Raw genomic sequence first — 56,928 nt, 5'->3', positions numbered from 1 at the left:
CGGCCTCGTCGCCCGTGAGGGCGACGCGCAGGCGGCCGACCGGGCCGGCCGTCAGCTCCTCGATGGAGCCGCCCAGGATGCTCAGGTCCACGTCGAACTTCCGCACGACCTCCGACACCACCGGCTGGCGCGGGTCGCCGGTGAAGGTGAGCGTGACCGACCCCGCGGGCGCGGGCTCGGGCAGCGGGAAGATCTCCCGGGTCAGCCGCGACCCGGGCGTCCTGATCAGGTCCGCGATGGCGCCGGACTCCTCGACCCGGCCTCCGGCCATGATGGCGGCCGAGTCGCAGACGCTCTTGATCACGTCCATCTCGTGAGTGATGAGCAGGATCGTCAGGCCGAGCTCGGTGTTGAGCCGCTTGAGCAGGGCCAGGATCGACTGCGTGGTGGCCGGGTCCAGCGCGGACGTGGCCTCGTCCGACAGCAGCACCGACGGATTGCCGGCCAGCGCGCGGGCGATGCCCACGCGCTGCTTCTGCCCGCCGGAGAGCTGGTTCGGCCGGTCGCCGCCACGCCCGCCGAGCCCGACCAGCTCCAGCAGCTCGCCGACGCGGCGGCGGCGCTCGGCCGCCGGGACGCCCATGACCTCCAGGGGGAAGGCCACGTTCCCCGCGACGGTGCGCGAGGACAGCAGCGCGAAATGCTGGTGGATCATGCCGATGCGGCGGCGGGCCAGGTTCAGCTCCTTGCCGCTCAGCGCGGTCAGCTCCTGCCCGTCGACCGTGACGGTGCCCGCGTCAGGGCGTTCGAGCAGGTTGACGCAGCGCAGCAGCGTGCTCTTGCCCGCGCCGCTCTGGCCCACCACGCCGTAGATCTCACCCTGGCGCACGTGCAGGTCGACGCCGTCCAGCGCGACGGTGCCGCCGTACGACTTGCGCAGGCCGGAAGCCTGAATCACAACAATTCCCCACAGATCTGGAACGAACAAACGTCGGTACGCGAAAGGTGGGGGCTACGCGGTGCCGGGGTGGTACGGCAGGTGGCTCAGCCTGCGCAGCACGAAGTGCGGAGTGATCATGGTGACCTTCGAGGAGACGGCGGATCGTCAGCGGGTGCGGGGGGTACGCATTCGCCCCGTACACATGCGACAACACCGGGGGCCCATGGCGCTCCGGCGGTCCGCGTATGCCTCGTTCACGCCGTGGTCAACGGCCTGCGTGCCGCCCGGTATTCCGGACTTGCCGGGTGATCTGCATCACTTACCGGTACGGGTCCCGCAACGGCCGCACCCGCCCCGCGAACTCCGCCCTGATCGCCAGCATCCGAGGGCCCGGCTCGTAGAAGCGCCCCTTCGTCTCCCCGTACGGCTGCAACCACTTGCGCGCGGCCAGATCCCGCAGATCCCGCGCCGCCTGCCCCTGACTCAGCCCCTCATCCGCCTGATAACGGCTGCGGCGGACCCTCCGGTTCACGAACACCTCGTAGAGGGCGGCCACGCAACGGACGTTGAGCCCTTCACGGTCCACCTCTTCCTCGAGGAGCATCCAGATCTCCCCCGCCTGCGCCAGCCGCTGCCCGACCCGCTGCGCCTGCATGTGATGAGCCCGCAGACAGAACCGCACCCAGGGCAGGGTGTCGCCGTGCGGGCCCCATCGGCGCCCACCGACCTCACCGAGAACGTCGTAGTCGTCCAGTGTGGCCCGGTGTTGCCCCAGCCATTCCTCGATTGACGAGAACTCCGGGGTGGTGATCCGGTCCCGTCCGAGGACGAGCGTCTGCAGCGCCCTCGACATCCGCCCGTTGCCGTCCCGCCACGGGTGGATCTTCACCAGATTGAGGTGCGCCATGGCTGCCCGGACATAGCTGGGAGCATCCAGATCGCCCTCATTGAGCCAATGGACCAGCTCACCCAGCAGGCCAGGCACCAATTCGGCGTCAGGCCCTTCGTAGACCACCTCACCCGTCTCCGAGTTGCGGATGTAGATGCCGCCGGGTCGCACCACCCCCGGCCCCTTGTCGCGGTGATGCCCGATCATCATGAAGTTGAGCGCGTTGAGCAAGCCCGCGTCGTAGCGGAACTTCGGGGCCCGTGACAGGTGCTGGATGTAGGTGAGCGCCTGCTGGTAGCCGGCGATCTCCCGGGTGACCGAGGCGGACGCCTCCAGCGGCTCCTCCCCCTCCATGATGGACTCGATGTCCTCCACGCTGGCCCGGTAGCCCTCGATGGAGTTGGACCCCTGAATGGCTCTGGCCTGGAGCTGGCGGCGGAGCTGGCCGTCCCAGCGGTGGGTCTCGGCGAGCCGGTACTTGAGATCCCGCCGCATCTCCTCGACCTCTTGGAGGACGGCCTTGTCCTCCGGCTCCAACGCGGGTGTGTCGTACAGCATGAGGTCAGGCAAGCATGCGCGAATCATTCAGTCAAACAGCGGGATGATTTATCCATCTATTCCCGACACCCCGCCGTACGAAATGCCGACGCCCCGCCGTGTCGGGACACGGCGGGGCGTCGGCGGACGGGCGTCAGGCCGCGACCGTGGTGGCGACCTGGGCCGGGGCGAGGGCGATGTCGAGAACCTCGCGCACGTCGCTCACCGCGTGGATGGTGAGCTCGTCGCGCACCTCCTGGGGCACGTCGTCCAGGTCCGGCTCGTTGCGGGCCGGGATCAGGACGGTCGTGATGCCCGCCCGGTGCGCCGCGAGCAGCTTCTGCTTGACGCCGCCGATCGGCAGGACCCGCCCGGTCAGCGAGATCTCACCGGTCATGGCCACGTCGCCGCGGACCAGGCGGCCCGACAGCAGCGAGGCCAGCGCGGTCGTCAGCGTCACGCCCGCGGAGGGGCCGTCCTTGGGCACGGCGCCCGCCGGGAAGTGGACGTGCACCGACCGGTCCTTCAGCGCGGTGACCGGCAGCTCCAGCTCCGCGCCGTGGGAGCGCAGGTAGGACATCGCGATGCGGGCCGACTCCTTCATCACGTCGCCGAGCTGGCCGGTCAGCGTGAGGCCGGTCTCGCCGGTCTCGGGGTCGGCCAGCGACGCCTCCACGTACAGGACGTCGCCGCCCGCGCCGGTGACGGCCAGGCCCGTGGCGACGCCGGGCACCGAGGTGCGCTGGGTGGCCTCCGGCAGCGACGACTCCGGCACGAACCGGGGCCGTCCCAGGTAGCCGACCAGGTCGTCGGCGCCGACCGTGACGGGCAGCTCGTCGTTGGCCGCGACCTTGCGCAGGATGCGGGCGACCGAGCGCTCCAGGGAGCGGACGCCGGCCTCGCGGGTGTACTCGGCGGCGAGCCTGCGCAGCGCGTCGTCCTGGACGGTGACCTCGTCGGCGGTCAGGCCGGCCAGGTCGAGCTGGCGGGGCAGCAGGTGGTCGCGGGCGATCGCGACCTTCTCGTCCTCGGTGTAGCCGTCGAGCGTGACGACCTCCATGCGGTCGAGCAGCGGCCCGGGGATCGCCTCCAGGACGTTGGCCGTGGCCAGGAACAGCACGTCGCTCAGGTCGAGCTCGACCTCCAGGTAGTGGTCGCGGAACGTGTGGTTCTGCGCCGGGTCGAGCACCTCCAGCAGCGCGGCCGTGGGGTCGCCCCGGTAGTCGGCGCCGACCTTGTCGATCTCGTCGAGCAGGACGACCGGGTTCATCGAGCCGGCCTCGCGGATCGCGCGGACGATGCGGCCGGGCAGCGCGCCGACGTAGGTGCGCCGGTGGCCGCGGATCTCCGCCTCGTCGCGGACGCCGCCGAGCGCCACGCGGACGAACTTGCGGCCCATCGCGCGGGCCACGGACTCGCCGAGCGAGGTCTTGCCGACCCCGGGCGGGCCCGACAGGGCGAGGACGGCGCCGCTGCGGCGGCCGCTCACGACGCCGAGCCCCTTGTCCTGACGGCGCTTGCGCACGGCCAGGTGCTCGATGATGCGATCCTTGACGTCGGCCAGGCCGGTGTGGTCGGCGTCCAGCACGGCGCGGGCGCCGGTGATGTCGTAGTTGTCCTCGGTGCGCTCGTTCCACGGGATGTCGAGGACGGTGTCGAGCCAGGTGCGGATCCAGCCGGTCTCCGGGGACTGCTCGGAGGTCCGCTCCAGCTTGTCGACCTCCTTGAGCGCGGCCTCGCGCACCTTCTGCGGCAGGTCGGCGGCCTCGACGCGGGCGCGGTAGTCCTCCTCCTCGGTCTCGGCCGAGTCGCCGTTGAGCTCCTTGAGCTCCTTGCGGACGGCGGCGAGCTGCTGGCGCAGCAGGAACTCGCGCTGCTGCTTCTCCATTCCCTCCTGGACGTCCTTGCGGATCGTCTCGGCCACGTCCAGCTCGGCGAGGTGCTCGCGGGACCACTCGACGAGCTTGGCCAGCCGGTCGGCGGGGTCGGCCGCCTCCAGCAGCTCGACCTTCTGGGCGGTGGTCAGCCAGGGCGTGTAGCCGGAGCTGTCGGCCAGCACCGACGGGTCGTCGATCTGGTTGACCTGGTCGACGACCTGCCAGGCGCCGCGCTTCTGCAGGATCGTGGTGGCCAGGGCCTTGTACTCCTTGGCCAGCTCCTGGGCGCGCTCGCCGGCGGCGACCGTGTCGATCGTGATGGCCTCGACCCACAGCGCAGCGCCGGGGCCGGTCGTGCCGGTGCCCACCCGCACCCGGTTGACACCGCGGACGACGGCGGCGGGCTCGCCGCCCGGCAGCCTCCCGACCTGCTCGACCACGGCCTGTACGCCCACGGCGCCGTAACGGCCGTCGATCCGGGGAACGAGCAGGACCCGTGGCTTGTTGCCACCGGATGCCTGTGCCGCGTCTATGGCGGAGCGCACCTCGGAGTCGGACAGGTCCAGCGGAACCACCATGCCCGGCAGGACGACCTCGTCGTCCAGCGGCAGGACCGGGAGGATCAAGCTCTCACTCATGCGAACTCCAAAGGGTTGAGTTACATCGACTCAATTCATTGGAGCCCATCGTTGTTCCCTTCTCTGCCGATGTTCGCTCACAGCGATCGTAATGTTGTAAGCCATACCTGAGGGTGAGGGCGGATCAACCCTTGGTCCGACGCGGCCAGGACCTCGCGGCTCGTAGGCTTCGGGGGTGTTCTCGGCAGTGCTGGAGCCGCTCAGGCTCGCGCTCTATCGGGGCGACGCCGACCCGCCGCCGCCCCGCCGCCTCACCGTGCGCGTGCCGCGCTGGCTCGGCCTGCTGCCGTTCCGCCGGATCGACCTCGTGCAGGCCGGCGATCTGGCGCTGGCCGCCCTCTTCTTCGTCACCACGGCCTCCGAGCGGGCGGGCCTGCGCGGGGGCGGCGCCCTGGGCCAGTTCCTGCCGTACGTGGCGGCCTTCGCCTTCTCCCTGCCCCTGGCGCTGCGCGGACGCCACCCGCTGGTCGCCTGGCGGATCGCCGCCGGGCTGATCCCCCTCACGATCTGGATGCGCGAGCGTCCCTCCGACGACACGCTGCCCTACACGGCGCCGGCGATCATCTGCTACCTGCTGGTGACCTACGCGGTGGCGGTGCGCTGCGACCGGCGGATCACGGTCGCGGTCTGGGCGCTGACCGCGCTGGCGACCTGGCTCTTCCATCCCGACTCGGTGGCCATCGCGCTCACCATGGTGACGATCGCCGTCCTGTTCGGCTACAACGTGCGGGTGCGACGCAACGCCACCGCCCGGCTGCTCGCCGAGGAGCGGCGCACCCAGGAGGCCGAGGGCGCCCAGGCCGTGCTGGAGGAGCGCGCCCGCATCGCCCGCGAGCTGCACGACGTCGTCGCGCACCACATGTCGGTGATCGCCATCCAGGCCGAGGCCGTGCCGCTGCGGGCGGCGGGCGATCCGGCCCAGCTGGAAGCCGGCCTGGCCGAGATCCGCGGCCTGTCCCTGGAGGCGATCGCCCAGCTGCGCCAGGTGCTCGGCGTGCTGCGCGACCAGGAGGGCCGCACCGACACCGCGCCCCAGCCCGGCCTCGACCGCATCGACGAGCTCGTCGCCAACGCCCGCGCCACCGGGCTGTCCGTGCTGGTCAAACGGCCCGAATCGGTCGACGGGCTGCCGCCGGCGGTGGGCCTGTCGGCCTACCGGATCATCCAGGAGTCGCTCAGCAACGCCATGCGCCACGCCCCCGGCGCCACCGTCATGCTCGACATCGGCCGCGACGACACCGGGCTGCGGCTGCACGTCACCAACGGGCCCGGCTCCTCCCCCGCCGGCGAGCCCGGCGCCGGGCAGGGCCTCGTCGGCATGCGCGAACGGGCCGCCCTGCTCGGCGGCACGCTCGACGCCGGCCCGGTGCCCGTGGGAGGTTTCCAGGTGACCGCGACACTGCCGATCGACGAACGGGGGGCCGGGTGATCCGGGTGCTGATCGCCGACGACCAGGGCATGGTGCGCACGGGGTTCACCGTGTTCCTGAGCGCGCAACCGGACATCCAGGTCGTGGGCGAGGCCGCCGACGGCCGCGAGGCGATCGAGCGCGCCGCCGAGCTGGCCCCCGACGTGGTGCTCATGGACGTGCGCATGCCCGTCATGGACGGCCTGGAGGCCACCCGCCGCCTGCTGGCCTCCGGCGCGCGGTCCAAGGTGCTCATCCTGACGACGTTCGACCTCGACGACTACGTCTACGAGGCCCTGCGGGCCGGGGCCAGCGGGTTCCTCCTCAAGGACGCCTCCGCCGCCCAGCTCGCCGAAGCCGTGCGCATCGTCGCCGCCGGCGACGCCCTCATCGCCCCGGCGATCACCCGGCGGCTCATCCACGAGTTCGCCAAACTGCCCCGCCCCCGCGCCTCCTCCCCCGCCGACAGCCGCCTCGGCGAGCTCACCGACCGCGAGACCGAGGTCCTCACGCTCATCGCCCAGGCGCTGTCCAACCAGGAGATCGCCGACAAGCTCGTGCTGGCGGAGCAGACGGTCAAGACCCACGTGGGGCGCGTCCTGATGAAACTCGGCCTCCGCGACCGCGCCCAGGCCATCGTCTACGCCTACGAAACCGGGCTCGTACGCCCAGGCGAGTAGCCGCGCACCGCACGACACCGACACACCTGGGGCGCCTGGCCCGCCGGAGGGCCGATGCACCGCGCAGCCTGCCCACCTTGCCGACACGCCCGGGTGCACTCTGCGGGCCGCCGAAACGCCGGGGCCCCTCCGGCCCGCCGACCCGCCGGCCGCCGATGCGCCGGCCCGCCGATGCACCCGTGCACCCGCGCCCACCCCGCCACCGTAGGGAGTGACGGGCGACCACACGAGCGCCCGGCCCCAGCACGGACGGCCCTGGCCAGGGCCGGGGCCCGGGGCCTGGGGGCCGGGGTCGCGAGCCAGGAGGCGGGGTCCGGGTGCCCGGGGGGTAGGAGCCAATGGGCCCAGGGTCCGGGGCCGGGTGCCAGGGGGCCGGGCACCTCGGGGTCCGGGGCGGCCGGGTCCAGAGGCCCGGAGGCCCGGAGGCCCGGAGGCCGGGGGCAGGGGGCCTCGGGGCGGCGCCAGGGGCCTGAGGGCTGGGGGCTGGGGGCTGGGGGCTGGGGCGGGTCGGAGCTCGAGGTCGGGGCTGGTGTAGGTGGGGGGCGGGGTGGTGGGGGTATTGGGTGGGGGTCGGGGGTGGTGACGGTGGGTACGTACGGTTGGTGACATGGTGTCGTCATCCACTTGACCGCCACACCCAAGGTTTGTGACACTGTGTCATGAAAGAGCCGTGCACATGTTGGGGTGAGCCGTGACCTCGTTCTCCGAGACCCTGAGAGCCGCCACCTGGGGCGACCACGAGTCGGCCGAGGGGGAGAGCTATCTCAAGGAGCTGATGGGCGGCCGCCTGAGCGAGCCCGAGTACGGCGAGATGGTCGCCCAGCACTACTTCGCCTACGTCGCCCTCGACTCGGTGTCGCGCGGGCTGAGCGGGCACCCGGTGGCGGGCCGGTTCGTCTTCCCGGAGCTCTACCGGGAGGCGGCGCTGGAGCGGGATCTGGCGACGGTGTACGGGCCGGGCTGGCGGGAGCGGATCGCGCCGTCGAAGGCGACGCGCACGCTGGTCGCGCGGATCGAGCAGGTGGCCGACTGGCCGGGCGGCTACATCGCCCACCACTACACCCGCTATCTCGGCGACCTGTCCGGCGGGCAGTTCATCCGGATGGAGCTGGAGAAGATCTACGGCTACCGCAGGGGCGGCGGGGGTGCCGACTTCTACGTGTTCGACGAGGTGGGCAGCCTGCCCCGGTTCAAGGACGAGTATCGGGCGCGGCTGGACGCGCTGGAGCTCGACGAGCGGGAGCGGCAGCGGATCATCCGCGAGGTGCGGCTGGCGTACCAGCTCAACACCGAGGTCCTGGCCGAACTCATGCACACGCTACGGGCCGCCGCCTGAGCGAAAGCCTACGATGGCCCTATGCCCCGCATCTCCGCCGCCACCATCGGCGAGCACCGTGCCCAGACGCGCGACCGGATCCTGCAGGCCGTCTCGCGCCTGTCGAGGGTGCAGGGCATCGACGCCATCTCGATGACGGACGTGGCGGGCGAGGCCGGCATCACCCGCACCGTGCTCTACAACTACTACCCGGACAAGGCGGCGCTGCTGCTGGCGTTCGCCGAGCGGGTGACGAGTTACTTCATCGACAGCTACGAGCGCGGCCTGCCGGAGGACGCCTCGCCGGCCGACCGGCTGCGGGCGTTCGTGCGGCTGCAGCTCGAGGGGCTGCTGGCGCACCCGCATCCGGGGGCGGCCGATCTGGGCGCGGCGCTGGGGCCGGACGCCTACCAGCGGCTGGCCGAGCACGTGGCGCCGATGCAGCGGGTGCTGCTGGACATCCTTGACGGCGGCGTCGCCTCGGGTGACTTCCAGGTGGCCGACCGGGCGGCGACGAGCCGCATGATCCTCGCGGTGGTCGGCGCCGAGCGGGTTCCGCTGATCAGCGGCGCGGTCACGGTGGACCAGGCGGCCGAGGTGGTCTCCGGGTTCGTGCTGCGCGCGCTCGCGGCCTCGCGATGAGCCATCTGGCGATCAGGTCGGCGCAGGGCCGCTGGGTGCTCGCCGCCACGGTGCTCGGCTCGGGCCTGGCGATGCTCGACAGCACGGTGGTCAACGTGGCGCTGCCGTATCTGGGCGCGGAGCTGCGCACGGGCATGGCGGGGCTGCAGTGGACGGTCAACGCCTACACGCTGACGCTGGCGGGGCTGATCCTGCTGGGCGGCTCGCTGGGCGACCGTTACGGCCGGCGGCGGGTGTTCCTCGTCGGCACGGTCTGGTTCGCGCTGGCGTCGGCGCTGTGCGGGCTGGCGCCGAACATCGAGTTCCTGGTGGCGGCCCGCGCGTTGCAGGGGGTGGGCGGGGCGCTGCTCACGCCGGGCTCGCTGGCGATCATCCAGGCGTCGTTCGACCGCGCCGACCGGCCGCGCGCGATCGGCGTCTGGTCGGGGCTCGGCGGGGTGGCGAGCGCGGTGGGGCCGCTGCTGGGCGGGCTGATGGTGCAGACCGTGGGCTGGCGGTGGGCGTTCCTGATCAATCTGCCGTTCGCGGCGCTGGTGGTGCTGGTGACGGCGCGGCACGTGCCCGAGAGCCGCGACGAGTCCGCCACGGGCCGTTTCGACGTGCTGGGGGCGGCGCTGGCCGCGCTCGCGCTGGCGGGGATCACGTACGGGCTGATCGAGCTGGGCGCGCCGGTGGTGCTGGGCGCGGGCGTGGCGCTGGGCGTGGCGTTCGTGTGGCTGGAGCGGCGCAGGTCGCCTGACGCGCTGGTGCCGGTGGGGCTGTTCCGCAGCCGGGTGTTCAGCGCGGTGAACGTCGTGACGCTGATCATGTACGGCGCGATGGGTGTGGTGTTCTTCCTGCTGGCGGTGCAGCTCATCGTGGTGTCGGGGTTCACTCCGGTGGCGGCGGCCTCGGCGCTGCTGCCGGTCACGGTGCTGATGCTGGTGCTGTCGCCGCGGGCGGGCGACCTGGCCAAGCGCGTCGGGCCGCGGCTGCCGATGACGTGCGGCATCGCGCTGGCGGGCGTGGGGTTCGTGTGGATGAGCACGATCGGCCCCGGGGCCTCGTACGTGCTTCAGGTGCTGCCGGCGGTCACCGTGTTCGGGCTCGGCCTGTCGGCGGCGGTGGCGCCGCTGACGGCGACCGTGCTGGCCACGGTCGACGACCGCTACGCGGGCACGGCGAGCGGGATCAACAACGCGGTGGCGCGCACCGGCGGGCTGCTCGCGGTGGCGGCGGTGCCGCCGCTGGTGGGCCTGGTCGGCGACGCGTTCCAGAACGCGCCGGTGTTCGACGCCGGGTTCCGGCAGGCGATGCTGATCAGCGCGGGGATGATGGCGGTGGCCGCGCTGATCACCGCGGTCTCGATCCGGGAGAACGTGCTCAGAACGTGAACGCCTGCCTGCGGACGCTGTTGTCGAAGTTGGACACCAGCAGCTCGGGCTCGCCGACGGAGCGGATCTCCGGCAGCCGGGTCAGCAGCTCGCGGAACATCGTGCGCATCTCCTGGCGGGCCAGGTTGGCGCCGAGGCAGAAGTGCGGGCCGGGGCCGCCGAAGCCGACGTGCGGCTTGGTGTCGCGGGTGATGTCGAACCGGTCGGCATCCGGGAAGACCGACTCGTCCCGGTTGGCGGAGCCGTAGAAGAGCACGACCTTGTCGCCCTTCTTCAGCTCCAGGTCGCGCAGCGCGCAGTCCTCGGTGACGGTGCGGCGGAACTGCATGATCGGTGAGACGTAGCGGACCATCTCCTCGACGGCGCCGGCGATGTGCGCGTCGAAGTCGCTCATCAGCAGTTCGCGCTGGGCCGGGTTGTCGGTGAGGAGCTTGATGCCGTGGGCCATGGTGTTGCGTGCGGTCTCGTTGCCGGCCACGAGCAGGAGCGCGAAGAACGAGCCGAGCTCGCGGTCGGTGAGCTTCTCGCCGTCGGGGTTGGCGGTGACGAGCAGGGAGATCAGGTCGCCCTTGGGGTCGGCGGCGCGCTCGTGCCCGAGCTTGATCACCATGCGCTGGAGGGCGAGCAGGGCCAGCATGTTCTGCCCGGCGAGCTGGACGCTGCGGGCCAGGCTGGGCCGGACGCCGGTGTAGGCGGTGGACACGTCGACGTGCTGGTGGACCTTGGCCCGCAGCTCGGCGGGGATGTCGAGCATGTCGCAGATGACGTGGATGGGGAGCCGGGCTGCGATCTGGGAGACGAAGTCGCGCGGCCCCTCCTTGACGGCGTCGTCGACGATGCGGGCGCACGCGGCCTCGATGCCGGACTGCAGCCCGGCGAGCATGCGCGGGCTGAACGACCGGGTGACGATGCGGCGCAGCCGGGCGTGCCGGGGGTCGTCCATGTTGACCATGGACTCGCCGAACACCTGCTTGACCCAGCCGGGCGGCTCGGGGTTGGTCACGGCCGGCTCGCTGGAGAACAGCTTGGCGTTGCGGCTGGCCTCGACCACGTCGGCGTGGCGCACCAGGGCGTAGAAGCCCTTGCCGGACCGCAGGAACGGCACCTTCTTCTCCGGGAAGAACACCGGCCGGTCCAGATCGCGGAGCCGGGCGAACGCCTCGTGTCGTTCTTTGAGTGGCTTGCGCCAGAAGTCGAGATCGGCGAGGTCGATGTCCACATGCCTATCCTGGCACGTTCCCGTGGAGTTAAGACCGGGTTCGGCTGGTGCGGACATTCCTAGAGGTATGAACGCTCTGCTGGCCGCCTGCCTGCTCCTCCCCCTCGCCGCCGGTACGGCCCCCGCCCAGGTGGCGCGGTGTTCCGGGACGCCGTCGGACTTCGACGCCGACGGCCGCCCGGACGTGGCGGTGGCGGCCCCGTACGACGACCGCAGGGCCGGTTCCGTGACGATCCTGTACGGGTCGGGCGAGCGGGTGAAGCTCGTCCAGGACGGCGCGGAGCCGGGTGACGCGTTCGGGTCGGCGCTGGCGACGGGCGACTTCGACGGCGACGGGTGCGCGGACCTGGCGGTGGGGGTGTCGGAGGAGTTCGCGGGCGAGCGGGTGCCCGGCGCCGACGGCAACGGCGTCGTGCAGCTCTATCACGGCTCCCCCGGCGGGCTGCGGCCCGGCGAGGAGCTGGCCCCGGCCCGGCCGTCGAGCGACCGGTTCGGGGCGTCGCTGGCCGCCGGGGACCTGGACGGGGACGGGCGCGACGAGCTGGCGGTGGGCGCTCCGGGCCTGCGTGGCGGGGGCGGCGTCACCGTGTACTGGATGAAGGGCCGCAAGCCGTACCTGATCAGTCAGCGGACGGGGTGGGTGCGGCAGGCGGCGCGCGCGACCGACCAGTGGGGCGAGTCGCTGGCGACGGGCGACTTCGACGGCGACGGCCGCGACGAGCTGGTGGCCGGCGCGCCGTCCGACAGCGTGACCCGGGACGGGCAGGGGTCGGTGACGGTGCTGGACGTGCGGCGGCAGCGGGCGCTGCGGATCACGCAGAGCTCGCCGGGGATCAAGGGGGGCGCGGAGAAGTGGGACGGGTTCGGGGCGGCGCTGGCGACGGGCGACTTCGACGCCGACGGCCGCGCCGACCTGGCGGTGGGCGTGCCGGGCGAGGGGCTGACGGCGAACCAGCGGGCGATGGACTACGGCGACGGCGCGCTGCACGTGCTGTACGGGACGCGCGCCGGGCTGCGGGGCGCCAGGTCGGAGATGTGGACGCAGACGCTGCTCAAGGGCACGCCGCGCTACTTCGACCGGTTCGGCGCGTCGCTGGCTGCCGGGGACTTCGACGGTGATGGGGACGACGAGCTGGCCGTCGGCGTGCCGGGCGAGAACGCGGTGCAGGTGCTGGCCGGGGGGCCACGCGGGGGCCTCGCCCGGCACGGCGACGTGCTGATCAAGGGGAAGGGCTGGTCGGTGTCGGCGCTGCCGGCCACCGGCGGGCTGCGCGCCCTGTCCGATCGCCCGCCGCTGGACGGGCTGGTGGTGGCCGCGCCCGACCGGGGCGTGGTGACGTACGTGCCGGGCGCGCGCGAGCGCGGCCTGCGCCCGGGCCGGGCGCGCGAGCTGGGCTCCGGCGAGGGACTGTACGGTTACGCGATCGGCTGAGGCCCGGGCTGCCGGTCCGGCCGGTGGGGCAGCGTGACCGTGAAGACGGCGCCCTTGCCCGGCTCCCCCGCCGCCGTGATCGTGCCGCCGTGCGCCTCCACCAGCGTGGCCGCGATCGCCAGCCCCAGCCCGGAGCCGCCGCTGCTGCGCGCCGGGTCGGCGCGGTAGAAGCGCTCGAACACCTCGGCGGCGGCCTCGCGCTCGCGGGCGGCGCGCTCGATCTGGCCGAGCATGCCGTTGAGCGCCCGGCCGAGCTTGCCGACCTCGGTGGTGCCGGCCCACTGCGGCACCCGGCGCGACAGGTCGCCGCCCGCGATGTCGCCGGCCGTACGCTCGATCTCGCCGAGCGGGCGCAGGCTGCGGCGCACCAGCCAGTGGCAGGCGAACCCGAGCACCAGCAGCGTCCCGCCGCCGCCCGCCGCGACGATGACGCCGAGCTGCGAGACGGTGGCGTCCACGTCGCCCAGGCTGATCGCGATCGCCCGGCCGCCGCCGTCGCGCCGGGGCACGGCCACCACCCGCCAGTCGGGGCCGTCCGCGCCGCGCGACCGGACGGTGAACGGGCGGCCCGCCCGGCGGGCGACCTCGGCCGTGGTGAGCGGCGGCAGGTCGGGCAGGTGGCTCTCGGTCGACTCGGCGAGCGTGCGCGTGACCGTGCCGCCGGGGTCGACGAGCACCTGGTGGAACAGTCCGTAGAAGCGCTGCGGCCGTACCTGCGGCTGCGGGTCGGGCGCGGGCGGCATCGCCCGCCACGCGCCTCCGGCCGCGCGCAGCTGGTGGTCCACCCGCTCGACCAGGTAGCCGCGCAGCAGCCGGACCGCGAACAGTCCCGTCGCCGTGACGGCCACCGTGACCAGGAGCAGCGTGACGGAGACGAGCCGCAGCCACAGCGGGGCGCGGGCCAGGTGCCGCCTCATCCCCGCGGCGGGCGCGCGACGCCGGCCCTGGGGGTGGGGGTGACCGTGGCTGGGGGACCGTCCATGTCACCCAGGTATACCGTCCCTTTCTCCCGTTTTCCCACGGTTCGGGGCGTTGACAGCGGACGTTCAGGCGCCGGGGTCCGCCGGGATCGTGACCTGATGAGAGGTACGGGCGCGGGCCCCCCGGCGCGAGACCCGGTCGAGCGTGCGGAAGTCGGCGTCGAGGCCGTCGCGGGTGAGGCGGGCCATGATGTAGCCGCGCCGCTGGTCGATGTAGGCGATGTGCGGGTTCTCGGCCAGCGACTCGGCGATCCACGCGGAGTCGCGGTAGCCGTCTCCGTCGCTGGCGATCGAGGTCGTGACGAGCTCGCGGGCGACGACGGGCGAGTCGGGGTCGTCGAAGTCGGTCTTGAGGTCGGCCAGATGGTGCATGTGGGCGTCACCGGTCAGGACGACCGGGTTGGACGTGCGGGCGAGCGAGGTCAGCAGGCGGGTGCGCTCGGGGGCGTAGCCGTCCCAGGAGTCCAGGTTCACCTCACGGCCGGGGCCCGTCCGGTAGTCGCGGTGGGTCATGAGGATCTGCTGGCCGAGCAGGTTCCAGCGGGCGGGCGAGCCGCGCAGGCCCTCCTCCAGCCAGCGCCACTGGCCGTCGCCGAGCAGGGTGCGCTCCGGCGACAGCCGCTCGTCGCAGCCGGCCCGTACGCCGTCCTGGCACGCCTGGTCGTCGCGGAACTGCCGGGTGTCGAGCAGGTGGAAGCGGGCCAGGCGGCCCCAGGAGACGCGGCGGTTGACGCGCAGGCGGGCGCCGTCGAGGCTGGCGCGGCGCAGCGGCATGTTCTCGTAGTAGGCGCGGAAGGCGTCGGCGCGGCGGCGGGCGAAGGCCGGGGCGCCGGTGCTGGAGACCGGCCCTGCCCAGTTGTTCTCCACCTCGTGGTCGTCGAAGGCCACCAGCCACGGCGCGGCCGCGTGGGCGGCCTGCAGGTCGCGGTCGCTCTTGTACTGGGCGTGCCGCAGCCGGTAGTCGGCGAGCGTGGCGCACTTGCCCGGCGTGTGCGAGCGGACCCGCCCGGCCGGCGCCGTGTAGCCGCTGGGACCGTACTCGTACAGGTAGTCGCCGAGGAACAGCACCAGGTCGGGCTCCTGCTCGGCCAGGCGGCGGTAGGCGGTGTAGTAGCCGTGCTCGTAGTGGGCGCACGCCGCCACCGCGAACGCGAGCGGCGTCTCCGCGCCCTCGGCGGGCGTGGTCCTGGTGCGGCCCTCGGGCGACAGCCTGCCCTCGCTGCGGAACCGGTAGAAGTACTCGCGCCCCGGTTCCAGGCCGGTCAGCTCGACGTGCACGCTGTGGGCGGCCGACCGGCGGGCCGTGGCGGTGCCGGAGCGGACGATCCGGGTGAACCGCTCGTCGGCGGCCACCTGCCAGTCGACGTCCACGTCCCGCGCGGGCATGCCGCCCAGCCCGGCGCCGCCGAGCGGGTCGAGAGCCAGGCGGGTCCACAGCACGAACCCGTCCGCGCCCGGGTCACCGGACGCGACGCCGAGCGTGAACGGGTCGGCTTTGAGAGTTCTGGAGGGAGATGCGAGGAAGGTCGCGGGCACCGCCGCGAGGAAGGATCTGCGGTCCACGATCCAGGTATGTCCGGCAACGCTGACCCCGCCGTGACAGCGGCGTCACGGGCAGGTGAACAGCGCCGGTCAGTCGGACAGCGATTCGAGCAGGTCGCGGGCCCGCTCCACGCCGTCCTCGTCCTCCAGCTCGGCGAAACGCCGGGCGGCCTCCTCGCACAGCTCCGCGGCGCGGGCCGCGTCCTCGTACCAGTCCAGGACCGTCGCCTCGTCGTACGCCAGCTCGGCCAGGTCGCGGGCGGCCTCCGCCGGATCGGCGGCCGACAGCGCCTCCCGGGCCTCGGCGTACGCGCGCAGCGAGGTGGCGAGGTCGCTGGTCGAGTAGTAGACGCACTTCGCGGCCCTCGCCAGCGACCGGCCCGCCTCCAGCGAATCGCCCGCCGCCCGGTGCAGCGCCGCCGCCTCGGCGTAGGCGCGGGCCGCCTCCCGGTCGTCGTCCCGCTCGGCCAGGCGGTCGGCCAGCTCCGTCAGCGACGCCGGGTCGCGCAGCAGCTTCAGCGTCTCCAGCTCCCGCTCGGCCTCCCCCAGCTCGCGCAGCGCCGCGGCCAGCGTCCTGCGGGCCGCGTCCCGCTGCTCGCCGTCCGGGAGCGCCGCCACGGCCTCCTCGGCCGTCTCCGCCGCGTCCAGCACCCGGCCCGTGAGCAGGTACGCCCGCGCCAGGTCCACCCTGGCCAGCGCCGCCCGCCCCCGGTCCCCCAGCCCCGCGAACCCCGCGACCGCCTCCGCCAGCTCCCCCACGGCCGCCTCCAACCCCGGAGCCGAGCCACCCACCGCACGGACGGCGCCCTCCGGGGACGGTGCCGCTTCGCTCACGGACGCGCCGCTCTCCGGGGACGGCTCACCCTCCGGGGCGGGTGCTTCCTCCGAGGGGGCGGTTTCCGTGGGTGGGGTGGAGGTGGAGAAGGCGGTGGGGGTGGGGAGGAGGGCGGCGCCCCGGCGCCAGTGGGTGTGCGGGGAGCCGGTGGTGACGGGGCGGTGGTGGGCGACGAGGGGGAGGTGGCCGACCAGCGGGGTGGCGGCGAGCAGGGCCTCCAGGCGCCGGGTGGAGGTGTCGTTGCCGTTGCGGGCGTCGAAGCGGGCGGCGATCTCGCGGGCTCCGGCCTCCATCGTGGCGCGCAGTTCGGGGACGGGGACGTCGCGGCCGGCGCGGTGGACGGTGAGGTGGCCGTGGCCGGTCTCCTCCAGACGGCGCAGCAGCAGCGCGGCGCAGCCCATGAAGCGCCGCGCGTCGGAGGGGGACGGCGGCCGCTCCAGCAGCGGGAGTTCGCGTTGCAGGATCTCCAGCCCGCGCGCCTCGTTGCCGGTGAGCGCGCAGAACTCCATGTGGTCGCCGAAGTCGTCCAGGTAGGCGATGTTGCCCTGGACGAGCCGGTAGGCGCGCCGGTGCGCCTGGACGGCCTCGCGGTGGCGGCCGGTGCGCACGTAGGGCAGCATCAGCGTGGTGAGGATGCCCTGGGGCTGCACCTCGCAAGTGGTCTCGCCCTGAAGGATGGGCTGGGCGGCGGCGATGGCGTCCTCGTCACGGCCGAGGTGGACGAGGGCGGCGGCGGTGGAGTCGGTGTCGCACGCCTCGCAGTCGGACAGGCTGTCGCGGGGCGTGGTGCGCCAGCGGTGGAACCATTCGCGGGTGGCCTCGTCGTCGCCGAGGTGCAGGGCGATGAAGCAGCGCTTGGCGTGCACGGCGTGCAGCAGGTCGCCGGCCTGGCGGTAGCGGCGTTCCATGTCGTCGATGGCGTCGAGGGCGCGGCGCAGCGGGATCTCGGGGAAGCGCCGCATGTCGGCGATGATCCACTTGAAGTGCCAGAGCAGTTCGCGGGTCTCCCAGTGGCCCCAGCGGCCGGGTTCGGCGTCGTGGTCGGCGAGGTTGCGGGAGAAGACGGTGAACGCCTTCACGGGCTCGCCGCCGTACTGGTAGGCCTGGGTGAGGTCGAGCCGGGCGCGCACGATGAGGGCGTGCTCGCGCCGCGCCTCGGCCTCGCGCAGCGCGCGTTCGGCGAGGACGGTCCTGGCTTCTCCGTACGGCATCGCGCCGGCCTCGCTGAGCAGCGCCTGGACGTCCTCAGTCATGGGTGCCTCCCTGGACGGCCCAGTCGAGCAGGCCGAGGAACGAGCGGTTGAGCGTGGCGGTGTCGGCGGGGCGCAGCGGGTGGTGCCCGTGCAGGAGCGCCATGCCGTACAGCGCTTCGACGGCCGTGGCGGCGAGGGTGAGGTCGGGCAGGCCGGTGACGCGGCGGACGAGGGGGTTGCGGTGGTTGAGCACGAGCCTGGGCCGGTCGGCGGCGACGCTGCGTTCGAGGGCGCCGAGGACGTCGGCCCACAGCGCGTCGCCGGTGTCGCGGGCCTCGCGCAGGTCGGCGTGGTGCTGGGCGGCGCGGCTGGTGAGGTAGAGGGCGGGCAGCGAGGCGGGGTCGAAGTCGCGCAGCACGACCTCGCACCCGAGCGGGTCGAGGGCGCGGGCGGCGGCGGCCAGGAAGGGGCGGGCGCGCAGTTCGGCGTCGGGGTCGGCGGGGCCGAGGTGGGTGGCGAGCTCGGCGGGTTCGAGGCGGTCGAGGACGGCGCCGGGGTCGATGCGGCGCAGCCGGGCGAGGATCTCGCTGTCGTAGACGTAGCCGCCGTTGACGAGGCCGACGCCCTGGGCGCCGGAGACGGCGGCGAGCTGGCGGAACTCGTCGACGCTGGTGGTGTAGCGCCCGCCGGGGTGGCGCAGGCGGAACTGGGCGAGGGTCATCGGCCCGGAGCTGGTCTCGTACTCCAGCCACTGGTCGACCAGGCGCAGCATGTCGTCGTCGTGCAGGGCGAGCGCCTTGACGCCGAGGTGGTGCAGGTTGAGGAAGGCGCGCAGCCCGGCGGGGTCGGTCTCGGCCAGGCGCACCAGCCAGGCGCGCAGGCGGCGGCCGAGCTCCTCGCGGGTGTGGTCGAGCAGGTCGTCCTCGTAGAGGGCTTCGCGGCTGGCGGTGGGGCGCAGTTCGGCGGCGTCGACGACGCAGCGGGCGAAGAACGCCCAGTCGGGCAGCAGCCCGTCGGCCGTCTCGGTGAGCAGCATGCGCTTGAGGTAGACGCGGTGGGTGCCGCGCACGGCGGGGTTGGCGGGGGCGGGCAGGATGTAGGCGACGCCGGTGAGCCCGGCTTCGGGCACGTCGAGGTCGACGACGTCGAGCGGGACGAAGCCGAACAGTTCCTCGCAGTGCGCCTGCAGGGCGCGGCGGCGGGCGTCGGGCGAGGGGTGGGCGGCCCGCCAGGGCGGGGTGTCAAGGGTGGTGCGGCGGCCGTTGACGGTGACGTCGACGGGCAGCAGGGAGCCGTAGAGTTCGGCGAGTTCGGCGACGGTGCGGGGGGCGGCCCATTCGGCGGCGTCGTGGCGGGTGCGCAGGGTGACGGTGGTGCCGGGTTCGGCGCGGTCGGCGGGGGCGGGCTCGACGCGGTAGCGGCCGTCGGAGCGGCCGGTCCACAGCACGGTGGGGCCGCCCTTGGCCGACCGGGTCTCGACGGAGATCTCGTCGGCGACGAGGAAGCCGGACAGCAGGCCGATGCCGAACTGGCCGAGGAACTCGTGCCGGGCGAAGCCGAGCTCGTCGCGCTTGGAGGAGCGGCCGATGGTGGCCAGCAGGGCGTGGACCTCGTCCTCGGTCAGGCCGATGCCGGTGTCGCGGACGCTGATGAGCCCGCCGGTCGCCTCGATGGTGACGGTGGCGGGCGCGTCGGGGTCGGCGGCGCGCCGGGCGGTGATCGCGTCGGCCGCGTTCTGCAGGAGTTCGCGCACGTAGACGCGGGGGCTCGAGTACAGGTGGCGGCTGAGGAGATCGACCACGCCGCGCAGGTCCACTTGGAAGGCGTTGTCCACGCGGCACACCATAGATCACATAACCGACATTCCGCCCCGGGTTTAGGCCAGCAGCTCCCGCAGGCCGGCCGCGCCGGTGTAGAGGACGCCGGTCATGCCGGCCGCCTCGGCGCCCGCCACGTTGTCGGGCCGGTCGTCGACGAAGACGGCCTCGGCCGGGTCGGCGCCGAGCGCGCGGGCGACCTCGTCGTAGATCTCCCGGCCGGGTTTGACCAGGCCCATCCTGGCGCTGTAGAAGCGGTGCGGGATGGCGGCGATCCAGGGCAGCCGGTCGATGCCGTCGGCGGTCTCGGCGGGCGCGTTCGACAGCAGCGCCACGCCGCGCCCGGCGGCCAGCAGCTCGCCGAGCAGCGCGACCGCGCCGGCGTCGGGGTGGGACCAGCTCGCCACGTCCATCGCGACGAGCCGCGCCGACTCCTCGCCGGGCACGTCGCGGCCGAGCACCGCCGACCAGTAGGCGGGGGCGGTCAGCACGCCCCGGTCGAAGTCGAGGCGGTGCTTCCAGTAGCCGAGGCGGAAGGCCGCCGGGTCGGCTCCGGCGGCGGCCGCCATCGCGTCGACCTCGGCCTCGGGCTGGGCCAGGGACAGGACGTTGCCGTAGTCAAAGATGATCCACTTCATACGAGAAATGGTCGCAGATGCGGATGGATCGCCGGGCAGCCCAGGTATTTCTCGGCCGTGTGGAAGTCGATCCAGTCGAGGTTGACCAGCTCCTCGACGTCGATGCCGGTGAAGCTGCCGGCGAGGTCGGGCGGGATGGCGGCGATGTCGTCCTTGTCGGCGATGTTCACCCAGCGGGCCACGCCCTCGGGGCGGCTGCCCCGGCCGTTGATGGGCGCGGGCAGCAGCCGCTCGAAGACGACGTGGCGCATGCCGAGCGGGCTGCCGAGCGTGATGAGCAGGTCGGTCCGCAGGTCGGGGTTGGCCCAGAAGGTCTCGTAGGCGACGACGCTGCCGAGCGAGTGGGCGATCACCACGTCCGGCTGGTTCTTCCGGATCGTCTGGGCCACCACGCGCTGGGTCTCGCGCCGCTTGGCGGCGTCAGTCAGGTAGGTGGCCACCTCGGGCGCGAACAGCTCGGCGAACGCGGCCGAGCGGCCGTCGAGCTTGTCGAGCAGCCAGCCGGTGAACGACTTCAGCGCGCCGGTCAGGTGCTCGCCGAGCCCCAGGTTGCGGGCCCACCCGGCGAGGACCCGCTCCCGGGCCTCGGCCACCGCCGCGGCCTCGCGCGGGCTGCCGGGCGGCCCCTCGTGCAGCAGGTGGGAGAAGTAGGCGACCTCGCTGAAGTAGCGGCGCTCCGGCCCGCCGCCGCACGCGGCGTGCAGGTAGCGGTCCCATTTGGCGCGCATCGCCTCGGCCGCGCCCGCCGCGGAATGCCCCGCGTCGACGTAGTAGTTGTACTTGCCGATGCCGTGCACACCGACGATGCCCGCCACAGCCGCTCCCCTCGCCCCGTTGCTCTCGCGCGACTCTGGCATACGCCGTCCGCGCCGGGCCAGTCAACCGGTGACGGGAAATGCGCTTGCCGCGCGCGGGGGGCGGGCGGATACGGTGGTGTTCCGTAGCGAGACGGAACACAACGAAACATGACGGAACGAGGAAGGAGGAAGCGCTCATGCCGGGCCCCCTGGTCGTCAACGACGCGGTCGTCATCCCCGACGCCGAGCTCGTCTGGCGCTTCTCGCGTTCCTCGGGCCCGGGCGGCCAGGGCGTCAACACCACCGACAGCCGGGTGGAGCTGACCTTCGACGTGGCCGCGTCCACCGCGTTCTCCGAGCCGCTGCGCGCCCGCGCGCTGGACCGCCTCGGCGCGCCGACGATCACGATCGCCGCCTCCGAGCACCGTTCCCAGCTGCGCAACCGTGAGGCCGCCGAGCAGCGGCTCGCCCAGCGCATCCGGGAGGCCATCGCGCCGCCGCCCAAGCGCCGCCGCCCGACGAAGCCCAGCCGGGGTTCGGTCGAGCGCCGCATCGCGGCCAAGAAGCACCGTTCCGACGTCAAGCGCCTGCGCCGCGACATCTGACGAGCCAGGGTCAATACGGCTAGCCCGGGGTGAGGACCGGCTCCCTGAGCCTGACGGTGAGCTGGACGGCCGGGCAGAGCTGGGCGACCACCTCGCGCACCTGGGCGCGCAGGTCGCGGGCCCACAGCCGCCCGTCGTCGTCGAAGTGCGGGCAGACCGGCGAGATGACCAGCTCGGCCCCCATGACCACGGCCCCGGCGGCCATCAGCTCCTTGTACAGCTCGGCCTGGGCCCACATCGCGCCGCACGCGCGGGCGCTGGCGCACATGACGGCCACGTGCTTGCCCGCGAGCGCCCCGCTCTCCGAAAGCCAGGCCAGCGCGTACTCCAGCTCGGCGGGCAGCAGGCTGTGCTCGGGCGCGGTGATGACCACCGCGTCGGCCTCCTCGACGAGCGCGAGCAGCTCGCGCACGGCGCGCGGGGCGGGCCCGCCGGTGCAGGGGGGCGTCTCCCCCAGCCCCGGCCAGGCCTCGAAGCGGGCGCCGGGCGGCAGCTCGCCGCGCACCGCTTCCAGCAGCCTGTTGATGTACGAACCCGCGTGGAGGCTGGCGGCGATCCCGATGACTTTCACCCACTACTCCCCAGGCGGTCTTGGTGTAGGGCCGGTAGTCGGAAACCTGCCCGATGCCGTGGTTGTCCAAGACCATCCCCAGGTCAAGAGGATGCCCGGGTTGTCGCTTCCGGGGTCAGAGGGTGTCGCGCGGCCGCCGGAAGATCAGCACGAGCACGCGGAGCACGAGGATGGCGCAGATGACCAGCAGGTTGTAGCCGATCAGCTCGAACAGTCCCAGGTCGAGCTGGGCGCTGACGACGGGCCCGCCCTCGGTGCCGATCAGCAGCACCGCCATCAGCCCGGCGGTGGCGCCGAGCACGGTGAGCAGCACCTGGTGCAGCAGCCCGGTGACGAAGCGGCGGTCGCGCTCGTCGGCGAGCAGGCGCACGTTGAGCCCGAGGCGGCCGTGCTCGGCGGCGCTGGCGATGCGCTCGACGCGGCGCGGCAGGCGGCGCAGCATGGGCAGCAGGGCGGCGATCTCCTGGGTGGCGGCTTCCTTGAGCGTGCCGCCGTCGAGCTTCTCGGCCAGGTAGCGGCCGGCGAAGGCGCGGGCCTCGCCGATGAGGTTGAAGCCGGGCGAGAGCCGTACGAGCGTGCCCTCCAGGGTGGCCAGCGCGCGGAAGACGGCGGCGACCTCGGGCGGGATGGACAGCCCGTACGCGGAGACGATCTTGAACAGGTCGGTGAACATCTGGGCGCTGTCGAGGCCGGGCGCCAGGTGCTTGGCCATGAACTGGCCGAGCGCCCGCTCCAGGGCGGCCTCGTCGATGTCCTCGGGACGCGGGACGACCTCCAGCAGGGCGTCGGTGACGCCGAGCGGGTCCTGGCGGTTGAGGGCGAGCAGGAAGCGCTGCAGCGCCGAGCGGATGGAGCCGTCGAGGCGGCCGACGCTGCCGAAGTCGAGCAGGCCGAGCGTGCCGTCGTCGAGCAGCATGAGGTTGCCGGGGTGCGGGTCGGCGTGGAAGACGCCCTCGACGAGGATCTGGCGGAGCAGGCAGTCGAGCAGGTCGCGGGCGAGCGCGGGGGCCTGTTCGGGGGTGGCGGTGGTGACCGGCCTGCCGTGGAGGCGCTGCATGACCAGCACGCGTTCGGTGCACATGGCGGCGACGGGGGCCGGGTAGGTGACGCCGCCGCCGTTGGAGGCGGCGACGGCCGCCATGTTCGCCGCCTCGACGCGGAAGTCGAGCTCCTCGCGGATGGCGGCGGCGAACCCCTCGGCCAGGTCGCGCATGCCGAGCGAGCGGCCCCAGCGGGTGCGTGACTCCAGGGTGGCGGCCAGCCGCCGGACGATGTCGAGGTCGCCGGCCACGGTCCGGCCGATGCCGGGCCGCTGCACCTTGACCACGACGCTCTCGCCGCTGTGCAGGCGGGCGGTGTGGGCCTGGCCGATGGAGGCGGCGGCGAGCGGCGTGCGGTCGAAGGCGGCGAACACGGTGTCGACCGGCCCGCCGAGCTCGGCGGCCAGCACCGGCTCGATCTGCTCCCAGGGGGCGGGCGCGACCTGGTCCTGAAGGCGGCCGAGCTCGTCGGTGAACTCGGCCGGCAGCAGGTCGCGCCGGGTGGACAGCACCTGGCCGAGCTTGACGAACGTGACGCCGCCGTCCTCCAGGGCGGCGCGCAGCGAGCGTGCCAGCCGGACCTTGCCGGTGCGGTCGTCGAGGCGGTCGCCCCGGCCGCGCAGGTAGGGGCCGAGGCCGTGGCGCACGGCGATCCTGGTGATCTGCGAGTAGCGGCGGCCCCGGGAGATCCGGCCGCGCAGCGACCGGAAGAACTCCAGCGGCCCGGGGATGGACCCGGGCGGGATCAGCGCCTCGGCCAGCACCAGGATGACCATCGGGATGAGCACGACGCACATCACGACGAGGAACAGCACCCACAGGGCGCCGATCCCCGGGTCCTCGGCCGCCGTCGGGCCGCCGCCGGGCGGCCGCTCGCCGAACGACGCGAGGATCGGCGACAGCAGCGGCTGGGCGAGCGTGAAGGCCGCCAGGCCGGCCAGGAAGGTGCGGATCGCGCCGAACCTGACGTCCAGCAGCCGCTGCGCCACCACCGCCAGCGCGATGATCATCAGCAGCGCGAAGAACGAGAAGAACAGGCTCAGGGGGAGATCCATAGGGACAGATCCTCCCATGCCGGGTCAGCCCCGGGCGCGGGCCTTGCGCTCCTCGCGGCGGGCGACGAACCGGGCGGCCGTGGTCTCGGCCTTGGCCAGGAACGCGGCCAGCTCCTCGCGCGCCTGCTCGCCCTCGGGGCCGAGCCCGCCCTTGTCGAACACGCTCCACTGGCGCAGCACCGGCATGAGCACGTCGTCGAGGTGCAGGCGCAGGTCGTAGATGCCCTCGTGGGCGATCGTCATGGCCATCCGGGTGAAGCCGGCGATGTTGGAGCCGGGCATCTGGAAGGTGGTGACGACGTCGGTGACGGCCCGCATGGTCTGGTCCGGGTCCAGCTCGAAGGCGGCCTTGAGCAGGTTGCGGTAGAAGAGCATGTGCAGGTTCTCGTCGGCGGCGATGCGGGCCAGCAGCCGCTCGCAGCCCTCCTCGCCGGAGGCCCTGCCGGTGTTGCGGTGCGCGATGCGGGTGGCCAGCTCCTGGAAGGAGACGTAGGCGAGCTGCTGCAGCATCGTGCCGTACTCGGTGACGAAGCCGCTCTGCATGTGCGACATGCGGGCCCGCTCCAGCGCGACGGGGTCGACCGCGCGGGTGACGGTCAGATAGTCGCGGATCGCGGTGCCGTGGCGGTCCTCCTCGGCGGTCCAGCGGTGCACCCAGGTGCCCCACGCGCCGTCACGCCCGAACGTGCTGGCGATCTCGTGGTGGTAGCTGGGCAGGTTGTCCTCGGTGAGGAGGTTGACGATGAGTGAAACGCGGGCGGGTTCCGGCAGCTTGGAGTCGCCCTCCTGCCAGGCCTGGCCGCCGTAGGGCCCGTCGAAGTCGCGCCCCTCGCTCCACGGGATGTACTCGTGCGGGAACCACTCCTTGGCCACTTTCTCGTGGCGGTCGAGCTCGCCGGCCACCACCGGCTCCAGCTCGTGCAGCAGCTGCGTCTGGGTCATCGCCATGCAAGGATCCTCTCCCTCAAGGTTACGGCACCGTAGGTTAGATTACCGGAAGGACATACAGGTCAAATAAGGTGGGGCGTATGCGGCCGAGCGTGCGAGGTGTCCTGCTCGACGACGACGAGCGCCTGGTGATCTTCCGGCGTACGGTGCCGGGCCGGGAGGTCTACTGGTCGGTGCCGGGCGGCCACGTGGAGCCCGGAGACGCGACCCTGGAGCACACCCTCCACCGCGAGCTGCTGGAGGAGCTCGGCGCCACCGTCTCCTCCGTCACGCCGCTGACGACGGTCAGCTATCCGTGGCAGGGCGGGGTCAAGACCCAGCACGTGTACGGGTGCCGCCTGCTGTCGATGGACCCGGCGCTGCGGCACGGGCCGGAGTTCGAGGACCCGGCGCGCGGGGTGTACGAGGTGGAGCGGGTGCCGCTGCGGGAGGCGGAGATCACCTCCCGCCACCTCATCCCCGAGGCGGTGGCCGACTACCTGTCGGCGCACATCACGGCGCTGCCCCGGCTCATCGCCGGCCCCCGCTGACCCCCGGCCGACGCCGCCTTCAGCTCCCGGCGGGCTCGATCAGGTCGACGAGGTCGGCCACGGAGTCGACGATCAGCGACGGCCGGTAGGGGAAGCGGTCGACCTCGTGGCGCTGGGTGACGCCGGTGAGGACGAGGATGGTGAACAGGCCCGCCTCCATGCCGCAGACGATGTCGGTGTCCATCCGGTCGCCGATCATGGCGGTGGTCTCGCTGTGGCCGCCGATCTCGTTGAGCGCGCTGCGCATCATGCGCGGGTTGGGCTTGCCGACGAAGTACGGCTCGACGCCGGTGGCGCGGGTGATCATGGCGGCGACGGCGCCGCACGCGGGCAGCGAGCCCTCGGTGGAGGGGCCGATCGGGTCGGGGTTGGTGGCGATGAAGCGCGCTCCGGCCTCAATGAGGCGGACGGCCCGGGTGATCTGGGTGAAGCTGTAGGTGCGGGTCTCGCCGAGCACCACGTAGTCGGGGTCGAGGTCGGTGAGCACGTAGCCGGCGGCGTGCAGCGCGGTGGTCAGCCCGGCCTCGCCGATCACGTACGCGGAGCCGCCGGGCCGCTGGTCGTCCAGGAACTGGGCGGTGGCCAGCGCCGAGGTGTAGATCGAGTCGGCGGGCACGTCGAGCCCGGCCCCGGCCAGCCGGACCGACAGGTCGCGCTGGGTGTAGATGGAGTTGTTGGTCAGCACCCGGAAGCGTTTGCCCGACTCGCCGAGCCGCTTGATGAAGTCGTCGGCGCCGGGCACCGGCCGCCCCTCGTGGACCAGGACGCCGTCCATGTCGGACAGCCAGAAGTCGATCCGCTTACGCTCGGTCACGCGGCCATCGTACCGAGCGCGGCTCATCGACTTTCCCCCCGGTACGTGAACAATGTTCTTCATGTCGTTCACTGAATCCGCGCTGGACATGCGGGACGAACTCGTCCGCCTCCGTCACTCGCTGCACACCACGCCGGAGCTGGGGCTCATGCTGCCGCGCACCCAGGAGAAGGTGCTGGCGGCGCTCGACGGGCTGCCGCTGGAGATCACCCTCGGCACCCGGCTCAGCTCCGTCACGGCGGTGCTGCGGGGCGGGCGGCCGGGCCCGGCCGTCCTGCTGCGCGGTGACATGGACGCGCTGCCGGTCGCCGAGCGCAACGACCTGCCCTACCGCTCGCAGATCGCCGGCCAGATGCACGCGTGCGGCCACGACCTGCACACCGCGATGCTCGCCGGGGCGGCGCACCTGCTGAGCGCCCGCCGGGAGGAGCTCGCCGGGGACGTGATCTTCATGTTCCAGCCGGGCGAGGAGGGGCACGAGGGCGCCAAGCACATGATCGAGGAGGGCGTGCTCGACGCGGCGGGCGAGCGGCCGGTGGCGGCGTACGGGATGCATGTCGTCTCCTCGATGCTGCCGCTGGGGCTGTTCGCGTCGCGGCCGGGGCCGATCATGGCGGCGGCGGACGTGTTCCAGGTGACGGTCAAGGGGCGCGGCGGGCACGGCTCCAGCCCGCACCGGGCGCTGGACCCGATCCAGGCGGGCTGCGAGATGGTGGCGGCGATCCAGTCGATGGTGACGCGCACGTTCGACGTGTTCGACCCGGTGGTGGTGACGGTGGGCAGCTTCCACGGCGGCTCGGCCGACAACGTGATCCCGGACGAGGCGGTCTTCCAGGCGACGGTGCGCACGTTCAGCCCGGGCAACCGGACGCTGGTGAAGCGGCGGCTGGTGGAGGTCGTCGAGGGCGTGGCGGCGGCGCACGCACTGGGCGTGGAGACCTCCTTCGGCATGGGCTACCCGGTGACGGTGAACGACCCGGTGGAGGCCGGGTTCGCCGGGCGCACGGCCGACGGGCTGTTCGGGCCCGGCCGTTTCTTCGTCCCGCCGCAGCCGGTGATGGGGTCGGAGGACTTCTCGTACGTGCTGGAGGCGGTGCCGGGGGCGTTCGTGTTCCTGGGGGCGTGCCCGCCGGGGCTGGACCCGGCGACGGCGGCCTACAACCACTCGCCGGAGGCGCTGTTCGACGACGCGGTGCTGCCCGACGGGGCGGCGCTGTACGCCTCGCTGGCCCACGAGCGGCTGGCCCTGGCCGCCGCGGACCCGGCCGCCGCGGCCGATGCGGGCCTGGGCGGTTGACCGGCCCGGGCCGATGAGGTCCCGGCCGCTCGCGCTGGTCGAGCGGCCGGTTCCGGTGGCCGGGCCGGGCGAGGTGCTGGTGCGCGTGGAGGCGTGCGGGGTGTGCCGCACGGACCTGCACCTGGCCGAGGGCGACCTGCGGCCGAGGCGGCCGCTGACGGCGCCGGGCCACCAGGCGGTCGGCCGGGTGGTGCGGCCGGGAGGCGGCGACGGCGGGCGGGTCGGGGTGGCGTGGCTGCGCTCGACGTGCGGGCGCTGCCGCCAGTGCGCGCGCGGCCTGGAGAACCTGTGCCCGGAGTCCGCCTACACGGGGTGGGACGCCGACGGCGGGTTCGCCGAGTACCTGACCGCTCCGGCCGCGTACGTGTACCCGCTGCCGGAGGACGCGCCCGCCGAGACGCTGGCGCCGCTGCTGTGCGCCGGCATCGTCGGCTACCGGGCGCTGCTGCGCTGCGACCTGCCCGAGGGCGGCAGGCTGGGCGTGTACGGGTTCGGCGCGTCGGCGCACCTGACCGCCCAGGCCGCGATCGCGCGCGGGGCGGTGGTGCACGTGGTGACCCGCTCGCCGGCGGCCCGCGCGCTGGCGCTGGAGCTGGGCGCGGCCTCGGCCGGCGACCGGCCGCCCGAGCCGCTGGACTCGGCCATCCTGTTCGCGCCCAGCGGAGACCTGGTGCCGGTGGCGCTGGAGGCGCTGGATCGGGGCGGCACGCTGGCCGTCGCCGGCATCCACCTGACGGACGTCCCGCCGCTGGACTACGAGCGGCACCTGTTCCAGGAGCGCACGCTGCGCAGCGTCACGGCCAACACCCGCGCGGACGGGCGGGCGTATCTGGCGCTGGCGGCCGAGCGCCCGCCGGTCGTGAAAACCGTCCCGTACGCCTTCGAGGAGGCGGACCGGGCGCTCGCCGATCTGGCAACCGGGCAGGTCAGCGGCGCTGCCGTGCTCCGCATAGGCTGATGGCCCCCGGGTGGAGACGAGCGCCATCCGAGCGGGTGATGAAGGAAAGTTACATTAGCCTCACAACATCTGGAGATTATTGACGCGCCCCCGGCGCGATCGTAGGGTCCGGACAACCCCTACAGATCCTCAACAGGTTCGACACCCCCGGAGCGGCAGATGAAGCGACTAGCAGCGGTAGTGGCGTTGCTGGGTCTTGCCACCGCCACAGCGTGCAGCGGCGGCGAAGGCACCACCAACACGTCAGGTTCGTCCGGCGGCGGTGGCGGCCTGTTCACCACGATCGACGTGAACCGGCCCGGCCTGGAGCCGTCGGCCCCGCCCAACCCGTACGCCCCCAAGGGCAACTCGTTCTCCGCCTTCAACTCGATGAAGCTCGGCTGGGTCAAGAACCACCTGACGGACCCGAACGTGGCGCTGCCGGGCCTGGCCGCGAGCTGGGAGATCGCCCCGGACAACTCCTCCATCACGCTGAAGCTCCAGCCCAACGCCAAGTGGTCCGACGGCAAGCCGGTCACCGCGCAGGACGTGCAGCTTTCCATCGGCATCGCCTACACCGTCGGCAGCACGGCCTTCGCCGTGACGCCCGGCGCGGCGGGCGCGGCCGGTGAGGTCACCGTGGTCGACGACAAGACGCTGAAGATCACCCAGAACATGGACAACCCCAGTCCGAAGTTCGCGCGCGGCGTCCTCGACACCACGGTCGTGCCCGCGCACGTGTGGAGCAGCGTCCTGCCCGCCGACTTCTGGGACAAGATCAAGACCGCCCGCGGCGAGGGCGCCGACGCCGAGAAGGCCCGCGAGGAGATCACCGGCCTGGGCGAGAAGGTGCTCGCGTTCGCGCCGCAGAAGGACGTCTCGGCCGGCCCGTTCGTGCTGGAGCGGGTCAACCCCGGCGAGGCGCTGCTGGTCAAGAACAAGAACTTCTTCAACGCCGCCAACGTCGCGCCCGACCAGGTGAAGTTCCTCAACTACACCGGCAACGAGCAGATCTGGAACTACCTGACCTCCGGCAAGCTCGACCACTCCGGCTTCGTCGCCGCCCCCACCGACGTGATGAACCGCATCAAGGCGGCGCCGGGCAGCGAGGTCATCAAGGGCTACTCGCCGGTCGCCGTCGGCCTGGCGTTCAACCAGAGCAAGAAGCCGTACGACAACGTGCACGTGCGCCGCGGCCTGGCCCACCTGATCAACCGCGAGGAGGTCACGAAGGTCGCCTCGCCCGAGGGCGGCACCGCGGCCACCACGACCAGCGGCATCCACCAGAAGGCCGCCCAGGCCTGGATCCCCGAGACCGTCCCGCAGCTCGAGCCCTACGCTCCCGACCTGGCCAAGGCCGAGGAGGAGTTCAAGAAGGCCGGCCTGCAGAAGAAGGACGGCAAGTGGGCCCTGGCCGACGGCACGCCGTGGAAGGTCTCCATGCACGCGCCGTCCGGCTTCTCCGACTGGCTGTCGGCGCAGGAGAACATCAAGAGCCAGCTCATCAAGGGCGGCGTCGACGCCGAGGTCGTCACGACCACCGACTACCCGCTCTACCTGGAGGAGCTGGCCGCCGGCAAGTACGACGCGGGCTTCTGGCTGATGGCGCTCGGCCCCGCGCCGTACGACATCTTCCAGCGCCTCTACGGCGCCTCCAACGGCTGGACGAACGTCCAGGGCAAGGTGTCGCACTCCGCGCCCGGCAAGAACGGCAACTGGATGGGCGGCCCCGAGGAGATCGAGGTCGACGGCGAGAAGATCAACCCCGGTGAGCTGACCGGCGAGCTCAACTCGGCCACCGCCGAGGAGGCCAAGCCGATCATGGCCAAGCTGGCCAAGGCCGCCAACCAGGACCTGCCCGTCATCCAGCTCTGGGACTACGTCAACACCCAGTTCGTCAACAACAGCCGCTTCACCGGCTGGCCGCACGATGACGAGATCCTCCGCCTGGGCACCGGTGTGCTCGCCTCCGGTGTGTGGATCCAGGCTGGCATGATCAAGTCGAAGAAGTAATCCATGACGGTCATCGCACGCCGACTCGCGGGCCACCTGGCCCGCGGGTTCGTCATGATCCTCGTCGTCGCCACGATCAGCTTCTTCATCATCAACAACATCCCCGGCGACCCCCTGGCGGCACGCTTCGAGAAGCTCGTCGAGCAGGGCATGTCGCCGGAGGCAGCGGCGCAGGCGGTCAAGGTGCTGTACGGGTTCCAGCCCGACGGCACGATGTGGCAGCAGTACGTCGACTACATGAGCGGGCTGCTCCGCCTCGACCTCGGCGAGTCCGTCACCAGGCCGGGCACCCCGGTGCTGGACGTCCTCGGCGAGAAGGCCAAGTGGACCGTTCTACCGGTGCTGGCCGGGACGCTGCTGAGCTTCCTCGTCGGCATCATCCTCGGCGTCTACGCGGCCATCAAGCGCACCGGCAAGCTCGGTGACGCGCTGGCCATCTCCGGCTCGCTGCTGCACGGCATCCCGCAGTACGTGCTCGCCATGCTGCTCGTGGTCATCTTCTCCACGCTGATCCCGCTGTTCCCCGCCGACGGGCCCGTGGACATCCTGTTCGAGCCGGGCTTCAACGCCGGCTACATCGGCTCGCTCGTCGAGCACGCGGTGCTGCCGGTCGTCACCTACGCGCTGTCGGCCTACGGCGGCTGGATCCTGGCGATGAAGTCCAGCGTGGTCACCGTGCTGGGCGACGACTTCATCCTGGCCAGCGAGCTGCGCGGGATGAAGCGCTCGATCGTCTTCCGCTACATCGCGCGCAACGCGATCCTGCCGCTGTTCACGATCCTGGCGCTCTCGCTCGGCCTGCTCATGGGCGGCGCGGTCTTCATCGAGAAGATCTTCAACTACCCGGGGCTCGGGCTGCTGCTCATCGACAGCGTCAACGAGCGCGACTACGCCACGATGGGCGGCGCGTTCCTGCTGATCACGGTCGCGGTCATCGTCGCCAACATCGTGGCCGACCTGTTCTACACGGTCATCGACCCGCGGGTGCGCGGCGGAGAGGAGGCGGCATGAGCGCCACGCTCATCCCGGAGTCGGCGTCGGCCGCCGGGACCATGCGCCGCAACTTCTGGCGCGGCGTGTGGCGGGTGATGAAGCGCAAGCCGAGCCGGATGGCCGGGGTGGTCATCGTCGTCGGCTTCGCCTTCATGGGCGTGTTCGGGCCGATGTTCTACCCCGACCACCTGCCGGGCGACATCAACCAGATCACCAAGCCGCCGAGCTGGGAGCACTGGTTCGGCACCGACCCGCAGGGCCGCGACGTGCTCGCGCTGGTCATCACCGGCTCGCGGTACGTGCTGCTGTGCGCGGCGGTGACCGCGGTCATCACGGTCGTCGCCGGCACCGCGATCGGGCTGTTCTCCGGCTTCAAGCGGGGCCGCTGGGACACCGTGCTCATGCGGATCACCGACATGAAGCTCACCATCCCCGGCCTGCCGCTGCTGCTGGTCCTGGCGACCGTGTGGAAGTTCGGCAGCCCGATGCAGATGGGCCTGGTGCTCGGCCTGCTCGGCTGGGGCGGCGTGGCCCGGGCGGTGCGCGCGCAGACGCTGTCGCTGCGTGAGCGCGGCTTCATCGAGGCGGCGCGCGGGCTGGGCCTGTCCACGACGCACATCGTGAGCAAGGAACTGCTGCCCAGCATGGCCCCGTACATCGCGATGAACATGCTCATCTCGGTGACCGGAGCCGTCTACGCCCAGGTGGGCCTGTTCTTCCTCGGCGTCCTGCCGTACGAGTCGGACAACTGGGGCGTGATGCTCAACCTGGCCGTGTTCCAGGCGGGCGCCATGATCCAGCCGAACGCGCTCGGCTACCTGCTGGCGCCGCTGCTGGCGATCCTGCTGCTCACGCTCGGCATCGTGCTCGTGGTCGACGCCATGGACGAGATCTTCAACCCCCGGCTGCGTGAGGAGTAGCAGTGGCGGAACAAGCGCCGGGAGTGCGCATCGGCGGCCTCACGGTCGTCTACAAGACGCCGGCGGGCGAGCTGCCCGCCGTGCGGGACGTCAGCCTGACCCTGGAGCCCGGCTCGATCACCGGCATCGTCGGCGAGTCCGGGTCGGGCAAGTCGACGCTGGCCCTGTCCCTGCTGAACGCGGTGCAGCCGCCCGGCCGGATCTCCGCCGGCTCGGTGGAGATCGACGGGCTCGGCGACGTGGCCGCCCTCAAGGGCGAGGAGCTGCGCAAGGCCAGGGGCCGCCACATCGGCTACGTCTTCCAGGCGGCGCAGAACTCCCTCAACCCGCTCAAGACGGTCGGCAAGCAGTTGCTCGACCTGGGCCGCTCGCACGGCGTGGAGGACCTGCGCGGCCTGGTGCGCGACGCCAAGGAGCTGCTGGGCCGGATGGGCCTGGACGGCGCCCGGGTGCTCGACTCGCACCAGCACGAGCTGTCGGGCGGCATGCGCCAGCGCGTCGGCATCATGCTGGCGCTGGTGCTCAACGCCCACCTGGTGGTGCTGGACGAGCCGACGACCGCGCTCGACATGATCACGCAGGCCAACATCCTCAAGATCGTCCGTGAGGTGCACGCCGAGCGCGGCCTGACCACGCTGGTGATCACGCACGACATCGGCGTGGTGGCCGAGGTCGCCGACCGGCTCGCCGTCATGTACGGCGGGCGGCTGGTCGAGCAGGGCCCCACCCGCGAGGTGCTGGGCAGGCCGAGCCACCCCTACACCAAGGGCCTGATCAACGCCATCCCCCGGCTGGTCGGCGACATCGACGAGGCGCGGGCGCTGCCCGGCCGCCCGCCGACGCTGGCCACCGTGCCCAAGCAGGGCTGCGTGTTCCGGGAGCGGTGCGCGCTGCGGATGGACGTCTGTGACACCGTCGACCCCGAGGCCGTCGCGCACGGCCCGAGGATCGTCGCCTGCCATGCGGTGACCGTGAAGGAGCACGCGTGATTACCGGGACCGGCATCGTCAAGACCTTCAAGCAGCGCGGCAACGTGCTCGCCGGGCGGGAGGTGCGGGCGCTGCGCGGCGTCGACTTCGCCATCCCCAAAGGAGGCGCCGCCTCGTTCATCGGCGAGTCCGGCTGCGGCAAGACCACGCTGGGCCGGATCATCGCCGGGCTGGAGTCCTACGACGAGGGCGAGGTGGTCATCGACGGCACGGCGATGTCCGGCCTGAAGCCCAAGCAGCGCCAGCCGCACTTCCGCAAGATCCAGATGATCCACCAGGACCCGTACTCGGCGCTGAACCCCACCCGCACCGTCCACCAGACGCTGTTCGCGCCGCTGAGCCTGCGCGCCAAGCAGACCGGCCGGTCGAAGGGGTGGATCGAGGAGCGGGCCGCCGAGGTGCTGTCGCTGGTCGGCCTCGACCCGGGCAGCGTGCTGGCCCGCTACCCGCACCAGCTGTCGGGCGGCATGCGCCAGCGGGTCGTCATCGCCCGCGCGCTGACGGTCGACCCGGAGATGCTCGTCGCCGACGAGGCCGTCTCCATGATCGACGTCTCGCTCCGGCTGGGCATCCTGGCGCTGCTGAAGGACCTGCGCGAGCGGCTCGGGGTGAGCGTCCTGTTCATCACCCACGACGTGGCCACCGCGCGGTACATCGGCGACGACGGCGAGCTGTACGTGATCTACCGGGGCCAGGTCGTCGAGCGCGGCGCCGTGGACACCGTGATCGCCGATCCCGTCCACCCGTACACGCAGTCGCTGCTGTCGGCGATCCCGGTGCTGCACGGCCTGGAGCGGCCGGGCGAGCAGCCGGTCGTCCCGCTGTCGTCGCTGGACGCGACCGGCGACGACACCGGCTGCCTGTTCGCGAGCCGGTGCCCGTTCCGCGGCGAGCGCTGCGACGAGCGCCCGCTGCTGCAGGTCAGCGAGGGCTTCCCGCAGGAGCACGCCTGCTTCTACCCCGAGCGCCGCAGCGTCATCGCCCGCCCGCTGAGCGAGGTGTGACCGTGCCCTCCTCCCCTGACACGTCCCGGCCGCTGCCGGACGTGCGCGTGGTGGCGGACCCCGGCGACGCGGAGCTCGCCGCGGCCGGGGAGGTGGCGCGCGCGGCCCTGACGCTCGACGCCGGGGAGGCGCCCGCCCTGGTCCGCCGGCTGGCGGCCCCGCCCGCGGGCCGCCGCTGGACCGCGCTGCTGACCGACGGCGGCGTCGCGCTGGCCTCCGTGTCGGGCAGGGACCCGGGCGTCGGCCACATCGACCTGCTGGCCGTGCACCCGGACCGCCAGGGCGAGGGGCGCGGCCGGGCGCTGGCACGCGCGGCGGAGGACTGGCTGCGCGGGCAGGGCGCCCGGCGCGCCGTCTTCGCCGGCAACCCGCCCTGCTACGCCTGGCCCGGCATCGACGTGCGCTACACCGCCGCCGCCTGCCTGGCCGAGAGCCTCGGCTACGAGCAGGCCCGCGTCGCCTGGAACATGACCGCCGACCTGTCGGCCGACCTGTCCACCGGCGACGACGTGCGCCGCCTGGCCGGGCAGGGCGTGAGCGTGCACGCCACGGGCGCCGACCGCGAGCGGGTCGTGGCCTTCGCCCGCGAGCACTGGAACGAGAACTGGGCCTGGGAGGTGGCCAACGCCGCCGGCGTGCACCACGCCGAGCGTGACGGCCGCGTCCTCGGGTTCGCCGCCTGGGGCGCCCGCCCGTCGTGGTTCGGCCCCATGGGCACCGCGCCGGAGGCGCGCGGCCTGGGCGTGGGCGGGGTGCTGCTGCGCCGCTGCCTGGCCGACCAGCGCGCCGCCGGCCAGCGGACCGCCCAGATCGGCTGGGTCGGTCCGCTGCGGTTCTACTCGCGCGCCGTCGGCGCCCGGGCCGAGAGGGTCTTCTGGCTGTACGGGCGCGAACTGGCGTGAGGTCACCCGTAGAGCAGTGGCCCGCCGGGGGGTGCGGGGTCGGGGCAGAGCTCACGCGGGTCCCGCCCCTCCTCAAGGCACCTGGTCAGCGAGTCGGAGCCCCACAGGTGGTCCATGAACAGCTCGGGCCCCCACCAGACCAGGTCGTCCGGGTAGAGCGTGCGGGCCACGTGCAGCATCGACAGCCCCGTCAGCACCGGCCGGAACGCCTCCCGGTCGTGCACGTGGAGCTGGACGCCGCGTACGGCGGTGCCCGCGTGCTTGTGGAAGGTCGGCGTGAACCAGGTGTCCCTGAACCGCACCCCGGGCAGGTCCAGCGCCGCCAGCGCGGGCTGGAAGCGCTCGTCCACGTACGGCGCGCCGACCAGCTCGAAGGGCCGGGTGGTGCCGCGCCCCTCGGAGAACCCGGTGCCCTCGAACAATCCGGTGCCGGGGTAGACGAGGGCCGTGTCGGGGGTGGGCATGTTGACCGACGGCATCACCCAGGGCAGGCCCGTGTCGGCGTGGGACATCTCCCGCCGCCAGCCCTCCATCGTGACGACCCGCAGGTCCAGGTCGAAGCCGAACAGCGTGGCCAGTTCCCCGGCGGTCCTGCCGTGCCGCACCGGCAGCGGGAAGCGGCCGACGAAGCTGGCGAAGGCCGGGTCGAGCAGCGGGCCCTCGGTGATGGTTCCGCCGAGCGGGTTCGGCCGGTCGAGGACGACGAACCGCAGGCCCAGCCGGCTGGCCGAGGCCATCAGGTCGTACATCGTCCAGACGTAGGTGTAGAAGCGGGCTCCGACGTCGGCGATGTCGAACACGAGCGTGTCCACGCCGGAACGGGCGACGATCTCGTCCAGCGCCTCGCCGGACGCCTTGTGCGTGTCGAACAGCGGCAGGCCGGTCCGCAGGTCGACGGGGTCCTGCTCGCTCCCGTCCGCCTGGGCGGTGCCCCTGATGCCGTGCTCGGGGCCGAACAGCGCCGTCAGCGGCGTGCCGGCGGCCAGCAGGGCCTCGGCGGTGGGGGTCAGGTCGGGCAGAACCCCGGTGGGGTTGGTGATCAGGCCGAGGCGTGCTCCGGCCGCCAGCGAAGGATCCGCGGCCAGCCGTTCAGCTCCGGTGCGTACGTATGACATGAACCCATTGTCTGAAAGATATTTACAAGAGAGAAGTAAAGGGTGGAAATTAGCGTCATGATTGATCCGCTACCCGAGCTGTCCACCGAGCAGAGCGACCCCCGTTACAGCCAGATCGACCGGCTGCCGACGGCGCAGCTCGCCAGGCTGATGAACCAGGCCGACGCGGCCGTGCCCGCCGCCGTCGCGGTGGCCATCCCGGCCATCTCCGACGCCATCGACGCGATCTCCGCGCGGATGGCCAAGGGCGGCAGGCTCCTGTACGTGGGCGCGGGCACGTCCGGCAGGCTCGCCGTGCTCGACGCCTCCGAGTGCCCGCCGACCTTCGGCACCGACCCCGAGCTCGTGGTGGGGATCATCGCCGGAGGCCCCGACGCCCTGACCCGCTCCATCGAGGGCGCCGAGGACGACACCGCGGCGGGCGCGGCCGCGCTCGCCGAGCTGGAAGTGGGCGAGCTCGACTCCGTGGTGGGCGTGTCGGCCAGCGGGCGTGCCCCGTTCGTGCTCGGCGCGCTGGCCGAGGCCGCCCGCCGGGGCGCACTCACCGCCGCCCTGTCGTGCAACGACGGCGCGCCGCTGTCGGCCGCCGCCGAGCACGCCATCGAGGTCGTCGTCGGCCCCGAGGTGGTGACCGGCTCGACCCGGCTCAAGGCGGGCACCGCGCAGAAGCTGGTGCTCAACATGATCTCGACCATCTCGATGGTGCGCCTCGGACGCACGTACGGGAACAAGATGATCGAGATGTCGGCCATGAACAGCAAGCTCGCCGGCCGGGCGGTGCGCATGGTGAGCGACATCACCGGCGCCGACCACGACGCGGCGGGCAAGGCGCTGGACGCGGCGGGCGGGCACGCGAAGATCGCCGTCGTCATGCTCAAGCACGGGCTGGACGCCGACGGCGCCCGTGCGCTGCTGGAGTCGCACGGCGAGCGCCTCAGCGACGCGCTGAGCTGACCGAAGCACCACACGGGCCATCACGTACGGGCCATCGCATACGGGCCATCACATACGGGGAGGTGTGAGGGGATGTCCGACCGGCTGGAGGCGATCCTCGCGGAGGGGGTGCCGGGCGTGTGCCCGGCCGCGGTCGCGCTCATCGCCGTGGACGGCGCGGTCGTGGCGTCCGCCGCCGCCGGGGAGCTCGTCCGCTACAGCGACGCGGACTTCACGCTCGCCGGCGACAGGCCGCCGGCCCGCCGTGACTCGATCTTCGACCTGGCGTCGATCAGCAAGCTGTTCACCACGGCGGCCATCCTGTCGCTGGCCGAGGACGGCCTGCTGGACCTCGACGAACCGGTGGCGACCTGGCTGCCGGGCCGCGACGCGCGGATCACCCTGCGCCGGCTGCTGACCCACACGGCGGGCCTGCAGCCGATCCGCCGCATCGACCTGGAGCTGCCCGACGCCAGCCCCGGCACCCGCATGGCGGCCATGATCGACACGCCCGTCACCGCGCCGGTGGGCGGCCCGTACCTGTACACGGACGTGGGCATGATCATGGCGGGCCGGGTCGCCGAGGTGGCCGGCGGCGCCCCGCTCGACGCGCTGGTCGCCGCCCGCGTCACCGGCGTCCTGGGCCTGGCCGACACCGGCTACCGGCCCGCCGAGCTCCACCGCGTCGCCGCCACCGAGTGGAAGCCGGAACGCCCGGGTCCCGGCTGCGTGCGCGGCGAGGTGCACGACGAGACCTCCTACGCGCTCGGCGGCGTCGCGGGCCACGCCGGCGTCTTCGGCACCGCCGACGACGTGCTCGCGCTCGGCGAGTCCCTGCGCCTCGGCGGCGCCTCCCCCGGCGGGCGGCCGCTGCTGCGGCGGGAGAGCGTGGCCGAGATGCTGCGCGACCAGGGGGCGGAAGGGGCGCCGTTCCGGCACGGCCTGGGCGTGCGCATCGGCGACCCGGGCATCGTCGGGCCGCTGGCGGGCGCGTTCGGGCACTCCGGGTTCACCGGGACCTCGCTGGTCGTCTCGCCGCCGCACGGGCTGACGGTGGTGCTGCTCACCAACGCCGTCCACCCGGTGCGCGGGCGCGACGGCATCCGCGCCCTGCGCCACGCCGTGGCCGCCGAAGCCCTCCGCCTCGCCGGCTGACCCGCCTCGCTGCCCGGCCCCGCTGCCCGGGCCCGCTGCCCGGCCCGCCCGTCGCGGGCCGGACGTAGCCTGGGACGGACGGCGAAAGGAGGGGCGCCCATGCCCGTACAGCTCAACCACACCATCGTGGAGGCCCGCGACCGCGACGCCACCGCCCGCTTCCTGGTGGACGTCCTCGGACTGCAGCCCGCCGGCGAGTTCGGCCCGTTCCGCGTCGTCGAGCTCGCCAACGGCGTCTCCCTCGACGTCATCCAGGCGGACGGCGACGTGCACCCGCAGCACTACGCCTTCCTCGTGAGCGAGGCGGAGTTCGACGAGATCTGGGCCCGGATCAAGGACCGCGGCCTCACCTACTGGGCCGACCCGTACCACCGGCACGCGGGCCGCATCAACACCAACGACGGCGGCCGCGGCCTCTACTGGCTCGACCCGAACGGCCACAACCTGGAGATCATCACCGTCCCCTACGGAGGCTGACCCCCGCGCCTACCGGTGCGGGGCGAGCGCCTCCAGGGCCTCCTCGGCGCGCCGCATCGCCTCTCCGGCGTCCAGCTCGACGTGGGCGGTGTCGAAGTTGAGGTCGTGGAAGACGTCCGTGACGCCCTCGGCCTCCAGGGCGGCGACGTCGGCGCGGATCTGCTCGAAGGTGCCGGTGAGGAGCCGCCGACCGGCCCCGGCCCCGGCGCGGACCCGGGTGACGCCCCGGCAGACGAACCGCAGCGCGGCCGGGTCCCGGCCGGCCCGCTCGGCGGCCTCCTTGACGACGGCCACGCGCGGCCCGATCTCCGACAGGTTCTCCCGGCTGGAGCTGACCCAGCCGTCGGCGAGCCGCCCGGCCCGCCGCAGCGCCACGTCGGCGGTGCCGCCGAGCAGCAGCGGCGGGACGGGCGACGGCTTGGGGTCGACGTGCGAGGGCGGGACGCGGTAGAACTCGCCCTGGTGCGCCACCACGTCGTCGGTCCACGCCTTGCGCAGCACCTCGACGAACTCCTCCCCGCGCCGCCCGCGCCCTTCGAAGCCGACGCCCGCGGACTCGAACTCCTCCGGCACCCAGCCGAGCCCGAGCCCCGCGGTGAGCCGCCCGCCGGAGACGGCCTGGAGGGTGGCGAGCTGCTTGGCCAGCGCGACGGGCTGCAGGAAGGCGTTGACGACGGCGACGCCGAGCCGGACGGTCCGGGTGATCCCGGCCAGGTAGGCGAGCGTCACGAGCGGGTCGTGGACGCTGCGGTAGGTCGCGCCCATCGGGTGCCCGACCGGGTAGAGCACCCGCTGGAACGTCCACAGCTCGTGGTAGCCGAGCTCCTCGGCCCGGACGGCGACGCGGCGCATGTTCGCGGGCGTGGCCCAGGCTCCGGACTGCGGCACGGCGAAACCGGTTCTCATGGACGACCTCCGAGGCGGGCGGACAGGAATCAGAACCCCTGCGGAGCAGCGTAGAGGCCCGCGCCCGGCGGGCTTGCAGGGCGGGCAGGCGGACGGGCCCGGCGGCCGGACGGGCCGGGGGAGGCGTGGGCGGAAGGTCCTAGGCTGTACGGATGGGTCTGGAGGCTGAGCTGGCGGTTGTCGCGGGCGCGTACGGGGGGACGGGCGAGCCCGTGCTGCACCCGACGCGGACCGACGTGGTGGTGTTACGCCGCGGTGAGGTCGTGGTGAAGGCGCACTCCGCGCGGGACGACGTGGAGGCGCTGCGGCCCCGGCTGCGGGCGACGGCGTCGGCGGCGCTGACCGGGGTGATGCTGGCGCCGCTGGAGCCGGAGGTGCTGACGGTGGCGGGCCGCGCGGTGTCGGTGTGGCCGGCGGGCCGCCCGATCGGCCAGGACGAGACGGAGTCGGCCCCGTGGGAGGAGGGGGCCAGGCTGCTGGCCCGGCTGCACGCCGTGCCCCTCACGGTGGTGCCGGCGCTGCCGCCGGCCGGAGGTCCGGCGCGGGCGGCGCGCGCGGTGCGGCGGATGACCGGCGACGGGCCGGTGGAGAGCCTGGTGCGGCGGGCGTTCGCGGAGCTGCCGGAGCCGGAGCCGGGGCCCGGCCTGCTGACGCACGGCGACTGGCATCTGGGCCAGCTCGTGCGCCGCGACCGCTGGCTGCTCATCGACGTGGACGACCTGGGGGTCGGCGACCCGGCGTGGGACCTGGCCAGACCGGCCGCCTGGTATGCCGCGGGGTTACTGGATCCTGTCGTCTGGGATCGGTTCCTGGGCGCGTACCTCGGCTCGGGCGGACCGGCGCTGGGCGGCGGCGAGGACCCGTGGCGGCGCCTGGACCTGCCCGCCCGCGCGGTCACCGTCCAGCTGGCCGCCGTGGCGGTCGTCAACGCCGCCAGGGACGGCCGGGAACTGGATGAGGTCGAGCATTCGTTGGTCGAGTCGTGCAACAGAATCGTCACAGCGCGAGGGCGTTGCGCGCGGTAGGTTTTGCTCAGAACCACGAGGCCAAGGAGAGCGACTAGATGCAGTGCCCGAAGTGCCGCGGCAACATGCGGACATATGAGCGCAACGGCGTCCACATCGAGCAGTGCGACAACTGCCGTGGGATCTTCCTGGACTACGGCGAGCTCGAGACTCTGACGCAGATGGAGTCGGCCTACCACGCCGCTCCCCCGCCTCCCGCGCCCGGCGGCCCCGCGTGGGGCGCCCCGCCGCGTGGCGGCCACCCGGGCGGCCACTACGGTCACCACCGCCAGCGCAGCTGGGTGGGGATGCTGTTCTCCAGCTGACCGGCCTCCAGCTTACCGGCGCGACCTCGCCGGCACAGGGCCGCGCGCTCCGGCGCGCGGCCCTCGCGTTTCCGGCCGCATGCGGCCGGGTTCTAGCCGGGGAAGTCGTCGGGGTCGACCTGGCTCGTCCTGGCGTTGCCGCCGGAGATGGAGTGCAGCGTGATGCGCCAGTCGTGCCAGAGGATCTGCGTCGAGGTGTAGGTGGTCTTGAACTTCACCGACTTCTGGAAGCGCGAGAAGCTGCAGTCGCGGGTGAAGGCCCGGCTCTTGCCGTCCCAGTCGACGCCGTGCGTGAAGTAGATCCGGTACGTGCCGTCACGCATGCCGGGGATCTTGAACTTGGACTTCTTGCGCACGTAGACGCTGATGACCTTGGACTTGCCGCGCAGCACGTTGACGACGGCGTCGCGCCGGGTGCCGTTGTGGATCTGCAGCGAGCTGCGCCCGCCGAGGCCGCTCTTGCGCAGGTAGTGGCCGTTGCCGAGCCGCCTGGTCTTCTTCCCGGCGGCCTTGACCGACACCACGTCCGCCGGATAGCCGCCGGCCTCCTGCAGGGTCTCGCCGGCCTCGTCGAGGGCGCCGAGCGCGCCGCGGACGTCGGTGAGCACGGCCGAGGAGGTGCACAGGTCCGAGCCGACCTTCCCGGTCGCGCCGCCGAGCCCGGCGGCCAGGTCGCGCATGCTGGTCACGTACGCGTCGTGCTGGGCGCGGACCTCGGCGGGCGGCTGGAGGGCGGCGAGCTCCTCGGCGGCGCCGAGCATCTTCTCCTCCGCCTTGCCCACCCGCTCGCGCAGGCTCTTGAGGCCGCGCGCGGAGGCCACGGACTTGATCGCGTCGCTCAGCGCGTCGTGCCGGGTGCCGAGCTCGCCCTTGTAGGCGTCGGCGGTGAGCGCGGCGAGACTGGGGCTGGGCGAGCCGGCGCCGCCGGGGCCGCCCGCGGTGCCGCTCAACCGCGGCGAGCCGCCGCTCAGGGAGGGCGCGGAGGTGCACGCGCCGAGCGTGAGGGTCGCCAGCGCGAGAACGCACGTGATCATCCGGGGGGCAGCCACCTGCCACACTATCGCCCGCTTCCTCCCGGGACGTCAATTGCGTTATCGACTGGAACGGGGCAACCGGCCTAGAGTCTGCCTCACATCCCCCACAGGAGGTCCAGGCAATGTCCAGCATCCCCGCCCTGCTGCTCGACCGGATCGCGGCCACCCCCGACGCCGAGGCGTACCGTTACCCCTCGGGTGACGGCTGGACGTCGATGACCTGGCGACAGACCGGTGACCGGGTGCGGGAGCTGGCGCTCGGCCTGGCGAAGCTGGGCGCGGGGCCGGGCGCCCGGGTCTCGATCCTCTGCTCGACCCGGGTGGAGTGGATCCTGTGCGACCTGGCGGTGCTGTCGACGGGCGCGGCGACGACGACGATCTACCCGTCCAACACGGCGGCGGAGTCGGCGTTCGTCATCACCGACTCCGGCAGCACGATCGTCATCGCGGAGAACGACGAGCAGGTGGCCAAGCTCCGGTCGGTGCGCAAGGAGCTGCCGGACGTCACCCACGTGGTGGTGATCGACGGCGAGGCCGGCGACGACGGCTGGGTGGTCACGCTCGACTCCGTACGCGCCGCCGGCAGCGAGAGTGAAGGCGACTACGACGCGATGGTGGCGGCGATCGGCGCCGACGACGTGGCCACGCTCATCTACACCTCCGGCACCACCGGCCGGCCCAAGGGCGTGGTGCTCACCCACGACAACTGGCTGTACGCGGCGGGCGCGGTCCGCGAGATCGACCTGCTGTCGGGCGCGGACCTGCACTTCCTGTGGCTGCCGCTGTCGCACTCGTTCGGCAAGCTGCTGGAGGTCGTGATGCTCGGCGAGGGCGTGCCGACCGCGATCGACGGCCGCCTCGACCGGATCGCCGACAACCTGGGCGCGCTGCGGCCGACGTTCATGGCGGCGGCCCCGCGCATCTTCGAGAAGATCCACAACACGGTCGCCGCCACCCAGCAGCGCGAGGGCGGCGTCAAGCTCAAGATCTTCAACTGGGCCAAGGCGACGGGCGTCCGCGTGGTGCGGGCCCGCCAGCGCGGCGCGTCCATCCCGCTGACGACCCGGCTGGAGTACGCGCTGGCCGACCGGCTGGTGTTCGGCAAGCTGCGGGCCAGGTTCGGCGGCCGGATCCGCTTCTTCATCTCGGGGGCGGCGCCGCTGTCGCAGGACATCGCCGAGTTCTTCGACGCGGCCGGGCTGACGATCCTGGAGGGCTACGGCCTGACCGAGTCGTCGGCGGGCAGCTTCCTCAACCGGCCCGACAGCGTCAGGTTCGGCACGGTGGGGCTGCCGCTGCCGGGCACCGAGGTGCGCATCGCCGAGGACGGCGAGGTGCTGATCGGCGGGCGCGGCATCATGCGCGGCTACCACGGCCTGCCGGAGGAGACGGCCGAGGCGCTGGACGACGGCTGGCTGCGCACCGGCGACATCGGCGAGCTGGACGAGGCGGGCCGGCTGCGCATCACCGACCGCAAGAAGGAGCTGATCAAGACCTCCGGCGGCAAGTACGTCGCGCCGACCCACCTGGAGGGCCGGATCAAGGCGGCCTGCCCGTACCTGTCGCACGTGTTCGTGCACGGCGACCGGCGCAACTACTGCACGGCGCTGGTCACCCTGGACATGGACGTGACCAGGCCGTGGGCGGAGGCCGAGGGACTGCCGACGGACCCGGAGGAGCTGCGCGGGCACCCGCGGATGCTGGCCGAGGTGCAGAAGGGCATCGACCAGGTCAACGCCGACCAGGCCAGCTACGCCACGATCAAGAAGTTCGCGATCCTGGCAGAGGACTTCACGGTCGAGGGCGGCGAGCTGACCGCCAGCCTCAAGGTCAAGCGCAAGGCCGTCGAGGAGCGCCACGGAAGCACCCTCGACGCCTTCTACGCCGAGTAGCCCCGGGTCACAGCACCCTCCTGGCCCCGGGCAGCGAGCGCACCAGGTAGGCCAGGCCCCAGCACAGCGGCAGGCAGAGGGCGGCGGCGAGCGCGAACTTGACGATCGCCGCCGCCTGGATCCCGCTGAGCGCGTAGCCGGCGGCGACCACCACCAGCGGGTGGACGACGTAGACGGTGTAGGCGTGCTCCGACAGGAACCGGCCGCGCGGCCCCTGCCCGGCGAACCGCTCGCGGAAGAGCACCACCAGCCCGAGGATCATGCCGACGGCGAAGACGATCTCCCAGGTGGCGGTGATCGCGTCCGTCACCGCCCCGGAGGTCGTGCCCATGACCGGCAGGCACACGGCCGTGGACGCGCCGGCGACGACGAACCCGAGCCGCCCGGCCCGGCGGGGCAGCGTCTCGAACCAGCCGCGCCGGAACGCCACCAGCCCGGCCGCGAACATGCTCACGTACTGCGGCAGGAAGTAGGGCGTGGGCAGCCCGAGGACCGGCACGTACGTCCCGACCGGCACCGGGATCCGCCACAGGACGGTCACCGCCGCCAGGCCCACGGTGAACAGCACGATCCAGCGCGCCTTCGGCACCGTGGGCGCAGCCTGCGCGGTGCTCCCCCGGCGGCGGCACAGCGCGTACGCCAGGCCGAGGACGAGCAGCACCTCGGCGAACCACATCGGCCCCGGGTCCCAGGTGCGCAGGTAGACCTGCCAGAACGGCTCCCCGGTCAGGTAGTCGGGCAGCGTCACGAGCGGCCGCAGCAGGACCAGGAACACCAGCAGCGGCACGCCGAGCCGGACCAGCCGGTCGCGGGCGAACGCCCGGCCGCCCTTGCGGTCGTGGGAGCCGGGCGTGAAGAAGCCGGAGATGAGGAAGAACAGGCCCATGAAGAACGCCTGGTTCATCACGACGACGATGTCCAGGGCCAGGCCGGAGGGGTCGGCGGCGGGCTCGGTGTAGTACCACATCGGGATGTTGCCGTACGTGAGCGCGACGTGGTGCAGGACGACCAGCACGGTCAGCAGGACCCGCAGGTTGTCGACGGCGTGCAGCCGGGTCGCGGCGCGTGGCTCGGTCTTCATCGGACGGCCCTCTCGAACAGGTCGGCGAGCTCCCGGGCGTGCGCGTCGAGGTCGTGGCCGGGATTGTTGATCCAGTAGGCGAACATGGCGTCGACGGCCGCGGACTGGGTGAGCGCCATCACCCGGACGTCGAACGCGCGGAACTCGCCGGTCTTCTGGCCGAGGCGGTAGATCTGCTCCAGCGCCTGGTAGATCTCCTCGCCGGCGTTGACGCCGAAGCGGAGCTTGCCGTCGGCGTCGCGCAGGTTGGCGAAGATCTCGCCGAGGGCCCTGAGCTGGGTGCGCTGGGCGCGCATGTGCTCGGCGACGCCGAGGATCTGGGTGCGCAGCAGCTCGGTGGCCGTGCTCAGGCCCTCCATCCGGGCGAGCACGTGCTCGCTGATGGCCGTGTAGACCCGGACGACGACCTCCTCCATCAGCTCGTCCTTGCCGTCGAAGTGGTAGGAGATGACGCCCTTGCTGATGCCCGCGTGCTGGGCGATCCGGGCCAGGGAGGCTCGGGCGAACCCCTGCTCGGCGATCACCTCGACGGCCGAGGCGATGATCTGGGCGCGCCTGGCCTCCTCGATGAACGACCGGCCCTTCTGGCTGCTGGGCTCATTTTCTGACCGCATGGCCAAAATTTAACACACCCGGCCAGAGCGCTGGAACGCAAAAGGGCGCCGGTCTCATGACCGGCGCCCTCCTCCCCCGCGTCACTGCGCGGCGGTCAGGTCCTCCAGCATCAGCGGCGCCGCCGCGTCCCGCAGCTCCTGGCTGAACGGGGCCGGGCGGAACGTGGCCGGGTCGAGGTTGACGTTGACCCGGTAGCCCTCGGCGTGCACGATCGAGCGGTCGGCCGACAGCACCCGGAAGCCGTAGACGCCGCTGGTGCGGCCCATCCGGTCCAGCCAGAACTCCACCGCCACCTCCCCGGCCCCCGAGATCGGCGCGTTGTAGGTGATCTTGAACTCGCGGACCGCCATGTAGACGTCGCGGAACCGGGACACGCCGGGGTCGAAGTTCCATCCCTGCTCGGCCCAGAACGCGCCGACGGCACGCTCGACGAGCAGGGCGTAGCGGGAGTTGTGCAGCAGCCCCATCGCGTCGAGGTCGTCGAAATGGATCTGGACGGTGCGGGTCACGCTCACGTGCGGTCCTCCGGAAGGAGTTCGGGGGTGGTGGTCAGGTCACGCAGGCGCAGCAGCACGGCACGGCGGCTGCGCCGGTGGGCCTCGTCGGGGTCCAGCAGCCGCGCGTGCGTGACCGCGGCCTCCCCCAGCGCTTCGATCTCGTACGCGAGCTGCCCCGCGTCGACGTCGCCGGGCAGCTCGCCCAGGGCCACGGCCTCGCGCACGAGCCGTTCGATCAGGCCGAGCCACTCGGCCAGCGCCCGGGCGACGCGCTCGCGCACCCGGCCGGGCTGGTCGTCGAACTCGACCTGCGCCATGAAGAAGAAGCAGCCGCCGGGCAGCACCCCGTCGGCGTAGAAGCGCATCCGGGCCTCGTGCAGGGCGAAGATCCGCCGGACGCCGGGCGGGGCCTCGAGGGCGGGCTTGACGATCCGCTCGACCCACTGGCGGCTCGCCCACTCCACGGCGTCGAGCTGGAGCTCCTCCTTGTCGCGCCAGTGGGCGAAAAATCCGGACTTGCTCACGCCGGCCGCGTCCGCCAGCCGCCCCAGGCTCAGCCCGCCCAGCCCGTGCACCGAGGCCAGGGACACGGCGTGCTCCAGGATCGCCTCCCGGCTGCGCCGCCCCCGGGCCCTGCGCCCGTCGGTCTCCTGTTCGGTCATGGGCCTCACAATATATGAGCGACCGATCGTTCGTATAACTGGGGGCGAGTGGATCAGCGGCGTTAATGGGGCGGGTGGATCAGCGGCGCTTGAAGGCCTCCAGGAGCCGGTCCGCCGCCAGCGACGGGGTCAGCTCCCCCGCCAGCACCTCCCGCTCGACGTCCCCGGCGATCGCCGTCACGTCCGGGTCGTCGAGCAGCTCGGCCAGCAGGCGTTCGCGCACCAGCGTCCACGTCCAGCCGACCTGCTGCTCGCGGCGCTTGGCCGCCAGGTCGAGCCCCTCCTGATGGGCCAGGACCTGCCGCCACAGCTCCTCCAGGCCGTCGCCGGTGAGCCCGCTGCACGTGAGCACCGGCGGCGGCGCGCCCCCGGACCGCAGCATGCGCAGCGCCCCGGCGAGCTCGCGGGCCGCCTTGCGGGCCGCCAGGGCGTGTTCACCGTCGGCCTTGTTGACCGCGATCACGTCGGCCAGCTCCAGCACGCCCTTCTTGATGCCCTGGAGCTGGTCGCCGGTGCGGGCCAGGGTCAGCAGCAGGAACGTGTCGACCATGTCGGCCACCGCCGTCTCCGACTGGCCGACGCCCACGGTCTCCACCAGCACCACGTCGAACCCGGCGGCCTCCACCACGACCATCGCCTCCCGCGTGGCCTTGGCGACCCCGCCCAGCGTGCCGGAGGTGGGCGAGGGCCGGATGAACGCCGCCGGATCGGCCGACAGCCGGGCCATGCGGGTCTTGTCCCCCAGGATGCTGCCGCCGGTCCTGGTGGAGGACGGGTCCACGGCCAGCACCGCCACCCGGTGCCCGACGCCGGTCAGCCGCGTGCCGAGCGCGTCGACGAACGTGGACTTGCCCACGCCCGGCACCCCCGACACGCCCACCCGGCGGGCCCGGCCCGCCAGCGGCGTCAGCTCGATCAGCAGCCGCTGGGCCAGCGCCCTGTGGTCCTGCCGGGTGGACTCGACCAGCGTGATCGCCCGTGCGATCCACGTGCGCGAACCCGCCTTGACGCCCCGGACGTAGTCCTCCAGCGAGCGCACCGCGCCCTCCTGTCTCCCGGCCTCGAACCCACTGACGGCCCTGGCGAACGAATCACTTGACCATAAGCACGTGGACGGGCCCTCGCTCCAGCAGGTCCGGCCGGCGCGGTGCACCCGCGCGCAAGGGCCGGACCCGGCCGCGGCGTCGGGTGTCGTTCACCATGTGCGAGGACTACTTCTGACGCTCGCGCAGCTCGTCGAGCAGGCCGAGGGCCGCCTCGGCGATGACCGTGCCGGGCGGGAAGATCGCCGAGGCCCCGGCGGCGCGGAGCTCGTCGAAGTCGCCCGGCGGGATCACGCCGCCCACGACGATCATGATGTCGGCGGCGTCCAGGTCGGCGAGCGCCTGGCGGAGGGCGGGCACCAGCGTGAGGTGCCCGGCGGCGAGCGTGGAGACGCCGACGATGTGCACGTCGGCCTCGACCGCCTGCCTGGCCACCTCTTCCGGCGTCTGGAAGAGCGGGCCGACGTCCACGTCGAAGCCCAGGTCGGCGAAGGCGGTGGCGATCACCTTCTGGCCGCGGTCGTGGCCGTCCTGTCCCATCTTGGCCACCAGGATGCGCGGGCGGCGGCCCTCGGCGCGGGCGAAGTCGGCGCACGCCTGCCGGGCGCGTTCGATGTCGGCGGCCGGTCCGGCCTCGTCGCGGTACACGCCGGAAATCGTACGGACCTGCTCGGCGTGCCGGCCGAAGACCCGCTCCAGCGCGGCGGAGATCTCGCCCACCGTGGCCTTGGCGCGGGCGGCGTCGACGGACAGCTTGAGCAGGTTGCCGTCGAGGCCGGGCGCGGGGTCGGCGGCGGCGTCGGTGAGCGCGGCGAGCGCGCGGCGGACGGCGTCCTCGTCGCGTTCGGCGCGCAGCGCGGCCAGCTTGGCGAGCTGCTGGGCGCGTACGGCGCTGTTGTCGACCTTGAGGACCTCGATGGGCTCGTCGGCGGCGGCCCGGTACTTGTTAACGCCGATGACCGGCTGGCGGCCGGAGTCGATGCGGGCCTGGGTGCGGGCGGCCGCCTCCTCGATGCGCAGCTTGGGCAGCCCGGCCTCGATGGCCTTGGCCATGCCTCCGGCGGCCTCGACCTCGTGGATGTGCGCGGAGGCGCGTTCGGCCAGGTCGTGGGTGAGGCGTTCGACGTAGTAGGAGCCGCCCCACGGGTCGATCACCTGGGTGGTGCCGGACTCCTGCTGGAGCAGGAGCTGGGTGTTGCGGGCGATGCGCGCGGAGAAGTCGGTGGGGAGCGCCAGGGCCTCGTCGAGGGCGTTGGTGTGCAGCGACTGGGTGTGGCCCTGGGTGGCGGCCATCGCCTCGACGCAGGTGCGGGCCACGTTGTTGTAGACGTCCTGGGCGGTGAGGGACCAGCCGGAGGTCTGGGAGTGGGTCCGCAGGCTCAGCGATTTCGGATTCTTCGCATCGAAACCGGACACCAGGTTGGCCCAGAGCAGCCGCGCGGCCCGGAGTTTGGCGACCTCCATGAAGAAGTTCATGCCGATGCACCAGAAGAACGACAAACGCGGCGCGAACCGGTCGACGTCCATTCCGGCGGCGATTCCGGCACGCAGGTATTCGACCCCGTCGGCGAGCGTGTAGGCGAGCTCCAGATCGCACGTCGCCCCCGCTTCCTGGATGTGGTAACCAGAAATGCTGATGGAGTTGAATTTCGGCATCTTTTCACTGGTATATGCGAAAATATCCGAAATTATCCGCATCGAGGGGCCCGGCGGGTAGATGTACGTGTTCCGTACCATGAATTCTTTGAGAATGTCGTTCTGGATGGTCCCGGCGAGCTGCTCCGGCGCCACCCCCTGCTCCTCGGCGGCCACGATGTAGAGGGCCAGGATCGGCAGCACGGCGCCGTTCATCGTCATCGACACCGACATGCGGTCCAGCGGGATGCCGTCGAACAGGCGGCGCATGTCGTAAATGGAGTCGATCGCCACCCCGGCCATGCCCACGTCCCCCGCCACCCTCGGGTGGTCGGAGTCGTAGCCCCGGTGCGTGGCCAGGTCGAAGGCCACCGACAGGCCCTTCTGCCCGGCGGCCAGGTTGCGGCGGTAGAAGGCGTTGCTGTCCTCGGCCGTGGAGAAGCCCGCGTACTGGCGGACGGTCCACGGCTGGTTGACGTACATGGTCGGGTACGGGCCCCGCAGGTAGGGGGCGGCGCCCGGGTAGGTGGACAGGAAGTCCAGGCCGTCCAGGTCGCGTGCGGTGTAGAGCGGTTTGACCGCGATGCCCTCGGGGGTCTCCCAGACCGGGCCCGGGGCGGCGGGCTCCCCGGCGGCCGCCGCCGGAGGCGCGCCGTCCAGGGGGACGCCGGTGAAGTCGGGGATCACGCGGTCACCTCCAGGTCGCGGAAGGTCGTGCGGAGCACGTCGAGGGCGTCGCACCCGGCGAACAGGCAGGCGTCGACGCCCGGGTGGCTGCCCTTGCCGGCCAGCCACACCCGGCGGGCGCCCGCCCGGCGCAGCGCGGCGGCCACCTCCTCGGCGTGCTCGGCGTACAGCTTGTCGGTGGAGCACAGGCAGGCGACGGCGGCCCCGCTGGCGGCGAACGCGGCGGCGATCCGCTCGGCGTCGGCGCCCGGGCCCGCGCTCTCCACGGCCAGCCCGCCGGCCTGGAACAGGTTCGCCGCGAACGCCGCCCGCGCGGTGTGGGCGGCGGCGGGGCCGATCGTGGCCAGGAACACCTTGGGCCGCTCCGGCTGGGCGTCGGCCAGCTCGCGCAGCGCCTCGAACTCGGCGGCGTAGCGCACCACCGGCAGCCCGGTCCCCCGCTCCGCGGCCGTGCCGGGCGGCTGGACGGAGGTCGTCGCGCCGGCGGGCGGCTTCGGGGCGGCGGGGCGGCGGAGGGGCCTCTCGGCGGGGTCGGGGAACTCGCTCACGCCGGTGATCGGGAGGCGGCGGTGGGCGATGTCGGCGGCGCGACGGGCGCGGGTGGCGGCGACACGGCCGGCCACCTTCCCGGCGGCGGCGCGGATGCCGCCCGCCGCCTCGATCTCCTGGAACCACTCCCAGGCGCGCGCGGCCAGGTCGGCGGTGCGGCGCTCGACGTACCAGGAGCCGCCCGCCGGGTCGGCCACCCGCCCGGCGCCCGCCTCCTCCAGCAGCAGCGCCTGGGTGTTGCGGGCGATGCGCCGGGAGAAGGCGTCGGGCGGACGCACGGCCGCGTCGAACGGCTGGACGGTGACCGCGTCGGCGCCGCCGATCCCGGCGGCGAAGCAGGCGACGGTGGTGCGCAGCATGTTCACCCACGGGTCGCGAGCCGTCATCATGGCGGAGCTGGTCACGACGTGCTGGACCTGCGCGTACGCGTCCTGGGACCCGCCGCCGCACACCTCGGCGACGCGCGCCCACAGCTTGCGGGCGGCGCGCAGCTTGGCGATGGTGGCGAACTGGTCGTCGGTGGCCGAGTAGCGGAACTCGAGCTGCCCGAACGCCTGCTCGACGCTCAGCCCGGCCCCGGTCAGCGCCCGCAGCGCGGCCACGCCGAGCGCGATCGAGCAGCCCAGCTCCTCCCCGTCGGAGGCGCCGGCGTCGTGGTAGGGCGTGGCGTCGACGGTGATCGCGCGCAGCCCGGGGTGGCCGGTCACGCACCGGGCCGCCAGCTCCACGCCGGAGTCGTCGAGCGCGGAGGCGCCGAGGTTTCCGGTGAGCGGCGTGTCGCCGGCCAGCGCGAACAGCGCCTCGGCGGCCTCCCGGGTGTGCGGCCCGGCGTCCAGGACGATCGGGGCGAGGTCGAGAAGGACGTCCTTGAGCACCCGGGGCAGCTCCACCACGGGGATCGCGCCGTCTCCGGCCACCAGCCAGAGCGAGGTGACGCCGTTCTCCAGGTCGGTCAGCACCGCTTCGGGGTCGGGGACGGCGTGCCGCTGCCTGACGTCCCAGCCGGCACGGGCGCTCCCCCGGTCGAACGGCGGCACGGGGGGCAGGTCGGAGGCGTCGTAGAGCGGCGCGATCGGCACTCCGTCGTAGGTGAGCGCGCCGAGCGCCTGCTCGGGGGTGGCGGCCTCGACGCCGGACTTGCGCAGGACCGCGAGCGCCAGCGCACGCCAGCCGTCCCGGGTGGTGGCGGGGAAACCCGCTGCCAGATCCATGCTTGGGATCGTAAGCGCAACACGTCACGGAACGTGCACGCGGGGCTGTGACAGGGGTCAGGTCAGGGGGCTTCCCAGGTGAGGCGCCAGGTGACGGAGCCGACGATGCCGTCGTCCTCGATGCCCTGCTGGCGCTGGAACCGCCGGCACACGTCCTTGGACGCGGGTCCGTAGGCGCCGTCGACGTCGATCTCCCAGCCGCGCTCGCGCATCTTGGCCTGCCAGGTCCGTACGTCGTCGCCGCGGGTGACGGGCGGGTATCTCAATAACCGCCCGGGAGGCGGGGGCGACTCGGGGGTGCCGTTGTCGTTGCCGGGCCGGGGCGCGCCGCGCCGGACCCACGCGTAGAGGGCGTCGCCGGGGCAGCTCGTGGAGTAGCCGTCGCGGTGTCCCTTGATCTCCTTGCCGGCCCGGCCCCGGTCGCGGACGTGCTCGACGGCGTCGAGGATGGCGTGGAGCAGGTCGTCGGGCGGCTGGACCAGCCCGGCGTTGCCGACGAGCCCGAGCACGGCGTAGTGGCCGCGGTTGAGGCCGGCGCCGTTGGCGGCGGGCAGGTGGTGCAGCCCCCGCCCCTCGAACACCTTGCGGTGCGGGCAGGCGACAAAGGAATATCCGATGTCGATCCAGCCATTTCCATCCATATGTGACCCTTGGATGGATTTCACCAATTTCACACATCCTGCGTGGTCGTCGACGATTCCGGGATCGACCCGTCCACCGGTGTAGTGGACTTTCACCCCTTTGGTGGAATCGAGCTGTGTGTAGGCGCCGCGGGGAGAACGCGCATCCCAATCCGCCCGCTTGATCAGGTCAATGGCCACGATACGCTCCGGAAAGTAGCGTCATTACACAACAGAGCGTAACGCTAGATGCGCGAACTGGTCACGAGTTCGGGATAATTTTAACCTACGGGTGGATTACACGGGTGTCCGTCACGATCGCGGTGATCAGGTCGTGCGGTGTCACGTCGAAAGCGGGATTCAGCGCTTTCGTGCCCTCCGGGGCCACCCGCACGCCCGCCACGCTGACGATCTCCTCGGCGCCCCGGTCCTCGATCTCGATGTGGTCGCCCGACGGGGTGGCCGCGTCGATCGTGCTCTCCGGCGCGACGACGATGAACGGCACCCCGGCCCGCTCCGCGCCGAGCGCGAGCGCGTACGAGCCGATCTTGTTGGCGGTGTCGCCGTTGGCGGCGATCCGGTCGGCGCCGATGAGCACCGCGTCCACGCCGCCCCGCGCCAGCAGGTACGGCCCGGCGGAGTCGGCGACCAGGCGGTGCGGGGCGCCCATGCGGGCCAGCTCCCAGGCGGTGAGCCTGGCGCCCTGGAGCAGGGGCCGGGTCTCCAGGGCGAGCACCTCGGCGAGCCTGCCGCGCTCGTGCAGCGTCTGGACGACGCCGAGCGCCGTGCCGCGCTCGACGGCCGCCAGGGCGCCCGTGTTGCACACGGTCATGATCCGCAGCCGGTCGCCTTGGAGCAGGTCGGCGCCGCGCTCGCCCATGGCCAGGCAGGCGGCGATGTCGTCGTCCCTGATGCGCAGGGCGGCGCGCAGCACGGCCTCCTGGCCCTCGGCCAGGTAGGCGGCGGCCCGGTCGACGCCCCAGGCCAGGTTCACGGCGGTGGGGCGGGCGGCCCGCAGCCGGGCGACGGCCTCCAGGTCGCCCCTGGCCAGCACGACGCCGAGCGCCCCGGCCACGCCGAGCGCGGGCGCGCCCCGCACCGCGAGCCGGCGGATGGCCTCGACAAGCTCGTCCACGGTGTGCAGGCGCAGCGTCACGCACTCGGCGGGCAGCCGGGTCTGGTCGATGAGCTCGACGGCTCCGTCCACCCAGTCGATGGTCCTCACGCCGCACACGCTAACCCAGACTCAGTCCTCCGCCAGCACGATGACCGAATCGCGCTCGGACAGGCGGACGAGGTCCGGCTTGGGCGGGTTCAGCACGATGCCGTAGTGGGGCGGGACGTTGCGCCCGGCGGCGTCCCGGTAGCCGATCGCGGTCTCCCCTCTGCGGCGCGCCGCCTCGATGACCGTCGCGAAGCTCACCTCCGTCCCGGTGGTCACGTACGAGCCGGCCGGGCGCGGGTAGATCTCGGAGCCGCGCGAGTCGAACAGGAAGCCGAACACGTCCGCCAGGTGCCGGTTCTCGGCGAGCTGGGCGAGCAGCAGGCCGATGACGGTGTCGCTGATGACGATGTCGTCGGCCTCCGTGACCTCGGCCAGGGCCCGGTTGTTCTCGTCGTGCATCTCGCTGACGATCGAGTAGTGCTCGTTCATCGCGCTCTGCATGTCGCGCAGCTGCAGCAGCGTCATGAGCGTGCGGGTGTCGGCGTGGTGCAGCGTGAACCGGTCGTCCGACAGCACGATGACGTGCTGGAACAGGCCGGGGCCGAGCGCCTCCAGCGCGTACCTGTCGGTGGTGTCGCAGTCCTTGACGTTGACGGTGAGGTTGCGCAGCCCCTCCAGGCCCGTGCCCGCCTTCGGATGGTCGGTGGCGATCTCCAGCACCGAGCCGGGTGCCACGTAGCCGTCGAGGTAGCGGATGATGTGGTGCGCCCGGCTGTTCCAGTTGAGCAGCAGCGTGCGCTCCGGCTCCGGGTCGGCGGGCCGGGCGGTGACGATCGCGGCCTCGTCCACGGCGGGCGCGCCCTCGGCCAGCTCGATGCGGGAGTCGTCGTGCGCGATCACGATGACCTCGTCCGCCTCGGTCACCGCGGTGTCCATGGCCGGGTTGAGCACCACGCCCGACGGCCTGCGCAGGCCGATCACCGTGGCCGTCCCGTACGCGTGCAGCGTCTCGCCGTACGTCCGGCCCGCGACCTCCGCGCCCGGCCGCAGGTAGATCTCGCCGCCGTCGAAGTTGAGCAGGTCCATGCAGACGACCGACATGCCCGACTGGCGGGAGGACTGCACGATCAGCCGCGAGGCGGTGTCGTCGGAGTCCACCAGGTGCACGTCCGCGCCCCCGGCCAGGCGGGCGGCGGCCACGTTGCGGCTGGCGGCGATGGCGGCCACCACCGGCGGGTGCGGCCCGTCCCGCTTCTCCAGCGCGAGCAGGATCTTGAACACGTGCGCGTCCGGGTCCTCGCCCTCGGGCGACAGCACGACGACCGACCTGGCGGCGGCCAGGTTCATCAGGTCGAGGTCGTGCGGCTCGGTGGCCGAGCCGGTGCGGCACACCAGCCGCGTGCGGCCCAGGTCGACGCGCTCGCGGATGTCCTCCTCCATCGCCAGCTTGTCCCGGTCGGCCAGCACCGCCACGACCGAGCCCGACTCGCTGGCGTGCGCCTTGACCAGCTCGGCCACGATCGTGAACACCTGGTCCGACCAGCCCAGCACCACCGTGTGGCCGGATTCCACGATGCGTGAGCGCCCCCTGCGCAGCCGGTCCACCTTCTGCTCGAAGCCGTTGGCCAGCAGGCCGACGAGCATGCTGACGATGAACAGCCCGCCGAGCGAGCCCACCAGCATGACGGCCATGTACGGCACCGATCCGCTGTCGGCCGCCAGCTCGTCGGGCGACAGCGCGTGCATGAGCGCGATCCACAGGACGTGCCCCGGGCCCCCGACGCCCTCCGGCTCGCCCGGCGCCACCCACATCAGTAACCCGGCGACGACCACGACCAGGCCCATCGACACGACGGCCAGCCAGCCGACGAGCGAGACCGTCCCCTTGGACATCGTGTTGTCGAACCAGTAGCGCGCCCGCTCGCGGAACTTCACACCAGACACCCCGTACCTCCGCGTTCAGGTCATTTGATCAACGTCATAAAGTAGCGGGTGATCTATGTCACCGCAGGATGACCTGTAACGTATCGGCCATGGTGACCCCTCTGACGCCGGACGATCCGCCCGAACTGGGCGGACATCGGCTGGCGGGGCGCCTCGGCGAGGGCGGCCAGGGCGTCGTCTACCTGGCCCACACCGAGGCGGGCGAACCGGTCGCCATCAAGCTGCTGAGCACCGGCGACCGCGAGACCCGCGCCCGGCTCGCGCGTGAGCTGGAGGCGCTGGAGAGCATCGCGTCCTTCTGCACGGCGCGCGTCCTGGCCGCCTCCACGGAGGGGCCGCGCCCGTACGTGATCAGCGAGTACATCGACGGGCCGTCGCTGGCCGACCGCGTCCGCGACCGGGGGCCGCTGGCGGGCGGCGAGCTGGAACGCGTCGTCGTCGGCACGGCCACGGCGCTGGCCGCCATCCACGCGGCCGGGGTCGTGCACCGCGACTTCAAGCCCGCCAACGTGCTGCTCGGGCCCGACGGGCCGCGCGTGGTCGACTTCGGCATCGCGCGCGCCGAGGGCGCGGCCACCCTGACCTCCGGGCTGATCGGCACGCCCGCCTACCTGGCGCCCGAGCAGATCGCCGGCACCCCGGCGTCCCCGGCGTCCGACGTGTTCTCGTGGGCGGCCACGATGGTGTTCGCGGCGGGCGGGGTCAGCCCGTTCGGCGCCGACACGGTCCCGGCGGTGCTGCACCGCGTCCTCCACGCCGAGCCCGACCTGACGCCGCTGCCGCCGAGGCTGCGGGGCGTGCTCGCCTCCTGCCTCGCCAAGGACCCCGCCGCCCGGCCCACGGCCCGCGACCTGATGGTCCACCTCGTCAACCCCAACACCCCCCTCCCGGCCCCCGCCCCAGCCGCACCCGGCGGGGGTGGCGCGCCTGCGGGCGGACCCGGGCACGGCGGGGGGCAGGGCGCGGGACACAGCGCGGGACAAGGCGCGGGGCACCGTACGGGCCTGGGCGTAGTAAGCGACGAGCTCGGGTGTCAGCGCCATACTCGATCTTGCCGAGCGGCGGGG

Annotated in this window: 50 protein-coding genes (1 of these 50 only partly in view); 23 read left to right on the top strand and 27 right to left on the bottom strand. The window is 72.8% G+C overall.

The features are described from left to right. The 3 genes from AB0G11_RS33015 to lon all read right to left on the bottom strand — a co-directional run. Positions 1-898, bottom strand: partial view of an ATP-binding cassette domain-containing protein gene (locus AB0G11_RS33015; RefSeq protein WP_219519041.1) — the 5' portion only. The gene continues 53 nt to the left of window position 1, outside the view; 898 of the gene's 951 nt are visible here — the first part of the coding sequence; the start codon lies at positions 896-898; its stop codon lies off the left edge, out of view. A 301-nt stretch (positions 899-1,199) separates the two neighbouring features. Further along, positions 1,200-2,306 carry a Fic family protein gene (locus AB0G11_RS33010; protein WP_357590566.1) on the bottom strand — a complete coding sequence of 369 codons (1,107 nt, stop codon included), beginning with the start codon at positions 2,304-2,306 and terminating at the stop codon, positions 1,200-1,202. A 154-nt stretch (positions 2,307-2,460) separates the two neighbouring features. Next, on the bottom strand, positions 2,461-4,821 hold the full coding sequence (gene lon, locus AB0G11_RS33005) for an endopeptidase La (protein WP_219519044.1): 2,361 nt from the start codon (positions 4,819-4,821) through the stop codon (positions 2,461-2,463). A 175-nt stretch (positions 4,822-4,996) separates the two neighbouring features. On the opposite strand from lon, the gene AB0G11_RS33000 reads away from it, so the two are divergent. The 5 genes from AB0G11_RS33000 to AB0G11_RS32980 all read left to right on the top strand — a co-directional run bounded on the left by AB0G11_RS33000 (position 4,997) and on the right by AB0G11_RS32980 (position 10,239). Next, positions 4,997-6,250 (top strand): sensor histidine kinase, encoded by a 1,254-nt coding sequence (locus tag AB0G11_RS33000; RefSeq protein WP_357590564.1) that lies wholly within the window; start codon positions 4,997-4,999, stop codon positions 6,248-6,250. Then, the gene (locus AB0G11_RS32995; RefSeq protein ID WP_219519048.1) at positions 6,247-6,909 is read left to right on the top strand and encodes a response regulator transcription factor; all 663 of its coding nucleotides are present in this window, start codon (positions 6,247-6,249) and stop codon (positions 6,907-6,909) included. Before AB0G11_RS33000 ends, AB0G11_RS32995 begins: the two co-directional genes overlap by 4 nt. Positions 6,910-7,600: 691 nt before the next feature. Then, entirely contained in the window at positions 7,601-8,245 is a 645-nt protein-coding gene (locus tag AB0G11_RS32990) for a biliverdin-producing heme oxygenase (protein ID WP_219513990.1), read from the top strand. 21 nt (positions 8,246-8,266) lie between these two features. Further along, the gene (locus AB0G11_RS32985; protein ID WP_219513998.1) at positions 8,267-8,866 is read left to right on the top strand and encodes a TetR/AcrR family transcriptional regulator; all 600 of its coding nucleotides are present in this window, start codon (positions 8,267-8,269) and stop codon (positions 8,864-8,866) included. Next, positions 8,863-10,239: an MFS transporter gene (locus tag AB0G11_RS32980; protein ID WP_357590562.1), complete on the top strand. Its 1,377-nt coding sequence runs from the start codon at positions 8,863-8,865 to the stop codon at positions 10,237-10,239. Before AB0G11_RS32985 ends, AB0G11_RS32980 begins: the two co-directional genes overlap by 4 nt. On the opposite strand, the gene AB0G11_RS32975 is transcribed toward AB0G11_RS32980, so the two are convergent. Continuing rightward, the gene (locus AB0G11_RS32975) at positions 10,229-11,458 is read right to left on the bottom strand and encodes a cytochrome P450 (RefSeq protein ID WP_308126103.1); all 1,230 of its coding nucleotides are present in this window, start codon (positions 11,456-11,458) and stop codon (positions 10,229-10,231) included. The two genes, AB0G11_RS32980 and AB0G11_RS32975, sit on opposite strands and share 11 nt — an antisense overlap. 67 nt (positions 11,459-11,525) lie before the next feature. Here AB0G11_RS32975 and AB0G11_RS32970 point away from each other — a divergent pair, with 67 nt between their 5' ends. After that, positions 11,526-12,890, top strand: coding sequence for an FG-GAP and VCBS repeat-containing protein (locus tag AB0G11_RS32970; protein WP_357590561.1), 1,365 nt, complete (start codon positions 11,526-11,528; stop codon positions 12,888-12,890). On the opposite strand, the gene AB0G11_RS32965 is transcribed toward AB0G11_RS32970, so the two are convergent. The 6 genes from AB0G11_RS32965 to AB0G11_RS32940 all read right to left on the bottom strand — a co-directional run bounded on the left by AB0G11_RS32965 (position 12,875) and on the right by AB0G11_RS32940 (position 20,710). Next, positions 12,875-13,807 (bottom strand): ATP-binding protein, encoded by a 933-nt coding sequence (locus AB0G11_RS32965; RefSeq protein WP_357590559.1) that lies wholly within the window; start codon positions 13,805-13,807, stop codon positions 12,875-12,877. The two genes, AB0G11_RS32970 and AB0G11_RS32965, sit on opposite strands and share 16 nt — an antisense overlap. Before the next feature lie 129 nt (positions 13,808-13,936). Next, positions 13,937-15,433: an alkaline phosphatase D family protein gene (locus AB0G11_RS32960; RefSeq protein WP_357590557.1), complete on the bottom strand. Its 1,497-nt coding sequence runs from the start codon at positions 15,431-15,433 to the stop codon at positions 13,937-13,939. Between the two features lie 69 nt (positions 15,434-15,502). Further along, positions 15,503-17,500 carry a hypothetical protein gene (locus AB0G11_RS32955; RefSeq protein ID WP_357590555.1) on the bottom strand — a complete coding sequence of 666 codons (1,998 nt, stop codon included), beginning with the start codon at positions 17,498-17,500 and terminating at the stop codon, positions 15,503-15,505. Further along, complete coding sequence (locus tag AB0G11_RS32950; protein ID WP_357590554.1) at positions 17,493-19,274, bottom strand: HSP90 family protein; 1,782 nt, start codon at positions 19,272-19,274, stop codon at positions 17,493-17,495. Before AB0G11_RS32950 ends, AB0G11_RS32955 begins: the two co-directional genes overlap by 8 nt. 42 nt (positions 19,275-19,316) lie before the next feature. Beyond that, positions 19,317-19,895, bottom strand: a complete 579-nt coding sequence (locus tag AB0G11_RS32945; RefSeq protein ID WP_219514018.1) for an HAD family phosphatase — start codon at positions 19,893-19,895, stop codon at positions 19,317-19,319. After that, positions 19,892-20,710, bottom strand: coding sequence for a hypothetical protein (locus tag AB0G11_RS32940; protein WP_219514020.1), 819 nt, complete (start codon positions 20,708-20,710; stop codon positions 19,892-19,894). The genes AB0G11_RS32945 and AB0G11_RS32940 overlap by 4 nt, the downstream gene beginning before the upstream one ends. A 179-nt stretch (positions 20,711-20,889) precedes the next feature. Here AB0G11_RS32940 and arfB point away from each other — a divergent pair, with 179 nt between their 5' ends. Beyond that, on the top strand, positions 20,890-21,297 hold the full coding sequence (gene arfB, locus AB0G11_RS32935; protein ID WP_219514028.1) for an alternative ribosome rescue aminoacyl-tRNA hydrolase ArfB: 408 nt from the start codon (positions 20,890-20,892) through the stop codon (positions 21,295-21,297). 19 nt (positions 21,298-21,316) lie between these two features. Here the strand turns inward: arfB and AB0G11_RS32930 are convergent, their stop codons facing one another. From AB0G11_RS32930 to AB0G11_RS32920, 3 genes are all read right to left on the bottom strand, one after another. After that, the gene (locus AB0G11_RS32930; RefSeq protein ID WP_219514038.1) at positions 21,317-21,868 is read right to left on the bottom strand and encodes an NAD(P)H-dependent oxidoreductase; all 552 of its coding nucleotides are present in this window, start codon (positions 21,866-21,868) and stop codon (positions 21,317-21,319) included. A gap of 115 nt (positions 21,869-21,983) precedes the next feature. Continuing rightward, positions 21,984-23,963 carry an AarF/UbiB family protein gene (locus AB0G11_RS32925; RefSeq protein WP_357590552.1) on the bottom strand — a complete coding sequence of 660 codons (1,980 nt, stop codon included), beginning with the start codon at positions 23,961-23,963 and terminating at the stop codon, positions 21,984-21,986. 24 nt (positions 23,964-23,987) lie between these two features. Next, positions 23,988-24,911, bottom strand: coding sequence for an acyl-ACP desaturase (locus AB0G11_RS32920; RefSeq protein WP_219514043.1), 924 nt, complete (start codon positions 24,909-24,911; stop codon positions 23,988-23,990). Between the two features lie 80 nt (positions 24,912-24,991). On the opposite strand from AB0G11_RS32920, the gene AB0G11_RS32915 reads away from it, so the two are divergent. Continuing rightward, complete coding sequence (locus AB0G11_RS32915) at positions 24,992-25,441, top strand: NUDIX hydrolase (RefSeq protein WP_357590550.1); 450 nt, start codon at positions 24,992-24,994, stop codon at positions 25,439-25,441. Between the two features lie 19 nt (positions 25,442-25,460). Here the strand turns inward: AB0G11_RS32915 and AB0G11_RS32910 are convergent, their stop codons facing one another. After that, entirely contained in the window at positions 25,461-26,255 is a 795-nt protein-coding gene (locus AB0G11_RS32910; RefSeq protein ID WP_308126106.1) for an HAD-IIA family hydrolase, read from the bottom strand. 61 nt (positions 26,256-26,316) lie between these two features. Between AB0G11_RS32910 and AB0G11_RS32905 the strand changes: the two genes are divergently transcribed. From AB0G11_RS32905 to AB0G11_RS32870, 8 genes are all read left to right on the top strand, one after another. Beyond that, complete coding sequence (locus tag AB0G11_RS32905) at positions 26,317-27,552, top strand: M20 family metallopeptidase (protein ID WP_219514055.1); 1,236 nt, start codon at positions 26,317-26,319, stop codon at positions 27,550-27,552. A gap of 13 nt (positions 27,553-27,565) precedes the next feature. After that, entirely contained in the window at positions 27,566-28,510 is a 945-nt protein-coding gene (locus AB0G11_RS32900) for a zinc-binding alcohol dehydrogenase family protein (protein WP_357590548.1), read from the top strand. 159 nt (positions 28,511-28,669) lie between these two features. Further along, positions 28,670-30,502, top strand: a complete 1,833-nt coding sequence (locus AB0G11_RS32895; protein WP_357590546.1) for an ABC transporter substrate-binding protein — start codon at positions 28,670-28,672, stop codon at positions 30,500-30,502. Positions 30,503-30,505: 3 nt separating this feature from the next. Further along, positions 30,506-31,513, top strand: a complete 1,008-nt coding sequence (locus tag AB0G11_RS32890) for an ABC transporter permease (RefSeq protein ID WP_219514066.1) — start codon at positions 30,506-30,508, stop codon at positions 31,511-31,513. Continuing rightward, the gene (locus AB0G11_RS32885) at positions 31,510-32,415 is read left to right on the top strand and encodes an ABC transporter permease (protein ID WP_219514068.1); all 906 of its coding nucleotides are present in this window, start codon (positions 31,510-31,512) and stop codon (positions 32,413-32,415) included. The genes AB0G11_RS32890 and AB0G11_RS32885 overlap by 4 nt, the downstream gene beginning before the upstream one ends. Before the next feature lie 2 nt (positions 32,416-32,417). Further along, on the top strand, positions 32,418-33,404 hold the full coding sequence (locus AB0G11_RS32880) for an ABC transporter ATP-binding protein (RefSeq protein WP_357590544.1): 987 nt from the start codon (positions 32,418-32,420) through the stop codon (positions 33,402-33,404). Next, entirely contained in the window at positions 33,401-34,408 is a 1,008-nt protein-coding gene (locus AB0G11_RS32875) for an ABC transporter ATP-binding protein (RefSeq protein ID WP_219514070.1), read from the top strand. The genes AB0G11_RS32880 and AB0G11_RS32875 overlap by 4 nt, the downstream gene beginning before the upstream one ends. Before the next feature lie 2 nt (positions 34,409-34,410). Beyond that, positions 34,411-35,310, top strand: coding sequence for a GNAT family N-acetyltransferase (locus AB0G11_RS32870; protein ID WP_308126108.1), 900 nt, complete (start codon positions 34,411-34,413; stop codon positions 35,308-35,310). A gap of 2 nt (positions 35,311-35,312) precedes the next feature. On the opposite strand, the gene AB0G11_RS32865 is transcribed toward AB0G11_RS32870, so the two are convergent. Continuing rightward, positions 35,313-36,425 carry a DUF1343 domain-containing protein gene (locus AB0G11_RS32865; RefSeq protein ID WP_357590542.1) on the bottom strand — a complete coding sequence of 371 codons (1,113 nt, stop codon included), beginning with the start codon at positions 36,423-36,425 and terminating at the stop codon, positions 35,313-35,315. Positions 36,426-36,482: 57 nt separating this feature from the next. On the opposite strand from AB0G11_RS32865, the gene murQ reads away from it, so the two are divergent. The 3 genes from murQ to AB0G11_RS32850 all read left to right on the top strand — a co-directional run bounded on the left by murQ (position 36,483) and on the right by AB0G11_RS32850 (position 38,990). Further along, the gene (gene murQ, locus AB0G11_RS32860; RefSeq protein ID WP_357590540.1) at positions 36,483-37,379 is read left to right on the top strand and encodes an N-acetylmuramic acid 6-phosphate etherase; all 897 of its coding nucleotides are present in this window, start codon (positions 36,483-36,485) and stop codon (positions 37,377-37,379) included. A 72-nt stretch (positions 37,380-37,451) separates the two neighbouring features. Next, a complete protein-coding gene (locus AB0G11_RS32855; protein WP_357590538.1) occupies positions 37,452-38,513 on the top strand; it encodes a serine hydrolase domain-containing protein in 1,062 nt (353 codons plus the stop codon). A 99-nt stretch (positions 38,514-38,612) separates the two neighbouring features. Beyond that, complete coding sequence (locus AB0G11_RS32850; RefSeq protein ID WP_219514094.1) at positions 38,613-38,990, top strand: VOC family protein; 378 nt, start codon at positions 38,613-38,615, stop codon at positions 38,988-38,990. Positions 38,991-38,999: 9 nt separating this feature from the next. Here the strand turns inward: AB0G11_RS32850 and AB0G11_RS32845 are convergent, their stop codons facing one another. Beyond that, positions 39,000-39,896: a TIGR03619 family F420-dependent LLM class oxidoreductase gene (locus tag AB0G11_RS32845; RefSeq protein WP_357590537.1), complete on the bottom strand. Its 897-nt coding sequence runs from the start codon at positions 39,894-39,896 to the stop codon at positions 39,000-39,002. A gap of 152 nt (positions 39,897-40,048) precedes the next feature. Between AB0G11_RS32845 and AB0G11_RS32840 the strand changes: the two genes are divergently transcribed. Together AB0G11_RS32840 and AB0G11_RS32835 are read left to right on the top strand one after the other, a co-directional pair. Further along, positions 40,049-40,921 carry a phosphotransferase gene (locus tag AB0G11_RS32840; protein ID WP_219514112.1) on the top strand — a complete coding sequence of 291 codons (873 nt, stop codon included), beginning with the start codon at positions 40,049-40,051 and terminating at the stop codon, positions 40,919-40,921. A 38-nt stretch (positions 40,922-40,959) separates the two neighbouring features. After that, entirely contained in the window at positions 40,960-41,226 is a 267-nt protein-coding gene (locus AB0G11_RS32835) for a zf-TFIIB domain-containing protein (RefSeq protein WP_219514114.1), read from the top strand. 92 nt (positions 41,227-41,318) lie between these two features. On the opposite strand, the gene AB0G11_RS32830 is transcribed toward AB0G11_RS32835, so the two are convergent. Further along, a complete protein-coding gene (locus AB0G11_RS32830; RefSeq protein WP_357590535.1) occupies positions 41,319-42,260 on the bottom strand; it encodes a hypothetical protein in 942 nt (313 codons plus the stop codon). 122 nt (positions 42,261-42,382) lie between these two features. On the opposite strand from AB0G11_RS32830, the gene AB0G11_RS32825 reads away from it, so the two are divergent. Next, complete coding sequence (locus tag AB0G11_RS32825; RefSeq protein ID WP_357590533.1) at positions 42,383-44,152, top strand: long-chain fatty acid--CoA ligase; 1,770 nt, start codon at positions 42,383-42,385, stop codon at positions 44,150-44,152. A 7-nt stretch (positions 44,153-44,159) separates the two neighbouring features. Here AB0G11_RS32825 and AB0G11_RS32820 read toward each other — a convergent pair whose 3' ends face one another. The 10 genes from AB0G11_RS32820 to AB0G11_RS32775 form a co-directional block, all read right to left on the bottom strand. After that, positions 44,160-45,233, bottom strand: coding sequence for an acyltransferase family protein (locus AB0G11_RS32820; RefSeq protein ID WP_357590531.1), 1,074 nt, complete (start codon positions 45,231-45,233; stop codon positions 44,160-44,162). Further along, on the bottom strand, positions 45,230-45,847 hold the full coding sequence (locus tag AB0G11_RS32815; RefSeq protein WP_357590529.1) for a helix-turn-helix domain-containing protein: 618 nt from the start codon (positions 45,845-45,847) through the stop codon (positions 45,230-45,232). Before AB0G11_RS32815 ends, AB0G11_RS32820 begins: the two co-directional genes overlap by 4 nt. An 81-nt stretch (positions 45,848-45,928) precedes the next feature. After that, positions 45,929-46,363, bottom strand: coding sequence for a thioesterase family protein (locus AB0G11_RS32810; protein WP_357590527.1), 435 nt, complete (start codon positions 46,361-46,363; stop codon positions 45,929-45,931). Beyond that, entirely contained in the window at positions 46,360-47,007 is a 648-nt protein-coding gene (locus AB0G11_RS32805) for a TetR/AcrR family transcriptional regulator (protein WP_219517611.1), read from the bottom strand. Before AB0G11_RS32805 ends, AB0G11_RS32810 begins: the two co-directional genes overlap by 4 nt. A 79-nt stretch (positions 47,008-47,086) precedes the next feature. Beyond that, entirely contained in the window at positions 47,087-48,046 is a 960-nt protein-coding gene (gene meaB, locus AB0G11_RS32800; RefSeq protein WP_357590526.1) for a methylmalonyl Co-A mutase-associated GTPase MeaB, read from the bottom strand. Between the two features lie 172 nt (positions 48,047-48,218). Next, on the bottom strand, positions 48,219-50,372 hold the full coding sequence (gene scpA / locus AB0G11_RS32795) for a methylmalonyl-CoA mutase (protein ID WP_357590524.1): 2,154 nt from the start codon (positions 50,370-50,372) through the stop codon (positions 48,219-48,221). Further along, positions 50,369-52,132, bottom strand: a complete 1,764-nt coding sequence (locus AB0G11_RS32790; RefSeq protein WP_357590522.1) for a methylmalonyl-CoA mutase subunit beta — start codon at positions 52,130-52,132, stop codon at positions 50,369-50,371. The genes scpA and AB0G11_RS32790 overlap by 4 nt, the downstream gene beginning before the upstream one ends. 62 nt (positions 52,133-52,194) lie before the next feature. After that, positions 52,195-52,773 carry an N-acetylmuramoyl-L-alanine amidase gene (locus tag AB0G11_RS32785; protein ID WP_357590520.1) on the bottom strand — a complete coding sequence of 193 codons (579 nt, stop codon included), beginning with the start codon at positions 52,771-52,773 and terminating at the stop codon, positions 52,195-52,197. Between the two features lie 265 nt (positions 52,774-53,038). Then, positions 53,039-53,977: an S-methyl-5-thioribose-1-phosphate isomerase gene (gene mtnA, locus AB0G11_RS32780; RefSeq protein ID WP_357590518.1), complete on the bottom strand. Its 939-nt coding sequence runs from the start codon at positions 53,975-53,977 to the stop codon at positions 53,039-53,041. 21 nt (positions 53,978-53,998) lie between these two features. After that, positions 53,999-55,852, bottom strand: coding sequence for a potassium transporter TrkA (locus AB0G11_RS32775; RefSeq protein ID WP_357590516.1), 1,854 nt, complete (start codon positions 55,850-55,852; stop codon positions 53,999-54,001). Between the two features lie 98 nt (positions 55,853-55,950). On the opposite strand from AB0G11_RS32775, the gene AB0G11_RS32770 reads away from it, so the two are divergent. Continuing rightward, positions 55,951-56,928, top strand: a 978-nt coding sequence (locus AB0G11_RS32770) for a serine/threonine-protein kinase (RefSeq protein WP_357590514.1), incomplete at its 3' end; no start/stop codon positions are given.

The organism is Nonomuraea sp. NPDC023979, assembly GCF_040639085.1.
Lineage (GTDB): Bacteria > Actinomycetota > Actinomycetes > Streptosporangiales > Streptosporangiaceae > Nonomuraea > Nonomuraea ceibae.
The sequence above is the reverse complement of the archived record's forward strand: the minus strand, read 5'-3'. Positions and strand labels throughout refer to the sequence as shown.

Bases quoted from the DNA above. Each gene is read 5' to 3' on its own strand.
- lon (WP_219519044.1), bottom strand. From the start codon at position 4,821: ATGAGTGAGAGCTTGATCCTCCCGGTCCTGCCGCTGGACGACGAGGTC.
- AB0G11_RS32985 (WP_219513998.1), top strand. From the start codon at position 8,267: ATGCCCCGCATCTCCGCCGCCACCATCGGCGAGCACCGTGCCCAGACG.
- AB0G11_RS32980 (WP_357590562.1), top strand. From the start codon at position 8,863: ATGAGCCATCTGGCGATCAGGTCGGCGCAGGGCCGCTGGGTGCTCGCC.
- AB0G11_RS32970 (WP_357590561.1), top strand. From the start codon at position 11,526: ATGAACGCTCTGCTGGCCGCCTGCCTGCTCCTCCCCCTCGCCGCCGGT.
- AB0G11_RS32965 (WP_357590559.1), bottom strand. From the start codon at position 13,807: ATGAGGCGGCACCTGGCCCGCGCCCCGCTGTGGCTGCGGCTCGTCTCC.
- AB0G11_RS32955 (WP_357590555.1), bottom strand. From the start codon at position 17,500: ATGACTGAGGACGTCCAGGCGCTGCTCAGCGAGGCCGGCGCGATGCCG.
- AB0G11_RS32945 (WP_219514018.1), bottom strand. From the start codon at position 19,895: ATGAAGTGGATCATCTTTGACTACGGCAACGTCCTGTCCCTGGCCCAG.
- arfB (WP_219514028.1), top strand. From the start codon at position 20,890: ATGCCGGGCCCCCTGGTCGTCAACGACGCGGTCGTCATCCCCGACGCC.
- AB0G11_RS32925 (WP_357590552.1), bottom strand. From the start codon at position 23,963: ATGGATCTCCCCCTGAGCCTGTTCTTCTCGTTCTTCGCGCTGCTGATG.
- AB0G11_RS32920 (WP_219514043.1), bottom strand. From the start codon at position 24,911: ATGGCGATGACCCAGACGCAGCTGCTGCACGAGCTGGAGCCGGTGGTG.
- AB0G11_RS32915 (WP_357590550.1), top strand. From the start codon at position 24,992: ATGCGGCCGAGCGTGCGAGGTGTCCTGCTCGACGACGACGAGCGCCTG.
- AB0G11_RS32905 (WP_219514055.1), top strand. From the start codon at position 26,317: ATGTCGTTCACTGAATCCGCGCTGGACATGCGGGACGAACTCGTCCGC.
- AB0G11_RS32900 (WP_357590548.1), top strand. From the start codon at position 27,566: ATGAGGTCCCGGCCGCTCGCGCTGGTCGAGCGGCCGGTTCCGGTGGCC.
- AB0G11_RS32895 (WP_357590546.1), top strand. From the start codon at position 28,670: ATGAAGCGACTAGCAGCGGTAGTGGCGTTGCTGGGTCTTGCCACCGCC.
- AB0G11_RS32890 (WP_219514066.1), top strand. From the start codon at position 30,506: ATGACGGTCATCGCACGCCGACTCGCGGGCCACCTGGCCCGCGGGTTC.
- AB0G11_RS32885 (WP_219514068.1), top strand. From the start codon at position 31,510: ATGAGCGCCACGCTCATCCCGGAGTCGGCGTCGGCCGCCGGGACCATG.
- AB0G11_RS32865 (WP_357590542.1), bottom strand. From the start codon at position 36,425: ATGTCATACGTACGCACCGGAGCTGAACGGCTGGCCGCGGATCCTTCG.
- murQ (WP_357590540.1), top strand. From the start codon at position 36,483: ATGATTGATCCGCTACCCGAGCTGTCCACCGAGCAGAGCGACCCCCGT.
- AB0G11_RS32855 (WP_357590538.1), top strand. From the start codon at position 37,452: ATGTCCGACCGGCTGGAGGCGATCCTCGCGGAGGGGGTGCCGGGCGTG.
- AB0G11_RS32850 (WP_219514094.1), top strand. From the start codon at position 38,613: ATGCCCGTACAGCTCAACCACACCATCGTGGAGGCCCGCGACCGCGAC.
- AB0G11_RS32845 (WP_357590537.1), bottom strand. From the start codon at position 39,896: ATGAGAACCGGTTTCGCCGTGCCGCAGTCCGGAGCCTGGGCCACGCCC.
- AB0G11_RS32840 (WP_219514112.1), top strand. From the start codon at position 40,049: ATGGGTCTGGAGGCTGAGCTGGCGGTTGTCGCGGGCGCGTACGGGGGG.
- AB0G11_RS32835 (WP_219514114.1), top strand. From the start codon at position 40,960: ATGCAGTGCCCGAAGTGCCGCGGCAACATGCGGACATATGAGCGCAAC.
- AB0G11_RS32830 (WP_357590535.1), bottom strand. From the start codon at position 42,260: ATGATCACGTGCGTTCTCGCGCTGGCGACCCTCACGCTCGGCGCGTGC.
- AB0G11_RS32825 (WP_357590533.1), top strand. From the start codon at position 42,383: ATGTCCAGCATCCCCGCCCTGCTGCTCGACCGGATCGCGGCCACCCCC.
- AB0G11_RS32820 (WP_357590531.1), bottom strand. From the start codon at position 45,233: ATGAAGACCGAGCCACGCGCCGCGACCCGGCTGCACGCCGTCGACAAC.
- AB0G11_RS32815 (WP_357590529.1), bottom strand. From the start codon at position 45,847: ATGCGGTCAGAAAATGAGCCCAGCAGCCAGAAGGGCCGGTCGTTCATC.
- AB0G11_RS32805 (WP_219517611.1), bottom strand. From the start codon at position 47,007: ATGACCGAACAGGAGACCGACGGGCGCAGGGCCCGGGGGCGGCGCAGC.
- AB0G11_RS32790 (WP_357590522.1), bottom strand. From the start codon at position 52,132: ATGGATCTGGCAGCGGGTTTCCCCGCCACCACCCGGGACGGCTGGCGT.
- AB0G11_RS32785 (WP_357590520.1), bottom strand. From the start codon at position 52,773: ATGGATGGAAATGGCTGGATCGACATCGGATATTCCTTTGTCGCCTGC.